Here is a 56,642-nt window from a genome sequence, read left to right on the forward strand (position 1 = left end):
CGCATGAAGATGCTGCGCTCTTGGGGCGGCATCGTCGACGTCACGCCCGACCGTTCGCCGATCCTGGCCAAGACGCCGGTGCCCGGCCTCTACGTCAATTGCGGCTGGGGTACGGGCGGCTTCAAGGCGACACCGGGTTCGGGCCATGTCTTTGCCCACACCATCGCCAAGGACGATCCACACCCGATCAACGCGCCCTTCACCATCGAGCGCTTCCGCACCGGCCGCCTCATCGACGAGGCAGCGGCGGCGGCGGTGGCGCACTGATGGCTGCCATGAGGCTTTGCGACCAACCGGCCATCGGCCACGGCGAATTTTAGGACCAAACAGATGCTTCTCATCCGCTGCCCCTATTGCGAGGAAGAGCGCCCGGAGCTCGAGTTCCGCAACGCCGGCGAGGCGCACATTGCGCGCTCGGCCAACATGGCGGGCGAGAGCGACGGCGACTTCGAAAAGTTCTTCTTCATCCGCTCGAACCCCAAGGGCATCATCTATGAGCGCTGGCGCCACATCCATGGCTGCGCGCGTTTCTTCAACGCGGTGCGCGACACCGTCACCGACAAGTTCGTCATGACTTACAAAGCCGGCGAGCCGAAGCCGTCCAAGCTTCCGGGAGCTGTGAAATGAGCGGCGCCTTCCGTATCCCGAGGGCCGGCCGCCTCAGCCAGGCCAAGACCGCGCGCTTCTCCTTCGACGGCCAGTCCTATACCGGCATAGAGGGCGACACGCTGGCCTCGGCGCTGCTGGCCAATGGCGTCCATCTCGTCGGCCGCTCGTTCAAATATCACCGTCCCCGTGGCTTCCTGTCGGCTGGCGCGGAAGAGCCCAATGCGCTGGTTCAGGTCGAGCGCGATGCGGCGCGCAAGGCGCCGAACATCCGCGCAACCGTGCAGGAGCTCTATGACGGGCTCGTTGCCCAATCGCAGAATCGCTGGCCCTCGCTTGCCTTCGATATCGGCGCGGTCAACGACATTGCGTCGCCGCTGTTTTCGGCCGGTTTCTACTACAAGACCTTCATGTGGCCGAAGGCGGCCTGGAAGAGCCTGTATGAGCCGAAGATCCGCGCCGCGGCCGGTCTTGGCGTTTCGCCTGACAAGCCCGATCCCGATCATTATTCGTCGCGCTATGCGCATTGCGATGTGCTGGTGCTGGGCGGCGGTGCCGCCGGCATCACGGCCGCTCTGGCTGCGGCTGAAACCGGCGCCCGCGTCATCCTCGCCGACGAGCAGGCGGATTTCGGCGGCAGCCTGCGCTTCGAGACCGGCGCGAAGATCGATGGCCAGGACGGCTATGCCTGGGCGCAAGCGGCGATCGCGAAGCTCAAGGGCATGGACAATGTCCGTGTGCTCTCCCGCACCACGGCGTTCGGCTACTACGCGCAGAATTTCGTCGGCCTGGTCGAGCGCGTCAGCGACCATCTGCAAAGCCCTGGCCACGATCTGCCGCGCGAGCGGCTGTGGCAGGTCCGCGCCAAGCGCGTGGTGCTGGCGACCGGCTCCATCGAACGCCACATGGTGTTTGCCGACAATGACCGGCCCGGCATCATGCTGGCCTCGGCTGCGCGCATCTATCTCAATCATTATGGCGTGGCGGTCGGCAACAATGTCGGCGTCTACACCGCCAATGACTCGGCTTATGCGGCGGCGATCGACCTGAAGAAGGCCGGCGTCAACATCGCGGCGATCGTCGATTTACGTGACCATCCGACCGGGCCGGTCATCGACGAGGCGAGGGCGCTCGGCATCGAGGTCAATTTCGGCCGTGCGGTGATCCGGGCCGGCGGCAAATTGCGCGTGACGTCGATGACCGTACAGCCGAAGAATGGCGGCGGCGAGCGCACCATTCCCGTTGACGCGATCCTGATGTCGGCCGGCTGGACGCCATCGGTGCATCTCTTCTCGCAGTCGCGCGGCAAGGTCGCCTTTAACGACGAGACCAAGCGCTTCGTGCCCGGAATTTATGCGCAGGATTGCATCTCGGTCGGCGCCTGCAACGGCACGGACGGGCTGTCGGCAAGCATCGACGAGGCCTATGCGGCCGGGGTCAAGGCGGCGAAGGACGCCGGGGCGAAAACCGCGAAGGGTACGAAGCCAAAGGTCGATGCGTCGGAAAGCTGGTCGCGCGGCATGCTGGGGGCTGCGCCCGGCGCCGGGCCGGAGAAGACGGTCAAGGCCTTCGTCGATTTCCAGAACGACGTTACCGCCAAGGACATCCGCCAGGCGGTGCATGAAGGCATGCGTTCGATCGAGCACGTCAAACGCTTCACCACCAACGGCATGGCGACCGACCAGGGCAAGACCTCCAACATGCACGGCCTGGCGATTGCCGCCGAGACGTTAGGCAAGCCGATCCCGGAGGTCGGCCTGACCACCTTCCGCGCGCCGTACACGCCGGTGACCTTTGGCGCGATCGTCAGCCATGCGCGCGGGCCGCTGTTCGACCCGACGCGCAAGACCGCGATCCATCCTTGGGCCGAAGCGCAAGGCGCGGTGTTCGAGGATGTCGGCCAGTGGAAGCGCGCCTGGTATTTCCCTAGGGGCGGCGAGGACATGCATGCGGCGGTCGACCGCGAATGCGTCGCGGTGCGCACCAATGCCGGCCTGTTCGACGCCTCGACGCTAGGCAAGATCGAAGTCGTTGGGCCGGATGCGGCCAAGTTCATGGAGCTTCTCTACACCAATCCGTGGGAAAAGCTGGAACCCGGCCGCTGCCGCTATGGCATCATGCTGCGCGAGGACGGTTTCATCTATGATGACGGCGTCGTCGGTCGCTTGGCGCCGGACCGTTTCCATGTCACGACGACGACGGGCGGTGCGCCGCGCGTCATGAACCATATGGAGGATTATCTCCAGACCGAATTCCCGCATCTGAATGTCTGGCTGACCTCGATCACCGAGCAGTGGGCGGTCATCGCGGTGCAGGGGCCGAAGTCGCGCGACATCATCGCGCCGCTGGTCGAAGGCATCGATATGTCCGATGAGGCGCTGCCGCACATGTCGGTGCGCGAAGGCAAGATCTGCGGCGTGCCGACCAGGCTGTTCCGCATGTCGTTCACGGGCGAGCGCGGCTTCGAGGTCAATGTGCCGGCCGACTACGGCCAGGCCGTCTGGGAAGCGCTGTGGGCCGAGGGCCAGAAGCATGGTGCGGCCGCCTATGGCACCGAGGCCATGCACGTGCTGCGCGCCGAAAAGGGCTACATCATCGTTGGCCAGGACACAGACGGCACGGTGACGCCGAACGATGCCGGGCTCGACTGGGCGGTCGGCAAGAAGAAGACCGACTTCGTTGGTATCAGAGGCCTGACGCGGTCCGACCTCGTCGCCAAAGGTCGCAAGCAACTGGTCGGGTTGAAAACCAAGGACCCGAAGGTGGTGCTGGAGGAAGGCGCGCAGATCGTCGCCGATCCCAAACAGGCGATCCCGATGAAGATGATCGGCCACGTCACCTCGAGCTACTGGTCGCAAAATTGCGGCCGCTCGATCGCGTTGGCGCTGGTCGCCGGCGGTCGCGACCGGATGGGCGAGACGCTTTACGTGCCGATGCCGAACGAGGTGATCGAAGTGGAGGTTACCGGCATGGTGTTCTTCGACGAGACGGGAGGGCGCCTCAATGGCTAAGGCTGCTGCGAAAACCAGTGCATCTTCGGCTGAGCGCCGTCCGGCACAGGCCGGGCGCAGTGTGTCGGCGAAGAACGTGAAGGTCGAGGTACTGCCACCGGCGGAGCGCATGTCACTTCGCGCGCCGGAGGCTTCCATTGCAGCGCTGTCGAAGGCGCTCGGGCTGACCTTGCCGAAGGGTCCGAAGACCTCGGCTTCGAAGGCCGGCCGCATGGCGCTGTGGCTCGGGCCGGACGAATGGTTTCTGATCGATGAGGCCGGCAAGGACCTGCTCGCCGACTGCGCCAAGGTGACCGCGCTGCATTCGGCGGTCGGCATTTCGCACCGCAACGTCGCCTTCGCCGTCACCGGCCCGGCAGCAGCCGCTGCGATCAATGCCGGCTGCCCGCAGGATCTGTCGCTCGAGGCCTTTCCGGTTGGCGCGGCGTCGCGCACCATTCTCGGCAAGTGCGAAATCGTGCTGCTGCGCACGGCAGCCGACGCCTTCCGGGTCGAGTGCTGGCGTTCTTTCTCCGACTATGTCTTTACTTTCCTGTCGGAGGCAGCCAGCGACGCGGCGGCGTAGAGCAATCCTTTTGGATTGCTCCGGGAACGTCGGCACGCGCGCTCGTTCTGCTTGCGCTGTCGAGGGAGAATGCCGATGCCGTCGAAATCCGCGCCGAAGTCAGCCAGGAAAACCGCCGCGGTCCGCTCACTCGAACGTGAACAGCACCACGAGGTGAGTGCCGAAGAGGAACTCGAGGAAGGTCTCGAGGACACGTTCCCGGCCAGCGATCCGGTGTCGATCACCGCGACCTCCATCTCCGGCGCGCCGGCAAGACCCGGCAAGGCCAAGAGGGTGCCGGGACGCAAACCGCGCAAGAAATAATCTCTCCGCTGCGCCCAGGCTTGAGCAAGGAAAACCCCCGGCCTGCGCCGAGGAAAAACGGGCGGCCGGGATTATCCTGCCGCCCTTAGCCGTTGTGCTGTTCGGTGGTCGGGCTCGATCTCCTCAGAACGCGCTCGGCACGATCCACGGGTTGATCTCGATGCCGAGGCGCGGGCCCTTGGCCTTGACGTCGGACTTTTCGACCGAACCGGTCACGCTGCAATCGAGCTTGGCATGGGTCGTGGCGTCGACGCAGGTCGCGGCCGGAGCCTGCTTGGGCGAAACATTGTTGCTGGCGGCGAAGGCCGAGCCCGAGAGCGCCAGCACGGTGGCGAGGGCGAGAAGGGTCTTGTTCATGTCAGTCTCCAACGGGTAAATTGTTTTCGTACATGTACGATACAGTGTACACATACGTCCGAGGAAACTGGTTTTCAAGTAGAAAAACGTACACGTACGACAATTTTTTTGAACGCCGAAAATTGCGGCTGACTGACACAGCCGAAGCTGTCAGGCCGGACGTTCAATTGAAGGGGCGGGGGATACCCAGGTGCTCAGCAGTTGACCGGGGTCTTGGTCAGCGGTGGCACGTCCTGCGTGGTGAGCGAGGCAAGGGTGGAATCGCACATCCGGTTGACGAAAGCCTGCGGATCGCCAAAGGGGTAGAACGGAAAGGTGATCAGCAACGAAATGGTGCCGTGGCCGACCGCCCACAGCATGGTGGCGATGGCGCGCGCATCGCCGTGCAATTTGCCGGCGGCGACGCAAGCCTCGACCCTTGAGATCAGCGCTTTCATCGCCGGGTTGCCCTCCTCCATGTCCTCATAGCTTCTGCCCTCCGGCAGCTTGGTCTTTTCGGTCATGAAGACGGTACGGTATTCGTTGGGGTTGCCTAGCCCGAAGGCGGCATACTCGGTCATCACCGCCTTCAGCGCCTCGATCGGGTCGTCGGAGGGATGTGCCTCGATGTTGCGGGCAAGTGTTTCGAACGCATCCTCGGCCAGCGCAAACAGGATGTCCTGCTTGTCGGCGAAGTAGGAATAGACCGACATCGGGGCATAGCCGACCCGGTTGGCCAGCTTACGGATCGTCAGGCCTTCATAGCCCTCTTCCTTGACAAGCTTGTGGGCTGCGTCGAGCAGCTCGGAACGCAGTTCGGCCTTTTGTTTCTCGCGGCGTTTCTGGACGCTCAGCGGCACGTGAGTCTGCCTTCATGTGGTGGGGTGTTGGCTAAATTATATACGCTGTACGAAAACGGACAAGGGCGTCGTAGGTTCCCCCGCGGCAATGGTTACCAAATCTTGGGTTGCCCAAATCGTGGCTATCAAATTGCGCCGACGCCGCCGTCCACGGCCAGCGTGTGGCCGGTCATGAAGGAATTGGCGGGGTCAGCGGCAAACAGGATGGCGGTCACGACCTCGTCCACTTCGGCCACCCGTTTCATCGGCATGCCGCGCGTCAACTCGGCTAGCGCTTCGGCTTCCGGCGCGCCGGAGATGCGCACGAAGCTGTCGACCATGGCTGTGCGGGTGTGCGCCGGGCAGACGGCGTTGATGCGTATGCCCTTGGTGGCGTATTCGGCGGCTGCCGACTTGGTCAGCCCGACGACGCCATGCTTGGCGGCGGCATAGACCGACAGTTTCGGCGCGCCCACCAGCCCGGCAACCGAGGCGATGTTGACGACGGCCCCGCCTTTCCCGTCCGATTTGAACTGCCGTTCCATCTGCGGGATCTGGTGCTTCATGGCATAGAAAACGCCGAGCAGGTCGATCTCCAGCACGCGGCGCGCCTCGTCGGAGGCGACTTGCGGCAGGCGCACGAAACTCTGGACGATGCCGGCATTGTTGATGGCGACATCCAGCCGGCCGAATTTCTCCGCCGCCAGTTTCACCAGGTCCTCCGACAGTTTTTCGTCCGCTATGTTGCCAGCAAGGATAGCTGTTTCGGCCTGCAGCGAGCCGGCAAGTTCGGCCAGCGCCTTTTCGTCGATGTCGGACAACACCAGGCGGGCGCCTTCAGCGGCAAAGCCCATGGCTGCACCGCGGCCGAGGCCGCCTGCGGCCCCGGTGATCAGCACGGTCGCTCCGTCAAAACGGCCCATTGCGTCTCCACTGTGTCTCATTGTCGATTCAGGTTCGATCGATCAGCTTGGCGGCAAGATGCGACAGCAGCTTCACTGCCTCGCCATAAGTCTTTGCCTTTTCGGGATTGGAGGCGTTGCCGTCGAGCGCCCGTTTGTAGACGCCTTGGCAGATGGCCGCCAAACGGAAGAAGGAGAAGGCAAGGAAGAAGCTCCAATTGTCGATGCCTGCCAGCCCTCGCCGTCGGCAATAGGCGGCGACATAGGCTTCCTCGGAGGGCAGGCCCAGCGCGGCGCGGTCAATACCGCCAAGGCCGCGAAAGCCCGACGCATGCGGCAGGCGCCATTGCATGCACTGGTAGGCGAGGTCGGCGAAGGGGTGGCCGAGTGTCGACAGTTCCCAGTCGAGCACCGCCAGCACCTTTGGCTCGCTGGCTGCAAAGATCATGTTGTCCAGCCGGTAGTCGCCATGCACCAGCGAAACACGGCCGTCATCGGCCGGCATATGCGTCTCCAGCCAGGCGATCAGCCGGTCCATGTCGTCGACGGTGCCGGTCTCCGAGGCGCGATATTGGCTGGTCCAGCGGCCCAGCTGGCGTTCGAAGTAATTGCCGGGCTTGCCGAAATCGCCGAGCCCGACGGCCTCGACATCGACGTCGTGCAGCGCCGCCAGCGTGGCGTTCATGGCGTCGTACAGGGCGGCGCGCCCTTCATTGCCGCCGGCTTCTGGCACTGCCGGGTCCCAGAAGATGCGGCCGTCGAGGAACTCCATGACGTAGAACATGCGGCCGATCGGCGAGTCCTCGCCCGACAGATGCAGCATCCGGGGCACCGGTACAGCGGTGCCAGCAAGCGCCTTCATCACGGTGAATTCGCGGTCGACCTGGTGCGCGGATTTCAGCAACTGGCCCGGCGGCTTGGCGCGCAGCACATAGCGGCCGCTGGCCGCGGTCAGCAGATAGGTCGGGTTCGACTGGCCGGATTTGAATTTTTCGATTGCGGAAAGCCCGGCAAAACCGGGAATGAGCGCCTCGAGATAGGGCGCAAGTGCTGTCTGATCGAGCGCGTTGGCGTCGCCGCTCATGCGGTCTCCGGCTCACGCTCGATCAATGTCAGCGTCAGCCAGCGTGCGGTCAGCGCCGGCTTCTTCGAGCCCTCGATCTCGATCGTCACGTCATGCGCCGTCTGCACCCAGCCGGAGGGCCGGACCTTGACGTCGGCCAGCACGAAACGGGTGCGGATGCGCGAACCGGTCTTCACCGGCGCCAGGAAGCGCAGCGAATCGAAGCCGTGGTTGACGCCCATCTTGCCCTTTTCCAGCGGCGGCATGGTCTCGAAGGTCATCGCCGAGAGCAGCGACAGCGACAGAAAGCCATGCGCGATGGTGCCGCCGAACGGCGTCTCGCGCTTTGCCCGCTCGGGGTCGCAATGGATGAACTGGTGGTCGTCGGTGGCGTCGGCGAACTGGTCGATCATGGTCTGGGAGACCACGCGCCAAGGGGAAACGCCGACTTCCTTGCCGACGCTGGCCAAAAGCACATCGAGACTGATCGGTTCCACAGCGATTCCTCCACTTGCCGCCGACCGCGGCTCATTCCTTGAACAGTGTCAGCCCATGCTGCACCGACTGCCCGCCGTCGATCGGCAGGATGGCGCCAGTGACATAGGAGCCGGCACGGCTGCACAAATAGAGCGTTGCGCCGCCAATGTCATCCGCCACGCCGATACGGCCGATGGGGACATGGCTGCCGACATGTCTGGCCTTTTCCTCGGTGCCGGTGGCAAAGGCGGTCATGCGGCTCTGGAAAGGGCCAGGAGCGAAGGCATTGACGGTGATGCGCCGCGCCGCGAGCTCGATCGCCAGTGTACGGGTCAGATGGTGAACGGCGCCCTTGGACGCCGTGTATGAGTACGCATCGTCGGCAAGCGGCTGTGTGCCCATCACCGAGCCAAGGTTGATGACGCGGGCCGGATCGGCGTCGCTGGCCGCGGCGTCGAGCAGCGGCAGCAATTCGCGCGTCAGGTGGAAGACAGCGGTGACGTTGACGGCAAACACCTTGGCCCAGCCGTGGTAGGGAAAATCCTCGAGCGAGGCGCCCCAGGATATGCCGGCATTGTTGACGAGGATGTGCAGCTTGTCGGTGCGCGCCTTGACCTCGGCGACCAGCGCGGCAATGCCGGCCTCGGTGGAGACGTCACCGGCGAAGCCTTCGGCGCGGCCGGAGGCGCCGAGCCCGTTCAACTCTGCCGCGACCTTGATGCAATCCTCGCCCTTGCGCGAAGCGATCATCACGGTGGCGCCGGCCTGGACCAGGGCGGTCGCAACCATGCGGCCGATGCCGGTCGCGGCTCCGGTCACCAGCGCGGTCTTGCCAGTCACCGAGAACAGCTCGTCGAGATAGCTCATCGATCCTCCCTGCGGGAACGTCGCCTCTTTGGGCGGTTGCCGCATTGACAACATACCCGGTAGTATGTTCAACTTTTGGGCGCTCGTAAAGGCCTCAATTCCCGCATCGTTGCGGAAAGCAGGCGGAGGCGAAATCCGATGCTCAGCGTCGAAGTTCCACTGCTGGACCGCCCGCGCGCCGACATACTGCGCGCCGCCGCCATCTGTTTCATGCAGCGTGGTTATGCGGCAAGTTCCATCGACGACGTGGCGCGCAGCCTCGGCTCGACCAAGGGCCGCATCTACCATCACTATCCGTCCAAGGCCGATCTGTTCGCCGACGTGTTTCGCGCCGGCATGGACATGAATTTTGCGGCAATAGAGCCCGTGCGTACGCAGCCCGGCCCGGCGATTGGACGCTGGCGCAAGATGGCTGCCATCCATTGCGGCCAGATGATCCGCACCAAGCCGTTCCAGCGTGTCGTGTGGGAAGGCGTCGAGCTTTACCTGCGCGGCGCAACCACGCCCGAACAGCGCGAGGAATTTACCCGGCTGATGCAGTCGCGCGACGCTTACGGCCGCATTTTTCGCGAGGCCATCGCCGCAGCGCGCGACGAAGGCGACATGCGCTTCGGCACGATCGGCATTGCCGAACAGCTGATGTTCCTGACGCTCAACTCGCCGCTGTTCTGGTACACGCCGCGCCCGACTGAGACGGACGAGGATATCGAGGCAATTGTCGACGAGGTCGTCGCTTTCGCGGCGCGTGGCCTGGGCGCGGCTGAGGAGTACACACGATGAGCGATATGACTCTCGGCATGACCGAGCGGCTGAAGCCGATCCACGCCCGCGTCGCCGCCATGGTGCGCGACGAGATCATGCCGCTCGACCATGAATTTTTGAGCGAGGTCGGCAAAGGCGGCGACCGCTGGGTCTACACCGCGCTGCAGACCGAGATTCTCGAAGGGCTGAAGAACAAGGCTAAGGAGCGCGGCCTATGGAATTTCTGGCTGACCGGTTCCGAGCGCGGTTATGGGCTTTCGACGGTCGAATATGCCTATCTGGCCGAGGAGATGGGCAAGGCGCATCTCGGTGCTGAAACCTTCAACTGCTCGGCGCCCGACACCGGCAACATGGAGGTGTTGGAGCGCTATGGCTCGGAGGACCACAAGAAGGCATGGCTGGAGCCGCTGCTCGGAGGCAAGATCCGCTCGGCCTATCTGATGACCGAGCCGGATGTCGCTTCCTCCGACGCCACCAACATTGCCATGCGCTGCGAAAAGCAGGGCGACGACTATGTGCTGAACGGTGAGAAATGGTGGGCGTCCGGCGCCGGCGATCCGCGCTGCGCCATCTATGTCGTCATGGTGCGGACCGGCGGCGAGAGCGAGCCGCAGCACCGACGGCATTCGATGATCCTGGTGCCGTCCAACACCAAGGGCGTGACCAAGCTTCGGCCCATGCAGGTCTATGGCGACGACGACGCGCCGCATGGCCACATGCATCTTCGCTTCGACAATGTCAGGGTGCCGGTGGGAAACCTGATCCTTGGCGAGGGCAGGGGGTTCGAGATCGCGCAAGGCCGGCTCGGCCCCGGCCGCATCCACCACTGCATGCGCGCCATCGGCCAGTCTGAGATGGCACTCGAAATGCTGTGCCAGCGCTCCGTCCGCCGCGAAGCCTTCGGCCAGCCCTTGGCGAAGCTCGGCGCCAATTTCGACATCATCGCCGAATGCCGCATGGAGATCGAGATGGCGCGGCTGCTCTGCCTCAAGGCAGCGTGGATGATTGATCAGGGCGATGCGCGCGCGGCGGCGCCCTGGATCAGCCAGATCAAGGTCATTGCACCGCGCGTCGCGCTCAAGGTCACCGACGAGGCCGTGCAGATGTTCGGCGCGCAAGGCATCAGCCAGGACACGCCGCTGGCGCGTTCGTGGACACATCTGCGAACCCTGCGGCTGGCCGACGGGCCGGACGCCGTGCATCGCCGGCAAGTGGCGCGCACCGAACTCAGGAAATACACGCAGGAAAAGGTGTGAGGGGGCATGAAAGCCATCATCGCCCGCGATTTCGCGCCGCTCGACCAGCTTGTCTATGGCGACTGGCCGGAGCCGGAGGCCAAGGGCAATACGGTCGTCATCGAGGCCGAGGCGATCGGCGTCAACTATCCCGATGGCTTGCTCGTCCAGGGCCTCTACCAGATGAAACCGCCACTGCCCTTCGTGCCCGGCATGGAGGTCGCGGGACGGGTGGTCGCGGTCGGGCCAGGGGTCAAATCGGTCAAGATCGGCGACCGGGTCGCCGCGCTCTCGACCCATGGCAGCTATGCCGAACGGGTGGGTGCTGCCGAACCGTTCGTCATGCCTTTGCCGCCCGATATGCCTGCCGCTGACGCCTGCGCGCTGCTGGCCGGCTACGGCACGTCGCATTATGCGCTAAAGCAGCGCAGCGCGCTCAGGGAAGGCGAGACGCTCTGCGTGCTGGGTGCGGCCGGCGCAACCGGCATCGCCGCCATCCAGATCGGCAAGGCGCTTGGCGCGCGCGTCATCGGCGTCGCCTCGTCGGAGGAAAAACGCCGCATTGCCGCCGAAGCTGGCGCCGACATTGCGCTCGGCTACGACAATCTGAAAGAAGCGCTGAAAGAGGTCACCGGCAGCAAGGGCGTCGATGTCGGCTTCGATCCGGTCGGTGGCGAAACCTTCGACGTGCTCGCTCGCTCGATGGCGTGGAGCGGCCGCCTGCTGGTCATCGGCTTTGCCTCCGGCGCCATCCCGCAATTCCCCGTCAACCTGGCGCTGGTCAAGGGCTTTTCGGTCGTCGGCGTGTTCTGGGGCGCGTTCACGGCCAAGGAGCCGCGTGTCTACGCCGACAATATGAAGGAGCTTGTCGGCTGGTATCTCGCCGGCAAGGTCCGGCCGGTGATCGAAGGCACGTATCCGCTGGCCGACGCCGCCGCTGTGCTGACACGCGTGCTCGGCCGCGGCTCTTCCGGCAAGCTCATTCTCAAACCGTAAGGAGCCCGCCATGGCGATCCCCTCAGAAATGAAAGCGCTGCTGCTGACAGGCGACGGCTACACCAGGACGCCTACCGGCACGGTGCTGGAGGCGATGGAGCCTTATCTCCAGCCGGGCAGCATCGGCGTGCCGACGCCCGGACCGAGCCAGGTGCTGATCAAGGTCAGTCTCGCCTCGATCAACCCGTCCGATGTCATGTTCATCAAGGGCCAGTACGGCCAGCCGCGCGCCAAGGGCCAGCCGGCCGGGTTCGAGGGTGTCGGCACCATTGTTGCCACGGGCGATGAGCCTTATCCCAAGAGCCTGGCCGGAAAGCGCGTCGCCTTTGCCACCGGCGTCACCAATTGGGGCGCCTGGGCCGAATACGCGGTCGCGGAAGCCGCTGTCTGCATCCCGCTCCTCGACACGGTCCGCGACGAGGACGGTGCGGCGTTGATCGTCAACCCGCTGACTGCGATCGCCATGTTCGACATCGTTAAAGAGGCCGGCGAAAAGGCCTTCATCATGACCGCCGGCGCCAGTCAGCTGTGCAAGCTGATCGCGGGCCTCGCCAAGGAGGCGGGGTATCGGCCGATCGTCACCGTGCGCCGCGACGAGCAGATACCGCTGCTGAAACAGATTGGCGCTACCCATGTGCTCAACGAGAAGGCGCCGGACTTCAAGGTGGCGCTGCGCGAGGTGGTCAAGACCGAGCAGCCGCGCATCTTCCTCGATGCGGTGACCGGGCCACTGGCCTCGACCATTTTCGACGCCATGCCGAAGCGCGCGCGCTGGATCATCTATGGGCGACTCGACCCCGACACCACTGTCATCCGTGAGCCCGGCCAGCTGATCTTCCAGCATAAGCACATTGAGGGCTTCTGGCTGGTCGAATGGATGCGCCAGTTCCGCGACAAGCGCGGCCCGGCCATCATGGAAGCGCAGAAGCGCTTTTCCGACGGCCGCTGGTCGACGGATGTGACGGCGGTGCTGCCGCTGGACGAAGCGATGGCGAAGGTGCCGGCGGAACTCGCCAAGCCGAACGGGAAGGTGTTTATACGGCCGTGACGGCACCCCTTCCTTCTCCCCGTTCTACGGGGAGAAGGTGGCCCGAAGGGCCGGATGAGGGGCGGCGCCGACGTCAGTGACTGGCTTTGCAGCTGCGGTCTGTCCAAGGCGACAACCTCGAAACTCCGCGCTGCCCCTCACCTGCCTGCCGGCATCCTCTCCCCGTAAACGGGGCGAGGAGGGCTAATCTCACTCCGCCGGCTCGATGTTGGTGTAGGCAGCTTCCTCGAGTTCGCGCTTCAGCCTCGCTTCCTCATGCGTCTTGGGCGTCACGAAGCGGCCGAGCAGGAGGTAGGCGACCGGGGTCAGGAACAGCGTTGAGACCGTGGCGAGGCCCAGCCCGCCGACGATCACCCAGCCAAGCGCGATGCGTGCCTCGGCACCGGCGCCGGCGGCCAGCACCAGCGGCACGCCGCCAAGGATGGTGCAGATCATCGTCATCATCACCGGACGCAGGCGGATGATCGAGGCCTGCTCGATCGCCTCGCGCACACCCAGCCCACGGTCGAGCAACTGGTTGGCGAATTCGACGATGAGGATGCCGTTCTTGGCCATGACGCCGACCAAAAGCACCAGGCCGATCTGGCTGTAGGCGTTGAGGCTGGTACCTGACAAAAGCAACGCAAAGATCGCGCAGGCGAGGCCGAGCGGCACCGTCGCCATGATGATGACGGCGCTGACAAAGCTTTCGAACTGGGCGGCAAGCACCAGCAGGATGATGACCAGCGCGAAGCCGAAAATGGTGACCATGGCGCTGTTGGTCTCGCCAAGCGTCGCGGCCTCGGCCAGCGGCAGGATGCGGCTGCCTGGCGGCAGCAGCGGCGTGGCGATCTGCTCGGCGACACCGAGCGCATCGCCGAGTGCGAAATTGCCGTTCAGATTGGAGGTGATCGCCACCGAAGGCTGCTGCTGTTCGCGCGTCAGCGACGGCGGCACGGCGCGTTCGGTCAGCGTGGCGATGGTCGACATCGGCACGAAGCGGCCGTCGGCAGTTTTCAGGAAGATGTTTTCCAGATCGGTTGGATCGTTGATCGGGTTGGTGGTCGAAACCAGCTTCACGCCATAGCTGCGGTCGGCGATGTAGACGTCGACGACATCATTGCCGTCGAGCATCGCCTGCAGCGTGTTGGCAAGCCCGGTGATGTCGATGCCGAGATCGGAGGCGCGCTCGCGGTCGATGGCCACCGCCAGTTGCGGCTGCGTCGGGTCGACGGAAAGGCGCGGGTTCTGGAAGCGCGGGTCTGCCTGCATCTGCGCGATGATCTTTACCGCCGCGTCGCCCAGCGCCTTGCGGTCATTGCCGATCAGCGCGAATTGCAGGCCGTTGCCGGCGCCTCTGATACCGAGGCTGTTGGCCTGCACCGGGAAGATGCGCACGGATGGCACCTGCCGGGTCAGCTGGGTGATCTCGGCCATGATCTCGTGCTGGCTGCGCGCGCGTTCGTCCCACGGCGCCAGTGTCATCACCATGAAGCCTGAGTTGTAGGCGCCGTTCTGGCCGGCGCTTTCGAAGGTCGAGACGATCTCGCCGGAATCGCGCAGCGGCTGGATCAGCCGCTCGATCTTCTGCATCTGCTGCGCGGTGTAATCGAGGCTGACGCCTTGCGGCGCGTTGATGCGCAGAAGCACGACGGCGCGGTCCTCGCTCGGCGTCAGTTCCTGGCGGATGGTGCCGAACAAGGTGAAGGCGGTGGCGGCGAACAGCACCGCGACCAGAAGCACGATCCACGGTGCGCCGAGGCAGGCATGCAGGCCGCGCTTGTAGGCTGAATTCAGCGCGCCGCCGATGCGCGCGCCAATGCCATGGCCGCCTTCGTGGTGGAGCGATGCGCCGGTCAGCATGCGCGACGCCAGCATCGGACACAGTGTCAGCGCTACCACGCAGGAGAGCAGCACCGACATAGCGAGCACGAAGCCGAATTCGCGGAACAGGCCGCCGGTCTGTCCGGGCAGGAAGGAGATCGGCACGAAGACGGCGACCAGCGTCAATGTCGTGGCGATGACGGCAAAAAACACTTCCTGGGTGCCGAGCACTGCCGCCGCACGCGGCCCCATGCCTTCATTGCGCCGTCGCACGATGTTTTCCAAGACGACGATGGCGTCGTCGACGACGAGGCCCGTCGCCAGCACCAGCGCCAGCAAGGTCAGGATGTTGATCGAGAAGCCGGCGAGATAGATCGCGGCGATGATGCCGATCATGGCGACCGGCATCGACAGACCGGGGATCAGCGTCGCGCGCCAGTCGAGCAGGAAGACGTAGATGACGATCAGCACCATCGAGATCGACAGGCCGAGCGCGATCTCGACCTCGTGCACGGCGCCGTTGACGAAGACGGCGTCGTCGCTGGTGATCTTGATCGACATGCCCTTGGGCAGGTTTTCCTGCAGCGTGGCGACGGCCGCCTTCACGCCGGTGGAAATATCCAGCGTGTTCGATTCCGCCTGGCGGATGATGCCAAGGCCGATGCCGGTCTTGCCGTCGGAGCGCAATGAGGTCTGGCCGATGTCGGGGCCGAGCGTGACGGTGGCGACGTCGTGGATGCGCGTCGTGCCGCCGATGATGATGTTTTCGAACTCTTCCGGCGTCGTCACATCGGCTGTGGTGCGAACGATCAAGTCCTGGTTGGTGGTGGTGATCGAACCGGCCGGCGAATCGAAGGCCACAGAGCCAAGTGCCGCCCTCAAATCGGCGACGGTGAAGCCTAGGCTCGCCAGCTTGTTCTGGTCGACATCGATGCGGAAGATCTTGTCGCGATCGCCATAGACCTGGACGTCGGCGACGCCCGGAACGGCGGCCAGCTCGTCCTCGATCTGGTCCTGGACGATCACCGTCATGTCCTGCACCGACATGCTATCGGAGGTGACGGCCAGCCGCATCACCGGATCGGAGTTGGCGTCGGCCTTGACGATGCGCGGCGGATCGGCGGTGTCCGGTATCTGGTTGGCGACACGGCCGACGGCGTCGCGCACATCGGAGGCCGCGACGTTCAGATCGACGCCGTCATTGAACTCGATGGTGACGCGGCTCTGGCCGAAGGACGAGGTCGACGAGATCGACTTGACGCCGGAGACACGCGCTACCGCGCCCTCGATCGTGTCGGTCAGCTCACGGTCGACCGTTTCGGCGGCAGCACCCTCGAACGCCGTCGACACGGTGACGACGGCGCGGTCGACATCGGGCAGTTCGCGGACCTCGACGCCGTAGAAGGCGGCAAGGCCGGCCACCGCGATCAGCGTGTTGAGCACGAAGGCCATGACCGGCCTGCGGATGAAGAGCGCGGTGAAGCCGGTTTCGCTGGCGGCGTTGGCGGTTCCGGTCATGAGCCTTCGGCGGCGTTGGCGGCGCGCTGGGCCTGGCCAGCTATGCGGACCTCGCCGCCTTCGCTGACGCTCTGGGTGCCTTCGGTGACCACCATGTCGCCATCCTCGATCTCGGCATCGATCAGCACGGTCTCGGTGTTGCGCTGGATGATGCGCACGGGAACGCGCCTGGCCTTGCCATCCTCGACCTGCCAGACATAGGCGCCGTCGGAGCCCCACAGGATCGCCAGCGGGCTGACCGCCGGATAGGTGTCGCCGGCAAAGCGCATGGTGATGCCGAACGACATGCCGGCGCGCAGCGAATCCGCCGGGTTGGCGATCGCCGCCTTGACCAGAAGGGTGCGGCTCTTTTCGTCGATATGGTTGTCGATGGCCGACACCGTGCCGGTATAGGCTTTGCTCGGATTGGCGATCGGTGTCGCCGTCAGCTGCGCGCCGACCTTGACGGCGGCGGCGAAGCGCTCGGGCACCAGGAACTCGACCAGGATGGAAGAGCGATCGTCGAGCGTGGCGATCGCCGACTGACTGGTCACGTAATTGCCGGCCGATATCGGCAGGATGCCGACCGTGCCGGCGATGGGTGCTACGATCGAGCGGCGCTGCAAGGCGAGTTCGGCATCGCTGAGCGCCAGTTTAGCGCCGGCAAGCACCACTTCGGCATCGGCGACGGCAACAGGTGTCGCGGCATTGGAGGCCCTCAGTGATTTCACCCGCTCGAGTTTGGCCTGGGCATCCTGCAAAGCGAGCTTGGCGCGATCCTGCGCGATCACCTCGGTTTCGGAATCGAGGACGGCGATGATCTGTCCCTTGTCGACACGGGTGCCGGACTGGACGAGAAATTCAACGAGACGGCCTGAGCTGTAAGGGTTGACTATCACCGAAGCGTTGGCGCGGCCTGTTCCGATCGCCTGCAAGCGATCGTTGATGGTTGCGGTGCCCGCCGGCAAGACAACGACATTTGCCCCCCGGCCGGCGGCGTTGCGGCCGCCTGCCTGTTTCGTCGTGTCGACCGCTCCGGTCGTGGCGGGTGCCGAGGCATAGGCCCAGTCGATGCCCCAGCGTGCCAGAACCTCCGGCGCGCCCGTAAAGAAGCGCGCCCAGGCGAGGACAGCCGCGACCAGGATCACAAGCGCAAAAACGATCTGTTTCCAGGCGGCCATCGGCACTCCGGTAGGCAAAATCGACCGGTTCCCCAAGCAAAAAACGCGCAGCGACGCACCCGGCATGTGCGAAGCCACGGCAATATCATGGCTTTATGGCAATTCTGCCGCGGCCATGCACATTAAGTCTGCGTAACGTTGCGCGCCTGAGGCCGGGATTGAGGCTGTCAGCGCAGTCCTTCCAGGTCCCGGATACGCTTGGCGCTGTCGGCCTCGAGCTGCCGGGTGACAGCGCCGATCAGTGTCTCGGCGACAACGAACAATGCCGCTGAGGAATCCCACGCTGACGGCACAGCGGTGCGTCCGGCGATGACATGGCGGGCGAAGCGGGCGATCGGCGACAGCCACTGGTCCGTGAACAGCACGATCTGCACCCCGCGCTGATGCGCCGTCTCGGCAAAGCGCACCAGACTGTCCTGGTAGCGCCTTATGTCGAAGATCACCAACACGTCGCGCTTGCCCATGTCGATCAGACGGTCCCGCCAGATGCTCTCCTGGCCGGCAAGGTGATAGACATCGGGCTGGATGATGGCGAGGTGGGCGGCCATGTAGCGCGCCAGCGGATCGGTGAAGCGGCCGCCGATCAAAAAGGTCTTGCCGCGCCGCTCGGCAAGCCTGGTGGCGATATCGGCAAGCTGCCTGTCGGAGAGATGCCGGAAGGTCTCGCGCATATTGTCCAGCGTCGCCTCCAGCATCGGCGATACGGCACTGCTGCCCGGCGAGGCGGGGTTGAGCGTGCGCGATGCCGGCGACTGCAATTGCGCCGCCAGTTCGTCCTGCAGCGCCGACTGGAATTCGGGATAGTTCTGGAAACCCAGCCTGGAGACGAAGCGCAGGATGGTCGGCGACGACACACCGGCGGCGGCCGAGAATTCGGCAACCGTCTTCAGGCCGATCAACGGATAGTTGGCAATCAGCGTCTGCGCGGCGCGGCGCTCGCCGGCCGGCATCGTGCCGATGCGGTCCGAAATCAGTTCGGCAATGCTGGAAATCATAGTTTTCCCCCGCCCTTGGCCCGGTCCGTCATGCTTCCCCGAAATCGCATTTGACAAAGCCTGACAAACTGTATGAAATCATCCACAGGGACGCAATGAGGCAAAATACGTAACATAAGATACAGCGCTCCCCAGGGGACGGCAGTATGGAGAGAGCACGGCCCGCCAGCCTTGCATCGTCTGATACCGTAGGGGTGACGAACCCCGGCGGATCCAGTCCTTTCGTGCTGACCTGCGACCACGCTTCCAATTTCCTGCCGGGCGAATTCGGCACGCTCGGCCTGAGCGCAGAAGATCTTTCCCGCCACATCGCCTGGGACCCCGGCGCGCTGCCGGTGGCAAGCCGCATAGCTGAGGCGCTTGATGCGACGCTCATCGAAACCCGCATCTCGCGGCTCATCGTCGACTGCAATCGTCCGCTCGACGCTCCGGACCTGGTGCCGCCGGTCAGCGAGACGACGATCATTCCAGGCAATGCCGGCCTGTCGGACAGTGAGCGCGCCGAACGCATCGCTTTGTCATGGCGCCCCTTCCACGACACGATCGCCAACATCATCGACGACCGGCTGGCGCGCGGACAGGAAACGCGGCTGGTGTCGGTGCATTCCTTCACCCCGGTCTACAAGGGCAAGAACCGGCCCTGGCATATCGGCATCATCCACGATGACGACCGCCGTCTGGCGTCGCCGCTGATAGCGGCGTTGCAGCGTCTTGCCGGCGTTACCGTCGGCGTCAACGAACCCTATTCGCCGTCCGACCGCGTTTATTTCACTTTGGAGCGCCATGCGCGCTCACGCGGCCTTGCCTGCGCGATGATCGAAATCCGCAACGACGAAATATCCGGCGAGACCGGGCAGCGGAAATGGGCGGATCTGCTCACCGGCATTTTTTCGAATCTGGAACCCGAGGAGGCCAAGGGTTTCAGACGGCACGCAATGGGAAAGTCAGTTCAATCGGCCAGCTAGAAACAACAGGGGACGAAAATGGCAGGACCGGATACATCAGACCATGAGAGGTCGGAGGACGTAAAAACCCTCCATAGCATGGGCTATGCCCAGGAGCTGGCTCGCCGTATGAGCGGTTTCTCGAACTTCGCAATTTCCTTTTCGATCATTTGTATTCTGGCGGGCGGCATCACGTCTTTCCCGCTGGCCATGGCTACCGGCAGTGGCTTCGAGGCGACTGTCGGCTGGATCATCGGCGGCGTCTTCGCACTTGTCGTGGCTGCGTCGCTTGGCCAGATTGGCTCGGCGTACCCAACGGCCGGCGGCCTCTACCACTGGTCGTCAATTCTTGGCGGACGTGGCTGGGGCTGGGCCACGGCCTGGATCAACCTGCTTGGCTTGGTCTTCGTCGTCGCCTCGGTCAATGTCGGTGTCTATGCACTGTTCAAGGACCTTGTCTGGTCCGGCGTGTTCGGGCACGACGTATCCGCCTGGGGGTATCAGGAGCAGGTAATCGGCGTTGTGATCATCACGGTCGCGCAGGCGCTGATCAACCATTTCGGCATCAAGCTCACCACCATACTGACCGATTTCTCGGGCTACCTCATTCTGGTCGTCGCCGTCGTGTTGACCGCGATGTTCCTGATCTGGGGCGCAAGCTGGGATTTCTCGCGGCTCACCACCTTCGTCAACAATACGGGTGATCCAGGCGCCGGATACGTTCCCACCGCACGGACGGCACTCGTCGCCTTCCTGATCGGCCTGCTCTACCCACTTTACACGATCACCGGCTTCGACGCTTCGGCCCACACATCCGAAGAGACCCACAATGCCCGCGTGGCGGTGCCGCGCGGCATGATCCATTCGGTTCTGTGGTCGCTGGTGTTTGGCTTCGTCATGGCCGTGTCATTCGTTCTTGCCAGCCCCGATCTGGCAGCAACGGCCAAGGATGGCGCCAATGCCTGGTTCAATCTCTTCAACAACCTGCCGGCACCATTCTGGCTGAAGAGCATCATTGCCATCGCAATCGTGCTGGCGAACTTCATCTGCGCGCTCGCCGGACTGACGTCGACCTCGCGCATGATCTTTGCCTTTGCGCGTGACGGCGGCCTGCCCGGTTCGTCGGTGTGGAAAACCGTCAGCCCGACATGGCGTACGCCGGTGGCGGCAATCTGGCTCGGAGCGGTGCTCGCGGTCGCAGCGACATTGTACTCGCCGGCCTTTGCCGCACTGGCCGCCGGCTGTGCATTGTTCCTCTACGTGTCCTACGCCATGCCGGTGGCGGCTGGACTGCTTGCGGAAGGCAAGAGCTGGACCGAATTCGGCCCGTTCCGCCTCGGTATCTGGTCCAAGCCATTCGCCGTCATCACGGTGCTTGGCGTTCTGGTCCTCATGTATGCCGGCATCCAGCCGCCATTCGACATCCTGATCAACTATGCCATCGGCCTGATCGTTCTGCTCGTGGTTCTGTGGTTCGGCATCGAGTCGCGCCGCTTCAAGGGCCCGCCGATCGGCGCCGATATTGCTCGCCGCGCGGTGGAGATCGCGGCTGCGGAAAAAGCCGTTGGTCAGACGGCGGGCTAACAGCAAGACTACATGCTCCGGCCGGCGCAAGCCGACCGGGGCAGGGCGGCCAGCTAAGAACGCAAAGGGGACTTCAAATGGCAGCACCGGGTTATTCAGACGTCGACAAGGCGGAGGACGTAAAGCACCTCCACAGCATGGGCTATGCCCAGGAACTGGAGCGGCGGCTCAGCCGCTTCTCTAATTTCGCGGTTTCCTTTTCCATCATCTGCATCCTGTCGGGCGGCATCAATTCGCTGGCGCAGGCAACGTCGGGCGCCGGCGGCATCGGCATCGGCATCGGCTGGCTGGTCGGCTGCTTCGTCTCGCTGACCTTCGCGGTCGCCATGTCGCAGATCAGCTCGGCCTATCCAACGGCCGGCGGCCTCTATCACTGGGGTTCTATCCTCGGCAATCGCGGAACCGGCTGGGTGACGGCCTGGCTCAATCTGCTTGGCCTGATCACCGTGCTCGGCGCCATCAATGTCGGCACCTGGACGTTCTTCATCGGCGCTTTTGGGCCGACGCTCGGCATCGAGGGAACGCTCACCAACCAGATGATTTTTCTGATTATCATCACCGGCGCCCAGGCGCTGATCAACCATCTCGGCATCAAGCTGACGGCGAAGCTGACCGACTTTTCGGGCTATCTGATCTTCTTCGGTTCGATCCTGATCGCGGTCGTCTGCCTGTTCTCCGCCGAGACCTGGGATTTCAGCCGGCTCTTCACCTTCCACAACTACTCGGGCGAAGCCGGTGCTAGCGTCTGGCCGTCCGTATCGAACGCCTGGGTGTTCGCGCTTGGCCTCCTGCTGCCGATCTATACGATCACCGGCTACGATGCTTCGGCGCACACGTCGGAGGAAACCATCAAGGCAGCATCCTCGGTGCCGCGCGCCATGGTCATGTCAGTGATCTGGTCGGCGGTGTTCGGCTACCTCTTCCTGGCCGCCTTCGTGCTGATGATCCCGAACATGGATGACGCAGCCAAGCAGGGCTGGAACGTGTTCTTTTGGGCTTTCGACCAGCGCGTCAGCCCCGGCCTCAAGGAGTTCGTCTACCTCGTGGTGTTCATCGCCCAGCTGCTGTGCGGCCTGGCGACCGTCACCTCGGCTTCGCGCATGATCTTCGCCTTCTCGCGTGACGGCGGCCTGCCCGGCTCGGCGGCGCTGGCCAAGGTCAGCCCGACCTACCGCACGCCGGTGGCGGCTATCTGGACGGCATCGGTCCTGTCGGTTCTGTTCGTCTGGGGTTCGACGCTGGTCTCGGTTGCCGGCACCTCGGCCTATACCATCGTCGTGTCCTGCACCGTCATCTTCCTGTTCCTGTCCTTCACCGTGCCGATCGTGCTCGGTATGCTGGCCTGGGGCACACCGAAGTGGGACAAGATGGGGCCGTGGAACATGGGCCGCGCCATCTTCATGCTGTTCGGCGTTCTCTCGATCGTGTCGATGATCCTGATCTTCGTCATCGGCATCCAGCCACCGAACGACTGGGCGCTCTACATCACCGTCGGCTTCTTCATCCTGACGGCGATCGTATGGTTCGCATTCGAACGCAACCGCTTCCAGGGTCCGCCGCTGGGCGACATCATCGCGGCCCGCCAGGCCGCGATCAAGGCAGCCGAACAGGCGGTCGGCGAAACCGGCCACTGACGTCAACCATCATGGTCATGGCCGGCGCTCCGCCGGCCATGGTTTCATTTACCCCTCAATCGACCAGCGCTGGAGTGCCAAAGGAATGGCCGGAAATTTCTCGTTCGATCAGTTGAAGAAAGCGGTCTCCAATGGCGAGATCGACACGGTGCTGGCCTGCATCGTCGACATGCAGGGGCGGCTCGCGGGAAAGCGTTTCCTGGCGCAGTACTTCGTCGATTCCGCCCATGACGAGACGCACGGCTGCAACTATCTCTTGGCCGCCGACATCGATATGGAGCCGGTGCCGGGCTACAAGGCGGCAAGCTGGTCGAAGGGCTATGGCGACTTCGTCATGAAGCCGGATCTGGCGACGCTGCGGCGCCTTCCGTGGCTGGAAAAGACAGCACTTGTGATCTGCGACGTGCTCGACCACCACACCCATGACGACCTGCCGCATTCGCCGCGCGCCATCCTGAAGAAGCAGGTCAAGCGGCTGACAGAGCGTGGCTATATCGGCTACTTCGCCTCCGAGCTCGAATTCTATCTGTTCAACGAGACCTATGATTCCGCCCGCAAGAAGCACTGGCAGGGCCTCGACACCGCCTCGCCCTATATTGGCGACTACCAGATCGGCATCACCACCAAGGAAGAAGGTGTCATGCGCCGGCTTCGCAACGAGATGGAAGCGGCCGGCATCCCTATCGAGAATTCGAAGGGCGAATGGGGTCCGGGCCAGGAAGAGATCAATGTGCGCTATGCCGAGGCGCTCGACATGGCCGACCGCCACGTCATCCTGAAGAACGGCGCCAAGGAGATTGCCGAGTCCGAAGGCAAGTCGATTTCCTTCATGTCGAAGTACAATTACGGGCTCGCCGGCAATTCCAGCCACATCCACAATTCGCTGTGGAGCGCCGACGGCAAGACGCCGCTGTTCTTCGACAAAAAGGCGGACTGGACTTTGTCGACGCTCGGCCAGCAATGGGCGGCGGGGCAGCTGAAATACGCCAAGGAGTTCACCTGGTTCCTGGCGCCCTACATCAACTCCTACAAACGCTTCCAGGCCGGCACCTTCGCGCCGACCAAGATCATGTGGAGCGAGGACAACCGCACCGCCGGCTTCCGCCTGTGCGGCGAGGGCACCAAGGGCATCCGCATGGAATGCCGCATCGGCGGCGCCGATCTGAACCCTTATCTTGCTTTCGCCGCGCTGATCGCGGCCGGCCTTGCCGGCATCGATGAGAAGCTGGAACTGCAGAAGCCGTTCGTCGGCGATGCCTATCAGGCCTCGCGCCTGCCCGAGATTCCGAAGACGCTTCGGGACGCCACCGAGACGCTGGCAAAGTCGAAGATGCTGAAGCAGGCGCTCGGCGAGGACGTGCTCGAACATTACGTCCACACCGCGAAGTGGGAGCAGTTCGAATACGACCGCCGCATTACGGATTGGGAACTGCACAGGGGGTTCGAGCGGTACTAGGGTAGCCTGCGAAACGTCGACTGCCTCGCGCTCTTTCCCCGTTGAGAATGGGAGAGAGTGCGCCAGCGTTGGAACGGGGCAGCGCCAAGCCATGTCATTCTTTGATTGTTGTAAAAGTACGAGGACTTACAAATGACCGAAACGGTCAAACTCAAATCCCCCATCGATGGTTCGATCTATGCCGAGCGGCCGATCGCGACCGACCAGGCGATCAATGCCGCGGTCGAGCGCGCCAAGGCGGCGCAGGAGAAATGGGCGCTCACGCCGATCGTCGAGCGCGGCAAGTACATGCTGGCAATGCTGGAAGCGCTGGTCGCGATGACCGACGAGATCGTGCCGGAGATCGCCTGGCAGATGGGGCGCCCGGTGCGCTATGGCGGCGAGTTCGGCGGCGTTAGGGAACGCACCAACTATATGGTCGAGATCGCTGAAGCTGCGCTGAAGTCGGTGCCGGCGTCCAATCCGAAGGACGGCTTCCGCCGCTATGTGAAGAAAGATCCGCTCGGCGTCGTCATGGTGATCGCGCCGTGGAACTATCCTTATCTGACCGCGGTCAACACCATCGTGCCGGCGCTGATGGCCGGCAACACGGTTATCCTGAAGCATGCGGCGCAGACGCTGCTAGTCGGTGAACGTTTTCAGCTGGCCTTCGACAAGGTTGGCCTGCCAAAGGGTGTGTTCCAGAATGTCGTGCTCAACCATGCCCAGACCGAGAAGCTGCTTGGCTCCGGCAAGATCGACCATGTCAATTTCACCGGTTCGGTCGGCGGTGGCCGCGCCATCGAGAAGGCGGCGGCAGGCACCTTCATGACACTCGGCCTCGAGCTCGGTGGCAAGGATCCGGCCTATGTGCTGCCCGACGCCAAGCTCGACCATGCGGTGGCCAATCTGGTCGACGGCGCCTTCTACAATTCCGGCCAGTGCTGCTGCGGCATCGAGCGCGTCTATGTGCATGAGAAGGTCTACGACCAGTTCGTCGAAGGCTTCATTGCCGAGACGAAGAACTATGTCGTCGGCAATCCGCTGGAGCAGGCGACGACAATGGGGCCGATGGCGCAGGCGCGCTTTGCCGACCTGATCCGCGAGCAGAAGGCCGAGGCGCTGCGCAAAGGCGCGGTGGCACATATCAATATGAAGGTGGCTAATGACCAAGCCGGCTCGCCCTACCTGGCGCCGGAAGTGCTGACCAGTGTCGACCACCAGATGAGCGTCATGCGCGAGGAAAGCTTTGGTCCGATCGTCGGCATCATGAAGGTGCGCAACGACGAGGAGGCGATCGCGCTGATGAACGACAGCCCCTACGGGCTGACTGCCTCGATCTGGACGCGCGACACTGAGCACGCCATCGCGATCGGCGACCGCGTCGAGACCGGCACCGTGTTCATGAACCGCTGCGACTATCTCGATCCGGCGCTGGTCTGGACCGGCGTCAAGGACACCGGCAAGGGCGTTGCCCTGTCGGCGCTCGGCTACGACAATCTGACCCGGCCGAAATCCTTCCACCTGCGCGAAGCCATCTGATTTTTTGAAAGACAAGACATGTCCAAGCTGATCTCCAAATGGAACTACCCGACCACCGTCCGCTTCGGTGCCGGGCGCATCAAGGAATTGCCCGAGGTGCTGGAAGCGACCGGCATCAAGCGGCCGCTGTTCGTCACCGATCCGGGGCTGGCGAAACTGCCTGTGGTCGCTTCGACGCTGAAGATCCTCGACGACGCCAAGGTGCCCTATGGCGTGTTTTCCGAGGTGAAGCCGAACCCGGTCGATTCCAACCTCACCGCCGGCATTGCCGTGTTCAAGAAGGGCAAGCATGACGGCGTCATCGCCTTCGGTGGCGGCTCGGCGCTCGATCTCGGCAAGCTGATCGCCTTCCAGGCCGGGCAGACGCGGCCGGTGTGGGATTTCGAGGATGTCGACGACTGGTGGACGCGTGCCAATTCCGACGCCATCGCGCCGATCATTGCCGTGCCAACGACGGCCGGCACCGGCTCGGAGGTCGGCCGTGCCGGCGTCATCACCAATGAGGCGACGCACACCAAGAAGGTCATCTTCCATCCGAAGCTTTTGCCGGCAATCGTCATTGCCGATCCGGAACTGTCGGTCGGCATGCCCGGTTTCATCACCGCCGGAACCGGCATGGATGCGCTGGCACACTGCCTCGAAGCCTATTGCGCGCCGGGCTACCACCCGATGGCCGACGGCATCGCCGTGGAAGGTGTGCGCCTGGTGTTCGAGAACCTGCCCAAGGCCTATGCCAACGGCAAGGACCTCGTGGCCCGCGCCCATATGATGAGCGCTGCGGCCATGGGCGCTGCCGCCTTCCAGAAGGGGCTGGGCGCCATCCATTCGCTGTCGCATCCGATCGGCGCGCTCTACGACACCCATCACGGCATGACCAATGCCGTGTTCATGCCCTATGTGCTGGCTTTCAACCGGGACTCGATCGAAGAGCGGATCGCTCGGCTTGCCGCCTATTGCGGCATCAAGGGCGGCTTCGACGGTTTCGCCAAGGCGATCATCAAGCTGCGCAAGGAGCTCAAGGTGCCGCATGCGCTGCCCGATCTGATCAAGGGGCTCGACATGGACAAGAAGCGCAAGGGGCTGATCGCCGACATGGCGGTGGTCGATCCGACCGCCGGCGGCAATCCTGTCAAGCTGACCAAGAAGGCGGCGCTGACGCTGCTTGAGAACGCCCTAGCCGGCACTGTGTGAGGCGGCTTGCGGCGCCGGAAGTGATCTGGAAACGAGGGGAAAGGAAAGGGCAAGGGGGCAAAGGGCAAGGCAATAAACCATTAGCCGGGAAATTAAGTGGAGGCTGATTGCTACAGCCCGTTAAAAAGAGTTAACTTTTCGCACCGCCGGGGGCCAGTTTCAAAAAGCTTTCATCTGGCTGTCATATGAAAAAGATACCGCATCGCAGGCGTCCAGCGACGCCAGTTCAACGGAGAGAACACATGTTCAAGTTTACGGGGAAAGTGCTTTCCCTATCGGCCGTCGCCCTCATGGCGACCTCTGCTATCTCATCGGCCCAGTCCATGGATGAACTGGTTGCCGCGGCGAAGAAGGAAGGCCAACTCACCACAATTGCGCTGCCGCATGACTGGTGCGGTTACGGCGCCGTCATCGACGGCTTCAAGGCGAAGTATCCGGAAATCACCGTCAACGAACTCAACCCCGATGCCGGCTCCGGCGACGAGGTCGAGGCGATCAAGGCCAACAAGGACAACAAGGGCCCGCAGGCTCCCGACGTCATTGATGTCGGCCTGTCCTTCGGCCCGACCGCCAAGGCCGACGGCCTTATCCAGGCCTACAAAGTGTCGACCTGGGACTCGATCCCGGACAGCGCCAAGGATGCCGACGGTTTCTGGACCGGCGACTACTACGGCGTGCTGTCCTTCCTGGTGAATAAGGATCTCGTCAAGGAAGCACCGGCTGACTGGGCTGACCTGCTGAAGCCGGAATTCGCCAACACCGTGGCGCTTGCAGGCGACCCGCGCGCCTCGAACCAGGCCATCCAGGCCGTCTACGCGGCCGGCCTTTCAGGCGGCGCGGCTGCCGGCGAAGCTGCCGGTACCGCCGGCCTCGACTTCTTCAAGAAGCTCAATGCCGCCGGCAATTTCGTGCCAGTCATCGGCAAGCCGGCGACCCTGGCTCAAGGCCAGACGCCGATCCTGGTGACCTGGGACTACAATGCACTTGCCGGTCGCGACACGCTGAAGGGTAATCCGCCCGTCGACGTCGTCGTGCCGAAGACGGGTGTCGTTGCCGGCGTCTACGTGCAGGCGATCAGTGCTTTCGCACCGCATCCGAACGCTGCCAAGCTCTGGCTGGAGTATCTCTACTCCGACGAAGGCCAGATCGGCTGGCTGAAGGGCTATTGCCACCCGATCCGCTTCAACGATCTTGCCAAGAACGGCAAGCTTCCGGCGGACGTGATGGCCAAGCTGCCGCCGGCTGAGGCTTACGCTGCGGCGGTGTTCCCGACGCTGGACGAGCAGGGCAAGGCAAAGGAAGCCGTCACCAAGAACTGGGATGCCGTCGTCGGCGCCAACGTCAAGTAAGGCTTGAAGCCAACCGGGCGGCCTCGCGGCCGCCCGGTTTTCCTCGGAGACGGTAGCCGGCGCATGACAGATCTCTCGCTTTCCGATCACGCAGTCGCCGGGAAGACCGCGCCCCCCAGCGAGGCGCGCGCATTGCGACTGCCGACGCAATGGCTCGGTGTCGCGCCATTTTTCATCTTCGCAATCATGTTCCTGATCTTGCCCACGCTCTATCTGATGCTGGGCGCATTCCAGAACGATGCCGGCGAATTCACGTTCGAAAACATAGCGGCGCTGGCGCAGCCATCGATTGTCGCCGCCTACTGGATCTCGCTCAAGGTCAGCCTTTCCTCGGCGCTGATCGGTGCCTTCGCCGGGCTCGCCATCGCCATCGCGATCGTGCGCGGCGGCCTGCCGGAGTGGATACGCTCGGCAACGCTAACCTTTTCCGGCGTTGCTTCCAATTTCGCCGGCGTACCGCTGGCCTTCGCCTTCCTCGCGACCCTGGGACGGCTCGGTCTCGCAACGGTGCTTCTGAACACGGTGTTCGGCCTCAACATCTACGCACACGGCTTCAACATCCTGTCGTTCTGGGGCCTGACGCTGACCTATGTCTATTTCCAGATCCCGCTGATGGTGGTCATCATCACGCCGGCGATCGACGGTTTGAAGAAGGAGTGGGGCGAGGCCGCCGCGACGCTCGGCGCCACCCAGGCGCAATACTGGCGCATGGTAGTGATCCCGGTGATCTGGCCGAGCTTCCTCGGCACGGTCATCCTGCTCTTCGCCAATGCCTTCGGCGCTATCGCCACCGCTTATGCGCTGACCGGCTCCTCCCTCAACATCGTGCCGATCCTGCTCTATGCGCAGATCCGCGGCGACGTGCTGCACAATGCTCATCTCGGCTATGCGATCGCCTTCGGCATGATCGTCATCACCGGGCTCGCTAATGTCTTCTACATCTGGTTCCGGACGCGTTCGGAGAGGTGGCTGAAATGAAGTCCGGCAAATTCTGGGCCTGGGTCGTCTTCGCGCTGGGCGCGGCCTATTTCTTCATTCCGCTGATCGCAACCGTGGAATTTTCCATGCGCATGCGGCGCGGCGCCTATTCCTTCGATGCCTATCAGATCGTGCTTGGCGACCCTCGTTTTCAGGCGACCTTTGGCTACTCGGTGCTCGCGGCCGTCTTCACCATCATTCTCGGCGTGTTGATCGTGGTGCCCGCCGCCTACTGGATTCGGCTGCGCCTGCCGCAACTGCGGCCGATCGTCGAGTTTATCACGTTGCTGCCGCTGGTCATTCCGGCCATCGTCATCGTCTTCGGCTATATCAGGATGTACGGTTCGAATTCGCCGCTGCCGTTCCTGGCGACCGACATGGGTACAAATGCCTTGCTGGTCATCGGTTATGCGATGCTGGCGCTGCCCTACATGTACCGTGCGGTGGACACCGGACTTCGCACCATCGACGTGCGTACGCTGACGGAAGCGGCACAGATCCTTGGCGCCGGCTGGGGCACGATTATCACCCGCGTCATCCTGCCCAATGTTCTGATCGCGGTGTTGTCGGGCGCCTTCCTCACGTTCGCCATCGTCATTGGCGAATTCACCATGGCCAGCCTGCTCAACCGACCCGCCTTCGGCCCCTATCTGCAAAACGTTGGCGCCAACCGCGCTTATGAGCCGGCGGCGCTTGCCATCATCGCTTTCGCCATCACCTGGGGCTGCATGTCGCTGATCCAGATCCTGTCCCGGTTCGCGCCGAGATCGGCGAACCGCCCGAACTGATCGACAAAGTACTGATCGAAAGAAAAAGCCATGGCCGAACCATTCCTCTCCATCCAGCATGTGCGAAAATCCTTCGGCGCCACCACTGTGGTCGAGGATTTCAATCTCGATGTCGAGCCGGGCGAGTTCGTTTCCTTCCTCGGGCCGTCCGGCTGCGGCAAGACCACCGTTCTGCGAATGGTCGCCGGTTTCGAAGAGCCGTCGGCGGGCAAGATCGTCGTTGCAGGCAAGGACATCACCAGGCTGAAGCCAAACCAGCGCAATGTCGGCATGGTGTTCCAGGCCTATGCGCTGTTCCCCAACCTGACAGTGGCGCAGAACATCGGCTTTGGACTGAAGGTCGCCGGCATGCCCAGGGCAGATATCGATGCCCGCGTTGCCGAGATGCTCGACATCATTAAGCTGCCGCAGATGGCCGACCGCTATCCCTACCAGCTCTCCGGCGGCCAGCAGCAGCGCATTGCGCTGGCGCGGGCGATTGCGCCGAAGCCGAAGCTTTTGCTGCTCGACGAGCCGCTGTCTGCGCTCGACGCCAAGGTGCGCGTGTCGCTGCGCGAGGAAATCCGTTCCATCCAGAAGAAGCTTGGCATCACCACGATCTTCGTCACCCATGACCAGGAAGAGGCGCTGTCGATCTCGGACCGTATCGCGGTGATGTATGGCGGCAAGGCCGAGCAGGTCGGCACGCCGTTCGAGATCTACAACCGCCCGGCAACCAAGTTCGTCGCCAATTTCGTCGGCACGCTGAACGTGCTCGAAGGCAAGGTCACCGATGCCGCGGCCGGCACGGTGCAGGTCAACACGCAGGAGGTCTCGCTCAAGGGCAAGCTCAACGGGTCGAAGTCCGGCGACATGCTGTCTCTGGCGCTCCGGCCGGAGGCGATTTCGCTGGGGCGCCAGCCTGGCCGAGACTCCAGCCTGTCAGGCGAAATTTCCGAAGTGCACTTCCTCGGCTCGGTCATCCGGGTTCGCGTCGGCATCGGCGGTAACACGGTCTCGCTCGACACATTCAACAGCCCGGCAACGCCGCCGCCGGCAGTCGGCGAGAAGGCCGAGATATCGTTCTCGTCGAGCGATATGCTGGTGCTGCACTAATAACAGCAGCATCCAGGAAAACTGAGGCGGTCGATTCAAGCCGGTGCGATGAGCGGCTGCAGGCCAGAGCCGGAAGCGTACTGGACAATCAACAGCATCTTGCCATCCAGCCACTGCCCACGATGCCGCTTCGCCGCTACGATGGGTCATGGCTCTTTTCGAACTGACTCTTGTCCTGCTTCTTGCTGCCGTCGCGCTGACGGCGCTGTCGCGGCGGCTGGAGATTCCCTATCCGTCCTTGCTGGCTCTAGCGGGGGTCGCGATTGCCTTCGTGCCAGGCGCGCCGACGATCGAGATCGATCCGGAACTGGCGCTTGCCTTGTTCATCGCCCCGGTGCTCCTCGACGCTGCCTACGACACCTCGCTGCGCGACCTGAAACGCTACCGGCTGTCGCTGGCGCTGCTGGCGCTTGGCGCCGTTGTCTTTACCACCGTGGTGGTTGCCTTTGTCGGCTGGAAGATGGCTGGCCTGCCGATCGCCGCGGCAATTGCGCTTGGCGCCATTGTCGCGCCGCCGGATGCCGTGGCGGCGTCTGCCGTTCTCAGCCAGTTCAAGGTGCCGCACCGCATCACCGCCATCCTGCAGGGCGAGAGCCTGCTCAACGATGCCACCGCACTGCTGATCTACCGGCTGGCGGTTTCGGCGGCGCTCGGCACGATCATGCTGAGCAACGCCATTCCGGTGATCCTGCTGGCAACGATCGGCAGTCTGGTCGCGGGCTACGTGTTCGGGCGGATATCGCTGCTGACGCTTGGCCGCATCGAGGACGCGGCGAGCAGCACGGTGGTGCAGTTTGCCGGAACCTTTGCCGTCTGGATCATCGCAGACAAGCTCGGCCTTTCCGCCATCATCACCATCGTCGTCTACGCCATCACCATTGCGCGCAGGGCACCCCGCCGCATGTCGGCCAGACGCCGCGTCAGCACCTATTCGGTCTGGGAATCGGCGGTGTTCGTGCTCAACGTGCTGGCCTTCGTGCTGATGGGCCTGCAGGCTCGCTCGATCGTCGGCCGGCTTGCCGGCGACGGGCAGGGCGAAGCCTTTCTCTTTGCCGGAACCGTGCTGGTCGTCGTCATCGTCGCGCGGCTGGTCTGGGTGGGGAGTTACGTCGCCATCATCCGCTGGCTTGCCCGCCTCGGCAGCGAAGAGGCAAGGCGCGATCTGCCGACATTTGGCGGCGCCGTGCTGGTCGGCTGGTGCGGCATGCGGGGACTGGTGACGCTGGTCGTGGCCATTGCCCTGCCGTCCGATTTTCCCCACCGCGACCCGATCGTGCTTGCCGCCTTTGCGGTGGTGCTGGGCACGCTGGTGCTGCAAGGCATGACCCTGAAGCCGCTGCTGCGCTGGATCAACTTCGCCCCGGACAGAACGGTCGACAACGAGGTGGCGCAGGCGCGTGTCGCCGTCATGCAGGCCGCACTCGATGTGCTCAGCCGCAAGACCTCGGCGGCGGCTGCCGTTGTGCGAGAACAGTATGAAGCTCAGCGCGTGATCGCGGAAAACCCGAACGACGCCCAAGCCGCCACCGAATACGACCGGTTGCGCCTCTATGCCATCAACCGCCAGCGCGACACGCTTGAGGAGCTGCGCCGCAACGGCACGATCGGCGACGAGGCCTATCACCGGCTGGAGGAAGAGATCGACTGGGCAGAACTGGCCGCATCGCCGGCGGGCCGGTTCCAACCGCTGACGACCGACTAGCGCCTTCTTTTTGCGCCATCACTTTCCCCGGGACGCCTCGCGGCGTTTTCCGGCGTGCCGAGGATACCGAGCCGGGCGGGAATCGGTGCATGATCGCGCAGCAAGGCGGGGAGGCTTCTGGCACAAGCCGCTTCCATTCTCGTGTACATTGCAACCAATCTGCTGAACCGCTACTGCCAACAGCGAAACTGAGCCGGATAAGCAATGAAGCTGGTCAGCTACAACATCCAGTACGGGTTCGGCAGCGATGGCCGCTACGATCTGACGCGCGCCGCGCGCATTGTCGACGGCGCCGACATCATTGCGCTGCAGGAGGTCGAGCGGCATTGGCAGCGGAGCAATGAGGACGACCAGCCGGAGATCCTGTCCAGGCTGCTGCCGGACTATCATTGGGTTTACGGCCCGGCCTTCGACATGGACGCCAGCGAGGGGCGCGATGGCCGCATCGTCAACCGCCGCCGGCAGTTCGGCACCATGCTGCTGTCGAAGCTGCCGATCGTCTGGTCGCGGCTGCACACGCTGCCGATGCGCCGCACGCTGACGCCACTCAACACCCGCAATGCCGCACTCGAATGCATGATCCGCACGCCTGCCGGCCCGGCAAGGGTTCTGTCGCTGCATCTCGCCCATATCGCGGTGGAGGAGCGGCTGGAGCAGATCGACTATCTGCTTGCCGAACATCGCCGCGCACCGTCCGAGGGCGGACCGTGGAGCGGAATCGATGACGAGCCTGCGCGCAACTGGACCAGCGGCGAAGCCGAGCCGGAAAATCCGATGGCGGCGATCTGGATGGGCGATTTCAACATGGAGCCGGGGAGTGCTGAATACAGCCGCATCGTCGGCAGCACGCCCTATCATCGCGGTGCCGCTTATCTCGACGGTTTCGTCGATGCGGCGTCCATTGCCAGCGAGCCGACGGCTGATTTTCACACCCATGTGAAGACCATCGACGGCAAGGTGGCCAAGCGCCGGCTCGACCATTGCTTCGTCGGTGGCATGTTCGCCGATCGCGTCCGCTCGGTCGGTGCCGATATTGGCGAGGTGGCGTCCGATCACTTCCCGGTCCGGGTCGACATCGATCTCGAAACGCCCCTGGGCTCGGGAGGTCGGTGAGCCCTCCATGACGCTTTTCGTCTTCTTCGCGGTGCTTGCCGCGGCCGCCATGCACGCGATCTGGAATGCGCTGGTCAAGGTGCATCTCGACCGTTTCCTGTCGATCACTCTGATGACGCTGGGCATGGGGTTTGCCGCGCTCTTCGTGCTGCCCTTCGTCGAGTTTCCGAAGGCCGAAGTGTGGCCTTACATCATCGCCTCGGTGATCTTTCACATGGGCTATCGGACCTTCCTGATCGGCGCCTACAAGGCGGGTGATTTCGCCCAGACCTATCCGCTGGCGCGCGGTACAGCGCCGCTGCTGACCGCGCTCGGCGGCATTGTCGTGGTGCAGGAGATGCCGGCGCCGTTCGCCATCCTCGGCATCCTGCTGCTGTCGGCCGGAACGCTGGTGATGTCGTTTCGCGGCGGCGTACATCTGGAGCGGTTCAATCTTCGCGCGGTCGGCTTTGCGCTCGGCACCTCGATCTTTATCTCCAGCTACACGCTCTCCGACGGCAGCGGCGCGCGGCTGGCGGCGACCGCGCAGAGCTACGCCGCCTGGCTGTTCATCTGCGACGCTTTTGGCGCGCTGGTGCTGTGCCTCATCTTTCGCGGGCCCAAGGCACTGCCCGTTCTGGCGCGTGACTGGAAGGCCGGGCTGTTCACCGGCGTGCTCAGCGGCGGCGCCTACTGGATCGTCATGTGGGCAATGACCAAGGCGCCGATCGCCTCGGTGGCGTCGCTGCGCGAGACCTCGATCCTGTTCGCCATGATGATCTCGGTCTTCGCGCTGGGCGAAAAGATGACGGGCTGGCGGGGCGCCGCCGCGCTCAGCATTGTCGCCGGTGTCGTGGCGCTCAGGCTGGGCTGATATCGAGATCGAATACCATCAGCCCGTCGGTGCCGCCTTCGAGTGCAGCGACCAAACGGGCGCCGGCGCGTTGATGCGCCTCATGCACCAGATAGGCGTCGCGGGCGGCGGCATCGCGGAAGTCGATGGTGAAGCCATGGTTGAAACCGCGCGCGAACGGCTCCGGGCTGACATTGGCGCTGAAATAGACAGTGTCCATGCCGTCGACAAAGTAGCGAAGCGCCTCGAGGTCGGCATGAATTGCCGCGCGTTCGGTGGCGGCGACATCGCTGCGGAATTTAACGAAGACGCAGTGCCTGATCATCTGGGGCCCTTCCTGAACTTGTTACGCGGCGCGATTGCCGGAAAACGCCGCCGGCGGCAGCGGCTCGCGGCCAAGAATAATATCCGAGCCCTTTTCGCCGACCATGATGGTCGGCGCATTGGTGTTGGAAGAGGGCACGCGCGGCATCACCGAAGCGTCGCAGACGCGCAAGCCTTCGATGCCGCGCAGGCGCAGGTCCGGTGTCACCACGGCCATATCGTCATGGCCCATGCGGCAGGTGCCTACGGGGTGATGATCGGTCTTGGCGGTGCGGCAGGCATAATCGATCAGCTCTTCATCGCTGGCGAGCGATGGGCCGGGCAGCACTTCGCGCAGCACGTAAGGGGCAAGCGCCTTCTGCCGCATGATTTCGCGCGCGAGTCTCAGCCCCTTGATCGACATCGCACGATCATAGGGATCGGACCAGTAGTTCGGATCGATCAGCGGGTGGTCGGCCGGATCGCCGCTCTTCAGCCGCACCGTGCCGCGCGAGCGCGGGCGCAGGAAGGCCGAGTTCAAGGTGACGCCCGGGTTGTTCAGCTTCTCGACGCCGGCTTCGATGCCGGAGCCGAGGCCGAGATGGAACTGGATGTCGGGCGATGCGGCTGTCGGATCGGCGTACCAGAAACCGCCGGTCTCGAACAGGCTGGACGCGACGGGTCCCTTCTTCAGCAACAGATACTGCAAGCCGGCCCATGCCGTGCGGTGCAGTTTGGCGTAATTGTCGTAGGTGTGGTCGCCGGTGCATTCGGCGATGACGAACAAATCGAGATGGTCCTGCATGTTGGAGCCGACGCCGGGCAGATCATGCACCGGCGTCACGCCGACCGAATTCAGGTGATCGGCCGGGCCGATGCCCGACTGCATCAACAGCTTCGGCGAACCGATGGCGCCGGACGAGACGATCACTTCGCGTTCGGCGCGCAGGATGGTCTTCTGGCCGCCCGGCCTGTCGACGATCTCGACGCCGATGGCGCGGCCTTTCTCGACGACGATGCGGGTCACCAGCACATCGGTCCTGACGGTCAGGTTCTTGCGGGCGCGGATCGGCTTCAGATAGGCGACCGAAGCGGATGAACGCCGGGCGTCCTTCTGGGTCAGCTGGTAATAGCCGACGCCTTCTTGGGCAGCGCCGTTGAAATCCGGGTTGAAGGGGATGCCCATCTCCTGGCCGGCACGGAAATAGGCCTCGCAAATCGGCAGCGGGGAAATCGGGTTCGACACGCCGAGCGGCCCCTGGTCGCCATGAAAATCGTTGGCGAAGCGCTGGTTGTTCTCGGCCCGCTTGAAATAGGGCAGCACGTCCCTATAGCCCCAGCCCGCGAGGCCCTCTTCCTTCTCCCACGCGTCGTAGTCGCGGGCGTTGCCGCGCGTGTAGATCTGGGCATTGATGGAGGAGCCGCCGCCGACCACCTTGGCCTGTGTGTACCAGAAGACGCGATCCTTCATGTTCTTCTGCGGCACAGTCGACCAGCCCCAGGAAGCGATGCCCTTGGTCATCTTGGCAAAGCCCGCCGGCATGTGGATCAGCGGATGCCAGTCCTTGCCGCCTGCTTCCAGCAGCAATACCGAATTGCCCGGATCCTCGCTCAGCCGGTTGGCGAGAACACAGCCGGCCGGGCCGGCGCCAACGATGATGTAGTCGGTCATGGCATCACCCTTACAATCGCGGCACGGACAGCGCGCCGTCGACATTGATGATCGAGCCGGTGGAAAAGCCGAGCTTACCGGCGGCAAGCGTCGCCACCACAGCGCCGATGTCGGACGCTTCGCCCCAGCGCTTTGCTGGCACCAGGCCGCCATCGATCAGCGCGTCGTATTTGGCTGTCACGCCCGCCGTCATTTCGGTGCGGATGATGCCTGGGCGCAGCTCGAACACGCCGATGTTTTCCGGCGCGAGCCTGAGCGCCAGGTTCTTCACCCACATGGACAGCCCAGCTTTCGAGATGCAGTAATCCGAGCGTTCCGGTGAGGCCATTTCTGCGCTGACCGAGGTGATGGTGATGATCGAGCGCGGATGATCACCCGGTGCCGCCAGCATCGCCTTGGCGACGGCCTGGCTGAGGAAGACGGTACCGCGCAGATTGATGTTCAGCGCACGGTCGAAATTCTCCGGCTTCAGCTCCAGCAGATCGCCGCGCACCACGGCGCCGACGCCGGCATTGTTGACGAGACAGTCGATGCGGCCGAAGGCGTTTGTGGCGGCGTCGACCAACGCGGCGTGACCGTCGAGCTTGGCGATGTCGCATTTGATGTAGGCGAACTTGGCGCCGCGTGCGGTGATGTCGGCGGCAAGCCCATCCGGCGCTCGTTCGGCGAGATCAGCGACCAGGATGTCGAAGCCGGCATCGGCCAACGCTTGACTACAGGCCAGCCCGATGCCGCGCGCGCCGCCGGTGACGATGGCAGAGGGCCGGGTCATGCCGCGAGGTCCGTCTGGCGGATGTGCTCGGCGACCCGCAGCGCCTGTGCGGCGATGGACAGCGCCGGGTTTACCGCAGCCGAATTCGGCAGAAAACTGCCGTCGACGACGAACAGGTTCTGGTGATCAAAGGCGCGGCAGTACGGGTCGAGCGGCGCGGTGGCCGAATCGTCTCCCATCTTCACCGTGCCGCACTGGTGCGACGGCGTGCGCTTGTCGAAGGGGCGCGACAGGACGATGGGATAGCCGCAGGCGCGGAAGTTTTCGCGCATCACCTTGGTCAGCCCGTCGAGCGACTGCATGTTGGAGCGCCGCCACTGCATGACGATGTCCTTGCCATCGACCATGATGCGGCTTTCCGGATTGGGCAGGTCTTCGCACATCAAATACCAGTCGACGGCGTGACCGGCCATGAAATCCAGCGCGAATTTCGGCACTCGCTTGACGTTGGCCTTCAACATGTTGCCGTCGATCTTGCCGAGCAGCTGGACATTGCCGAGCGGCTTGCCGCCCTTGCCGTCGGAGAGATAATAATCGTTCAGCATCAGCGTCTTCTGGTAGACGGAATCGTTCCTGCGGCGCGGATCGATCGCCAGCATGGCGCTCGAATTGTGGTTCATGAAATTGCGGCCGACCTGGTCGGAGCGGTTGGCGAGACCTTTGCCATCTGAGGATGGCGAACGCATCAGGATCACGGCGGAATTGACGGCGCCGGCGGATAGGATGACCAGCTTCGGCGACACTTTCTTCAGCTCGCCATTCTGCCGGTAGTGGATGGCCGATATGCTTTTGCCGTCGGGCGCCGCTTCGAGATATTCGACATAGCAGCCGGTCTCCAGCCGGATGTTGCTGTCCTTGAGTGCAGCCGCCAGCGGTCCGGTCTGCGCGTCGACCTTGCCTTGGCCTGTGTTCGGGAAAGCGTCCCAGCCAGTCTTGCCCTCTTTCAGCCAGGTGTCGATGTCGACGCCGAGCGGCAGCGATGCCGGGTGCAGGCCCAGCCCCTTCAGTTCCGCGCGGGCGCGGGCGATCGGCGCTTCGTCGGGCACCGGCTTGTAGGCATAGGGGATCGAATGGAACGGCTCGGTCGGGTCTTCGCCGAGTGAGCCGCGGACGCGAAACAGCTGCTCGGCTTTCGAATACCAGGGTTCGAATTCGTCATAGGAGAACGGCCAGGCCGGCGAGACGCCGCCAAAGTGCTCCATGGCGGCGAAATCCTCTTTGCGGTAGCGGATCAGCACCGCGCCGTAGAATTTCGAGTTGCCGCCGACATAGTAATAGTTGCCGGGGTTGAAGGCGGCGCCGCCGGCCTCGCGCCACATCTCCTTGGGACGGTAGTGGCCGTCGACGAAGATCGAGCGCGTGTCTCGCGCATGCGGCGTTGCCGGCAGCGGCTCGCCGCGTTCAAGCATCAGGATCGAGGCGCCGCTGCCGGCCAGACCGGAGGCGATCGTGGCGCCGCCTATGCCGGAGCCGATGATGACGATGTCCGGATTTGTCATGGCGGTCAGCGAATGCGGCTCTCGGTCGCCGGATCGAAGAACACTGCCTTGGTCAGGTTGAAGGCCAGCGGCGTGCTGGTGCCCGGCTGGATGTTGGCGTCGGCGCGCAGCCGCGCCACAACGGGCTTGCCGCCGAGATTGGTCACCGCGAACGTGTCGGAGCCCGCAGGCTCGACCACCTCGATGTGCAGCTCGGCAGTGGCGATGTTGGAAGCGTTGCGTTCGGCGCCTTCCGGATCGGTCAGCGCTTCCGGCCGGACGCCGAAGATGATCGGCTTGCCCTGGAAGGCCGCGAGACCCGCCGGTGCATTGGCCATCGGCAGCGTGATCGGCTCGCGCGCCTCGCGCTGCAGCACGACGGACAGCGCGTTGCCCGATGTGGCGATGGTCGCCGGGATCAGATTCATCGCCGGCGAGCCCATGAAGTCGGCGACGAACAGATTGCTGGGGTTGTTGTAGATCTCGGCCGGGGTGCCGAACTGCTGCACCTCGCCGTCGCGCATGACGGCGATCTTGGTCGCCAGCGTCATCGCCTCGATCTGGTCGTGGGTGACGTAGACGATAGTGGTACCGGTGGTGGCATGCAGGCGCTTGATTTCGATGCGCATGTCGACGCGCAGCTTGGCGTCGAGGTTGGACAGCGGCTCGTCGAACAGGAACAGTTTGGGGTCGCGCACCAGCGCCCGGCCCATGGCGACGCGCTGGCGCTGGCCGCCGGAAAGCTGGCTCGGCTTGCGCTGCAGGAGGTGGCCGATCTGCAGCACCTTGGCCACCTTGTCGATCGCCTTCTGGCGCTCGTCGGCCGGCACGCCGCGCATCTCCATGCCGAAGGAGATGTTTCCGGCCACCGTCATGTTCGGATAGAGCGCATAGCTCTGGAACACCATGGCGATGTCGCGCTTGGAAGGATGCAGATCGTTGATGGCGCGGCCGTCGACACGGATCTCGCCCTCGGTGATCTGCTCCAGGCCGGCAATGGTGTTGAGCAGCGTGGACTTGCCGCAGCCGGACGGACCGACCAGCACCAGGAAGCCGCCCTTTTCGAGCTCGACATCGATGCCCTTCAGGATCTCAACATTCCCGAAACGCTTCTTCAGCCCATCGATTTCCAGAAAAGCCATCAGATTATCCTTTGACCGCGCCCGCCATCAGGCCACGCACGAAGTAGCGGCCGGCGACGACATAGACGAGAAGGGTGGGGAGCGCGGCGATCATCGCCGCCGCCATGTTGACGTTGTATTCGACAACCCCGGTCGACGTGTTGACGACGTTGTTGAGCGCGACCGTCATCGGCATCACGTCGCCGGAGCCGGCATAGGCGGAGGCGAACAGGAAGTCGTTCCAGATGTTGGTGAACTGGTAGATCACCGTCACCACGATGATCGGCAGCGAGTTGGGCAGCATGATGCGCCGGAAGATCTGGAAGAAGCTTGCCCCGTCAATCTGCGCCGCCTTCACCAGCTCGTTCGGAAACGCTTCATAGTAATTGCGAAAGAATAGGGTCGTGAAGCCGATGCCGTAGACGACATGAACGAACACCAGGTTCACGGTCGGATTGCCGAAGCCGAAGGTGAAACCGGTCGCGTTCTGCAGTTTGACGCCGAACCGGCCCAAGCTGCCGAGGATCGTTGCCATCGGCAGCAGTACCGACTGGAACGGGATGAAACAGGCAAACAGCATCAGACCGAACACCAGCGTCGCCCCGCGGAAGCGCCACTTCGTCAGCACATAGCCGTTGAGCGCGCCGAGCAGAGTCGAGATGATGACTGCCGGAACCACCATCTTGATCGAGTTCCAGAAATAGCCCTTCATGCCGACGCAGGTCAGGCCCGAGCAAACTTCGCTCCACGCCTTTATCCATGGGTCAAAGGTCGGCGCCTGGGGCAGCGCCAGCATGTTGCCATTCTGGATCTCCTCCATGGTCTTGAACGAGGTCACCAGCATGACAAACAGCGGCATCAGGTAGAACAGCGCAAACAGCGCCAGCAGCCCGTAGATGACGATGCGGTTGAGGGTCTTGGTGCTCATGCCGCCGGAGGCCTGCCGGGAAGCAGTGGGGCGGGCAGGGGTGGCGACAGCGCTCATTGCGGCTTCTCCCGCAGTTCCGAATAGAGATAGGGCACGATGATGGCGACGATGGTCATCAGCATGATCACCGCACTGGCCGAGCCGACGGCCATTTCGTTACGCTTGAAAGTGTACTCATACATGAAGTTGGAGGGCAGCCAGGCCGAGCCGCCGGGGCCGCCGCTGGTCAGCGCGACCACCAGATCGTAGGACTTGATAGCAAGGTGGGCGAGCACGATGAAGGCCGACAGGAAGATCGGCCGCAGCAGCGGAATGACGATGCGGCGGTAGAGCTGGAAAGTGGTGGCGCCATCGATCTGCGCCGCCTTCATGATCTCGCCGTCAATGCCGCGCAGGCCCGCCAGGAACATCGCCATGATGAAGCCGGAGGCCTGCCAGACGCCGGCGATGACCACCGTGTAGATGACGAAATCCTTGTTCTTGATCCAGTCGAAATGGAAGCTCGTCCAGCCCCACTGATGCAGGGTCTGCTCAAGGCCGAGACCGGGATCGAGGAACCATTTCCAGGCAACGCCGGTGACGATGAAGGACAGCGCCATCGGGTAGAGATAGATCGGCCGCAACACGCCTTCGCCGCGGATCTTCTGGTCGAGCAGGATGGCCAGGAACAGGCCGAGCGCCAGGCAGATGGCGATATAGAGAAAGCCGAAAATGCCCATATTGGTGATCGACGTGTACCAGCTCGATGGCGGGTCGGTGTCGAAGGTCCAGCCCCACAGGCGCTGATAGGCGCGCGAGCCGGTGATGACATAGGACGGGAAGGTCTTGGAATTGGTGAAGGACAGATAGATCGTCCATAGGATGAAGCCGTAGACGAACACGATGGTGATGGCGAAGCTCGGCGCCAGCACGATCTTCGGCAGCGCGTCCTGCAGGCGCGCGCGCACCGAAGGGCGCGACCGCTCCGGCGTCAGCTTGATCTGGGTTGTCGCTACACTGCTCATGAGGCTCCTCCCGTTTCGGGTCGTCCGTGCTCTGCCGTCAGGCGGCAAGGCGGCCCCGTGCATACGGGTCTTTGGTCGGCATGGTGTTCAGGCCGGCCAATCCTGAGGTGAAACCTTCCCCGCCGAAGCGGGGAAGGTGGTTTTTAGGCTTACTTGGCGTCGTCGATTGCCTTGACCAGTTCGGTCACGGCTTCGTCCGAGGTCTTGATCTGACCATGGACGAACTTCGAAACGACGTCCTTGTAGGCATTGGCGACCGCCGGAGGCGCGCCATAGCCCTGGGCCAGCGAGCCGAACAGCGTGCCGCCTTCATTGGCAGCCTTCAGGTCGGCGATGCCCTTCTTGCCGCACGCGTCGAAGTCGGTGTCCGGAACGTCGGTACGGGCCGGAACCGAACCCTTGACGACGTTGAAGGCCGACTGGAAGCTCTTCGACAGGGTGGCGGTGGCCAATGCGACCTGGGCGGCCTTGCGATCGTCAGGGACGTTGAACATGCCGAACATGTCGGAGTTGTAGACCACCGAGCCTTCCGTGCCCGGGAAGCGATAGCACAGGAAGTCCGTGCCCGGCGTTTTCTTGGCGGCGTTGAACTCACCCTTGGCCCAGTCGCCCATGACCTGCACAAGGGCGTCGCCCTTGATGACCATGGCGGTGGCAAGGTTCCAGTCGCGGCCCGAGAAGTTCGGGTCGACATAGGTGACGAGCTTGGCAAGATTGTCGAACGACTTCTTCATCGTGTCGGATTTGAGCGACTCGTCGTCGAGGTCGTTGAAGGCCTTCTTGTAGAACTCAGGTCCACCGGTCGACAGTACGACCGAGTCGAACATGGTGGCTTCCTGCCAGTTCTGGCCGCCGAGTGCGAGCGGGATGACGCCAGCCGCCTTGGCCTTGTCGAGCAGGGCGACGAAGTCGTCGAAGGTCTTCGGCTCGGCGCCGCCGATCTTGTCCATCACCGCCTTGTTGATCCACAGCCAGTTGACCGAGTGGACGTTGACCGGAGCCGCGACCCACTTGCCGTCATAGACGGAGAACTTCTGCAGGGCTGCCGGAACCGACTTGTCCCAACCTTCCTTCTTCGCCGTGTCGGTGAGGTCGCCCATGACGCCGGCCGCCGCATAGTCGAGCACGGTGTAGCCGAGCATCTGCGAGGCGGTCGGGTAATTGCCGGCCGCGACCATTGCCTTCAGCGCGGTCATGGCGGCGTCGCCGCCACCGCCGGCCACCGGCACGTCCTTCCAGGCATAGCCTTCCTTGGCCAGGTCGCCCTTGAGGACGTTGAGAGCAGCCGCTTCGCCGCCCGACGTCCACCAATGCAGCATCTGGACTTCCTTGACGTCCTCGGCATGCGCCGAGAAAGCAAAGGTCGTCGCCAGAGCCGTTCCGATAAGCAGTTTGCGCAACATGTACTACCTCCCTTGTTGCATTCACATAACCGACGGATGCCCGCCGGGTTCTTCCAAACTCAGCCGACCCACCAACCGGTGCGCTGGCCGCGATGAAACTGGATTGTTTTTTCCTCGGTATAGTCCTCGACAGCGCGTTTGCCGAGTTCGCGTCCGATGCCGGACTGCTTGTAGCCCCCGAAAGGCAGCTCGGGATAGCCTTCCATGAATGTGTTCACCCAAACCGTCCCCGAACGCACACCACGCGCCACCGACATGCAAGTGTCGATGCTGGCGCTCCACACACCCGCCGACAGACCATAGGGCGTGTTGTTGGCGATGTGCAACGCCTTATCAATCGATTCAAAAGTCAGCACCGAGAGCACCGGTCCGAACACTTCCTCACGCGCAATGGCCATGTCTTCGGTGACGCCGCGAATGATGGTCGGATCGAGATATTGCCCCGCCGTCGAGGCGAGCTGCTTGCCACCACTGTAGACATCGCTGCCGCCGCTTGCAGCTGCAGTGACGTAACCGGCTACCTTGGCCAGATGGTCCGACGAAATCATCGCGCCGACCTTGGTGCGGTCGTCGAGCGGATCGCCTACCGTCACTTTAGCGGTGAGGGCCTTCACGGCGGCGAGGAAATCGTCTGAGATCGCCTCATGCACGATCAGCCGGCTGCCGGCATTGCAGCATTCGCCGGCGTTGAAAAAGCCGCCGAACACCGCGGCGTCGGCGGCCGCTTCAAGGTCGGCGTCGGGGAAGACGATCTGGCCGTTCTTGCCGCCGAGCTCCATCGAGACTTTCTTCAGCGACTGCGCGGCCGCAGCCATGGTCATCTTGCCGACGCGGGTCGAGCCGGTGAAGGACACCATCTCGACCAGCGGATGGCTGACCATCGGTGCGCCGACATCGGCGCCGAGACCGGCAAGGATGTTGACGACGCCGGCGGGCAGGCCGGCCTGCATCAGGATATCGCCGAGCACGAAGGTCGAGGCCGAGGTCATTTCGCTCGGCTTGACCACCGCCGTGCAACCGGCGGCGAGCGCGAAGGGCAGTTTCTGGCTGACGATCAGGAAGGGAAAATTCCAAGGTGTGATGATTGAGACGACGCCGATCGGCTCCCGCAGCACCACGCCCAGCATGGCGTCGCCGAGATTGGCATAGCTCTCGCCATGCAGCGTGCGGGCAAGCGAGGCGGCATAGCGCCAGATGTCGACGGCGCCGCCAATCTCACCGCGCGCCTGGGCGATCGGCTTGCCGGATTCCAGCGCATCGAGCCTGGCGATGTCTTCGAGCTGGACTTCGATCAGATCGGCCGCCTTGAGCAGGATGGCGGCGCGTTCGGCCGCTTTCATGCGCGGCCACGGGCCGGTCTCGAACGCCTTGTGCGCGGCCTGCATCGCCGCTTCCACTTCGGCCTCGCCGGCCTGCGCATAGCGCGAGACGGTGAAGCCGTGGCCGGGGCTGTTGCGTTCCAGAGTGCGGCCATCGTGGGCATCGATATGTTTGCCGTCGATCAGGAGCTTGTAAGCCTTCGGCGCCTTGTACGCTTCAGTCGGCATGGAAATGTTGAGCGGTGCGTTCATCGTGCTTTCTCTAGGATCTTGAAAAGGCCGGCTTCTGCTTGGCCTTGAAGGCGCCGACGCCGGCCTTGAGGTCGCCGGTCAGTGCAATGAAGCCGCTGGCGAGCGCCTCGGTTGCGGCAGCGCTTTCCTCGCCTTCGGCGACTGCGATCATCAGCTTGGCGGCTTCGGTTGCGAGCGGTCCGCGCTCGGCGATTTTTTGCGCCCAAGTCTTGGACTCCGCCAGCGCCTGGCCGGTCGCGACCACGCGGTCGACAATGCCGAGGGCAAGCGCGTCGGGGGCGGCAAAAACCTCGCCGCCAAGCGCCATGCGACGCACGATTTGAGCACCGAAGCGGCGCACGGCGCGCTGCGTGCCGGACCAGCCGGGGACGACGCCGATCGAGGTTTCGGGGAAGCCGAGCTTCACCTGTGTTTCGGCGACACGGAAGTCGCAGGCGACCGCCAGTTCCAGCCCGCCGCCCAGCGCATGGCCGGAGAGCACCGCGATGGTCGGTTGCCGCAGCCGCGCCAGTCGGTCGAAGACGCGGTGGCCATAGCGCACCCATTGCACCTGGAAATCAGCTGCGCTCATTTCGCCCCAGGCCTCGACATCGCCGCCAGCGCAAAAGCCTTTGCCTTCGCCACGGATCAGCACAACGCGCACGCCGTCAGCTATCTCGGCTTCGTCGAGCGCTGTCTCAAGCGCCCGCAACATCGGAATGTCCAACGCGTTGAACTTTTCCGGCCGACGCAGCGTGACGATGCCGATGGCGCCGTCCTGCTCGAAGCTGACGAGGCGCTCAGCCATGTGCGCCTCCGAGCGAAGCGCCGCCATTGAGCGACAGGCCGATCGGCCGATCCTGGTAGAGGGCCGTCGGCGTGACCTTGAGGTCGTTGGCGACGCCGAGCGGTGTCTCGGACTGCGCCAGCACATCGCGCTCGAGGTCGATGCCCGGCGCCAGTTCCGTCACCATCAGGCCGTCCGGCGTCAGCTTCATTACGCAGCGTTCGGTGACATAGGTGATGTCCTGTCCCTGCGCGACGGCGCGTTTTCCCGAGAAGGAGATGTGCTCGACCTCGTTGACCACCTTCTTGACCTTGCCTTCGCGGTCGATGCGGATGCCGCCTTCGGCCAGCGACAGTTTCGCACCGGCATTGAAGAAGCCGGAGAAGACGATCTTCTTCGCCCGCGCCGTGATGTCGACGAAGCCACCGGCGCCGGCGGTGACATGCGGCCGTGCCGACAGCTTGGAGACATTGACCGAGCCGTGGCGGTCGATCTGCAGGAACGACAGCAGCGAGGCGTCGAAGCCGCCGGCCTGGAAATAGATGAACTGGTGCGGCGAGGGCATGATCGCCTCGGCGTTCGAGGCACAGCCGAACTTGAAGTCGAGCAGCGGCACGCCGCCGACAGCGCCTTGTTCGATCACCCAGGTGACCTTGCCGTGCTGGCCTTCTTCGAGGAGGATGCGTGGCACGTTGGCGGAGATGCCGAAGCCGATGTTGACGGCCATGCCGTCGCGCAATTCCATGGCAACCCGGCGTGCGATGACCTTCTGGACGTTCATCTCGGCGTTGCGGAAGCTCGACAGCGGCCGGAAGATCTCGCCTGAAATCGCCGGATCGTAAGGCGTCAGCGTCGTCTGCAACTGATCCGGCGCGACCACGATATGGTCGACCAGAACGCCGGGCACGCGCACATCATGCGGCTTCAGCGTGCCGTTCTCGACCACGCGCTTGACCTGCGCGATGACGATGCCGCCATTGTTGCGGGCAGCGAGCGCCTGTTCGAGACCGCCGAGATAGGCGCCTTCATGCTCATAGGTGAGGTTGCCGCGTTCGTCGGCGGTGGTGGCGCGGATGATCGAGATGTTGGGTACGATCGAGCGGAAATAGAGCCATTCCTCGCCGTCGAACTGCTGCACCGAGACGATCGGCTCGCTGGCGGCCGCGTTCATGGCGCAGCCCTGGTGGCGCGGATCGGCGAAAGTGTCGAGACCGACCTTGGTCAGCACGCCCGGCCGCTTGGCGGCGGCCTCCCGATGCATGTCGAACAGGATGCCTGAGGGGACGTTGTAGGCGGCAACCGAATTGTCGCCGATCATCTTCCAAATCTGCGGCGGCTCGGACGAGGAGGGGCCTGAGGGGTAGGAGCCGCACAGCGTGCGCTTCAACAGGCCGGGCTTGGCCAGATGGTCGATGCCCTTGATGCCGTACATGTCGCCGGCGGCGATCGGGTGCAGCGTGGTGATACCCTTGGGATGGCCTTCGGTGTCGAAGCGCTCGCCGATGGCGGCCAGCACCGCGTCCGGGCAGCCGAGGCCGCTCGATGACGAGACGGATACGGTCATGCCGTCCTTGATCAGGCCGGCGGCTTCCGCGGCGGAAACGAGTTTGCTCACTTGGCGCTCCCGAGCTTGGGATCGATTGCGACCGCCTTGCCGGATTTCTCCGACTGCAACGCCGCTTCGGCTGACGCAAGCGACCAGACGCCGTCCTCGCCGGTGGCGGAGGGCTGGCCTTTGCCGCTGATGGCGGCGTGGAATTGGCGCAGCGACCGGACGTAGAGGTCTTCGTGGTCGAAACTCAGTTCCTCCTCGCCCTTGGCTGTGCGCAGCAGCACCGTGCCGACCGGCTTTTGCGTCATCACATTCTTGCCGATCAACGAGCCTTCCGAACCATGCACCTCGAAGCCGGTGTCGGCGAACTTTGTGGTGAAGCCTTCATGCGACTGGGCAATGACGCCGGACTTGAAGCGCCAGATGCACATGGCGCCGTCTTCCAGCCCACTGCCGGCCATGCCGGCCGACTGGGTGAAGGCGGAAATCTCGATCGGGTCGTCGCCAAGCACGAAACGCAGCGTGTCGGCATCGTGCACGGTGATGTCGAGCACCACCCCGCCGCCGGCCTCAGGTTTGGTGATGCGCCAACCCTGCAGGTTCTCCGGCAGGTAGACGGAATGGAAGACACGCGCGGCGATCGGCTTGCCGATGCGGCCGGCTGATATGGCATCGCGCATGGTGCGGTGGGCGCCGGCATTGCGCAGATGGTGGTTGGTGCCAAGCACGATTCCGGCTGCCATGGCGGCGGCGACCATGGTGCGCGCATCGGCGCTGGTCAGCGCCAGCGGCTTTTCGCACAGAACATGCTTTCCCGCCTTGATCGCGGCCTGCGCCTGTTCGAGATGCAGTTCATTGGTGGTCGAGATGTAGACGGCGTCGATGCCGGCGCCGAGCAGGTCGTCGAGTGTCGAGACGGCGAGCGGAATGCTGTTTTCCGCGGCATAGGCGTTGGCCCGCTCCGGGCTGGAGCTCATCACCGCTGATATCTCGCCACCCTCTTGCGCACGGATGGCGTTGATCATGAACTGTTTGGCGATCGTGCTGGCGCCGATCAATCCCCATTTGACGCTCATGCGGCGTCTCCCATTCCTGCAGGCGTGTTCCGGGCGCGGCGATCGGGACCGCAGCTTTCCCTGACGACCAGATTGACGGCGCCGATATGGTCCTCGGCACGCGTGGTGCGCGACTGGATCATCTTCAGCATGACATGCGCGGCGCGCTCGCCAAGGCCTGCCGTGTCCACCGAGACGCTTGTCAGCGCCGGCATGTAGTGCTCGGCCTCGACCACGTCGTCGAAACCGACAACGGCGAAATCCGCGCCGGGCTCCAGCCCGCGCTTGCGCAGCGCCAGCATGACGCCGAAGGCAACGGCGTCGTTGAAACACAGCGCCGCCGTCGGCGGCTCGGGCATGGCAAGGGCGGTTTCCAGGCAGGCGATGCCGCCCCTGCGGCTGGTCTCGCCTTCGACGACGAGCACGTCGCGCCTGGCAATGCCAAGCGTTTCGCATGCCTCGCGAAAACCGCCCAGGCGCTCCTGATAGACGACCAGATCGGAGGTGCCGCCGAAGAAAGCCAGCCGGCGATGGCCCTTGCCGATCAGATGGGCGGCGGCGAGATACGCGCCGCGATGATTGTCGGGCGCGATCACAGGGATGCGGCTGTCCGGCAGGCGGCGCATCGCGAAGACCACCGGCACGCCGGCCGTCTCGAGGCGGCGGAAGGCGCCCGGCGTCGTGCCGCGCGCCGGCGAGACGATCAGGCCTGCGACGCCCTGTTCCATCAGCGACTTCAGCACTTCCTCCTGGCGCACCGGATTCTCCGCCGTATTCGCGATGAACGGCACGATGCCGGCTGACTGGAAGACACGCTCCATGCCGACCGCCAGCTCGGCGAAAAAGGGGTTGGTGAGATCGTTGATGACCATGCCGATGACGTTGGAGTGGGCCTTGCGCAGATTGGCGGCGCCCCGGTTGTAGACATAGCCGACATCCTCGATCGCCTTGCGAACCTTGAGCGCGGTTTCAGGCCGGATCAGCCCTGAGCCTTGCAGCACGAGCGACACCGTCGATTTGGACACACCGGCCTCGCGGGCGATGTCCAGGATCGTTGCCTTGGGCCGGCTGGCCATACGGGTGGTTTCCTCCGCTCGAATTGGAAAATCTATTGGAACGTTCTAATCGCTGTGCCAAACGAGAGTCAATCGGGATTCTGGGGGAGATCAAAAAATTGATGGATGTGCTGCACAGCAAGGCTCTTAGTCTCTTTTTGGCAGTTGTACCGGTTCAACCTCCAGTATCATAACGGTTCTTGATTTATTGGAACGTTCCATTTATAGGATGCCGGAAACGGAGGTTGCCATGGACATCACCCTGCCTGCGGAGAATGGCGGCCGCGTCAGCTACAAGCTGGTGGGCGACCCGGTGGAGCCCAGAATAGGTGCTGCTTTCCCGCGCATTGCCTATGCCGCGGCGCATGTCGTCGCCGACCCGCTTGCGATGACCAATCCGTGGTCGAAGCCTGTGGTCGACTGGGACAAGACGATGGCGTTTCGCCACCATCTGTGGCGACTCGGCTTCCGCATCGCCGAAGCGATGGACACCTCGCAGCGCGGCATGGGGTTCGACTGGACAAATGCGCAGGAATTGATCCGGCGCTCGATCGCCGAGGCGCGCGGCGTCGAAGGCGCCGATCTGGCATCGGGCGCTGGCACCGATCATCTGATGCCGGCGACTGCCAGGACGCTCGATGACGTGATCGCCGCCTATGAGCAGCAGTTCGCTTTCATCGAAGGGCAGGGCGGCAAGGCGATCATGATGGCCAGCCGGGCGCTGGCGGCGGTCGCCGAGGGTCCGGACGACTATATCAGGGTTTACGATCGCATCCTCAGCCAGGCCGCCGGCAAGGTCATCCTGCACTGGCTGGGCGACATGTTCGATCCGGCGCTGAAGGGCTATTGGGGCAGTGAGAATTTCGAGACTGCGCTCGACACCGTCGTTGCCATCATCGAGCGCCATGCCGGCAAGGTCGAGGGGATAAAGATTTCCCTGCTCGATGCCCGCAAGGAAGTCGCCCTGCGCAACCGGTTGCCTGACGGCGTCGTCATGTTCACCGGCGACGACTTCAACTACCCTGAACTGATCGCAGGCGACGGGAAACGTCACTCGCATGCCTTGCTCGGCATATTCGACGCCATCGCCCCGGTCGCCAATGCCGCCCTGTCGAAACTGGCTGACGGTGACCGCACCGGCTATCACGCGCTGATGGCGCCGACGGTGCCACTGTCGCGCAAAATCTTCGAGGCGCCGACCGAGTACTACAAGGCCGGCATTGTCTTCATGGCCTGGCTCAACGGCCATCAGGATCATTTCACAATGGTCGGCGGCATGCAGTCGGCGCGCGGCATCCTGCACTATGCCGATGTCTTCCGCCTTGCCGACCAGGCAGGCTTGCTCGCCGATCCCGCGCTTGCGTTGGCCAGGATGAAGCATTTCTGCGCGGTCGCGGGTGCCTGAGCACAACGCAATCGTTGGCTGAAAAGTATCCCCCGTGTGGGAGATTTGCGTTCTCGCGTCAAATCTGTATTCCGTTGCCGGGATTAGATGCGGACGAATGCGGCAATGACGGAAAAAGTGGCGCTCATCACCGGTGTAACCGGTCAGGACGGGGCCTATCTTGCAGATTTGCTTCTGCGGAAGGGCTATATTGTCCATGGCGTCAAACGCCGCTCGTCCTCGTTCAACACCGAGCGCGTCGATGACATCTATGTCGATCCGCACGAGCGCGGTGCGCGCTTTTTCCTGCATTATGGCGACCTGACCGACGCAACCAATCTTATTCGCCTCGTGCAGGAGACGCGGCCGAGCGAGATCTACAATCTCGGCGCCCAGAGCCATGTCCAGGTGAGTTTCGAGACGCCCGAATACACCGGCAATGCCGATGCGTTGGGCACGCTCAGGCTGCTGGAGGCGATCCGCATCCTCGGCATGGAAAAATCGGTGCGTTTCTACCAGGCCTCCACCTCGGAGCTTTACGGCAAGGCGCGCGAGGTCCCGCAAAGCGAGACGACGCCGTTCCATCCGCGCTCGCCCTATGCCGCGGCCAAGCTCTACGCCTACTGGATCACGGTCAATTACCGCGAAGCCTACGGCATGTTCGCCGCCAATGGCATACTGTTCAACCACGAAAGCCCGACGCGCGGCGAAACCTTCGTCACCCGCAAGATCACGCGAGCCGTCGCCTCGATCCAACACGGCCTGCAGGACACGCTCTATCTCGGTAATCTCGACGCCAGGCGTGACTGGGGCCATGCGCGCGACTACGTAGAAGGCATGTGGCGCATTCTGCAGCACAGCGAAGCAGACGATTTCGTGCTGGCGACCGGCGAGGCGCATTCGGTGCGCGAATTTGTCGAACTGGCCTTTGCCGAGACCGGACGGAGCATCCGCTGGCAAGGCGAGGGAGTCGACGAAGTTGGTGTCGATGCCGGCTCGGGCACGGTCCTGGTGCGTATCGATCCGCGCTATTTTCGGCCGACCGAGGTCGACTTTTTGCTCGGCGACCCCGCCAAGGCCAAGGCGAGACTTGGCTGGTCGCACACGACCGGGTTCAGGGATCTTGTGGCGGAAATGGTGCAGGCCGATCTGGCGCGCGCGGCCGGCGGCACGCGACAGAACAGCCGCTCCGCGTGAGGCAGGCCGATGGACGTGACATTTGAGCTGAAAGGCAAGCGCGTCTTCGTCGCCGGGCATCGCGGCATGGTCGGTTCGGCCGTCGTGCGACGGCTGGCGGGCGAGGATTGCGAGGTGCTCACCGTATCGCGCGACAGGCTCGACCTGCTCGACCAGGCCGGCGTGCGGCGCTGGATGGCCGAGCACCGGCCGGATGCGGTGGTGATGGCGGCCGCCAAGGTTGGCGGCATCCTGGCCAATGACCGGTTCCCGGTCGATTTCCTGCAGGACAACCTGGTCATGCAGAGCAATGTCATCGACAGCGCCTTTCGCAGCGAGGTCGGCAAGCTTTTGTTTCTCGGCTCGTCCTGCATCTATCCCAAGCTCGCGCCACAGCCGATTCCGGAAGATGCACTGCTGACCGGCCCGCTCGAGCCCACCAATGAATGGTATGCGATCGCCAAGATCGCAGGGCTTAAACTGTGCCAGGCCTATCGGCGCCAGTACGGCGTCGATTACATCTCGGCGATGCCGGCCAACCTTTACGGCCCAGGCGACAATTTCGACCTTCAGAGCAGCCATGTGGTGCCGGCTCTGATGCGAAAGGCGCATGCGCTGGCGCTGAGCGGCGCCACCAGCCTCGAGGTTTGGGGCTCGGGCACGCCGAGGCGCGAATTCCTGCATGTCGACGACGCTGCAGATGCGCTGGTCTGGCTGTTGAAGAATTATGCCGGCGACGGCCACGTCAATGTCGGTTCGGGGGAGGATGTCACCATTGCCGAGCTTGCCCAAACCGTCGCATCCGTCGCCGGCGTCGAGGCTACGATCGCCTTCGATACGACCAGGCCGGACGGCACGCCGCGCAAACTGATGGATGTGTCGCGGCTGTTTGCAACGGGATGGCGCCCGCGCTACGTGCTTCGCAGTGGATTGGAACAGACATATGCGTGGTTTCTCAGCCATGTTGAGAAGGGTGACGTCCGCCTCGGCGCGGCCTGATCCTCGTATTCACGTATTTGCGACCTGGCTTAGACCGAGTCTCAAGCGCTTTGGGTGTGGAGCGTCAGGTCCGGTTGCGAATTTGTTCCATCAAGTAAGGCGCGATGCTGCTTGACCGATTTTTCCAAGAAACTGTTCGCCGCAACCAGAACCGATGGCTTGGGTGGTCGTCTGACGGCCATGGTCAATGCAAAATGCCTTGCTGACAAGATGGGGTGCCGTTTCGGCTTCACCTGGAACAACCAGGACGTTGCCAAGATGGAGTTCCATTCGGCCGACGTCATCGAGAAAATATTCTCTCCTGACTTCATCGACAAACATTGGTTGGGCGAAAAGATCGATCTTGCCGGTTTCGCCATTCTAGGCGGATCGAAATTCTCGCGATCCAGCCTGGAAGCAGACGCAAGGCGGAAAGGGTTCCAAGGGTGGATTTGCGATGATTTCAGTGTCCTGAAGAAGTTTCAGCAGGGGTGGGCCAAAAGCTGGCTTCCCGGCAATACGCCGGCCAGACGGGGACACGAAACATTTCGAACCCTTGGCTTTTCGCAAGCCGTGCGAGGTGCATTCGATGCAGCCGGCAAGTGCCGGTTTTCCCAACCCACAGCGGCGCTGCATCTGCGCAGCGGCGACATCGTGCGCGGCATTTTTCGCTCAAGGCTGCTTTACGGCGACAAGGTGATCCCTTCGACATTGGCGAGGGCGATCGTGCTGGAGCTCAAGTCAAAGGGCCTGGCAACGCTGCTGGTGGGGCAGGATCGCGCAACGCTCGAATACCTGAAGGCGGAAACCGGAGCGTTTCTGGTCGACGACTTCGGCGCAGACCAATTCGAGGATCAGACCCTCAGGACGTTTTTTGAGATGGCGCTGATGGCGCGCTGCCGGACAATCTATGCGGCGAGCAGCGTTTTTGCGAAGACTGCCGCGATGATGGGGGGAATTGCTTGCGTCAAGACGAGAGCGTTGTTCAGGAAACGCCGGGCTGCGGAAATCATTTTGCAGGAATTGAAGGCTCATCAGGCGGACTACCATCCGTTTGAGGCGGCCTTCGGCTATCGGGCAGCCTTTTTAAGTCTGGAAGACAAGATCAGTCCCGCGCGAGCAAGGGAAATTCTCGAGAAGGCGGCCGCGCTGGATCCGGACAATCAGGTCTTTGCCCTGAAGATGGCGGCGACCTATTTTCGTGAAGGAAACTATCCATCAGGCGAGGCTATTTTGAAATCCCTGATGACTGGGCAATTCAAGCCCGGCCTTGATGCACCATTGCCGATGTTGCGGGCTCTGACCTCCAAGGCATGGCGGAGCTATGACATGGAAAAGAACTTTGAGCCTTTCTTCGCCGCGGCGAAGGCGGGCAATCCCTATGCCGCGGCGTGTTCGGCCCATATTCTGCATGACGCGAGGGGTGAGTTGAAACCGGCGCTTGAAATGATCGAAAGATCCCTTGCGGCCGAGCCGTCCAACGCGATGTTCAGGGATCTGAAGCGCTCCATCCAGCCGGTTGAGCCGTGACTCCAGCCCGCTTTCGAAAGCGCGGCAGCGGCTCTGGAAAGCCGGGACCAGAATTTAACCCATATTGGTCTTTGCCACCTCGTAGGACATAAAGCGGCCTCACCGTCCCGGTGCCGATGAGTGATGCATCCTTAAGCCCCCACTGGCTCTTGGGCGAAGGCTTTGCCGCCATTTCAATTCCTTTGAACCAATTCGGTGCGCCACACAACCAAGCGCTGCGTAACAAACGCGGCCCTCAAAGGGGAACGTATATGTTTATTGTTTCAAGAAACGTCATTCTCGCCGCCATCGCCGTTTCGGAGCTGGCGGGTGTCAGACGGTACCTCCAAGGGAATGCGACAAGGGCAAGCCGGACCTCGACCAGTACGGACAATGCTGCGACGCCGGCAATCCGGATTGCCGGCAAAGCGGAGGCGGCGGCAAGCCCGGCCACAGGCCAGATCCGCGGCCACAATGATCAGCCGACAGGGCTGTCGCTCGCCCGGCTCGCGCCGGGGCGGTTCTTGCGCCTCTAATTTAGCAAGTGGACTCGGCAATGACCTCGTTGGTATCTGTCAACCATGTCGATCAGTCCGCCTGCCAGTTGGAGGCGTCCGCACAAGACGCTTATCATTGCCAGCACACCACGTAGCGGGAGCAATTTTTTTTGCAGGAAGCTGCGCAGCACTGGCGTGCTAGGCAACCCCACCGAGTATTTTCGACATTGGGACACGCCTGATGTGACTACGGCTGAACGCTGTCTGCTGGCGGCCGAGAAAGGCAGAACCGACAACGGTGTGGTGGCCTTCAAGCTCTTCCCGGAGCATTTCGAAAGACTCCAAAAAGACATTCGTCTCTCGGAATGGTTCCCCGATCCGATATGGGTTCATCTTGAGAGGAAGGACCTGCTCGGCCAGGCAATCTCGCTCGCCAGGGCCATGCAGGATGGGGTTTGGAGCAGCGGCAAGGAACCCATGAAAGACGCCTTATATTCAAGATGGGCGATCGAGGCGTCATTGGCCAAGATAGTTGCCAACAACGGGCGCTGGGCGGCCTATTTCGCCCGAACCGGAATCGAGCCGTTGCGAGTCTTCTACGAAGACATTAGCGACGAAGTCGACAATGTGTGCCAACGCATAGGCACTCGGCTGGGTCTGGCCGCAGCCGTACCATCGACGGGGGATGTGGGCATGAAGCAGCAACGCGACGCGCAAAACGATGATTGGCGGCGGCTGTTTCTCGCCGAGGCCGGCGACCAGAGCAGCTTTCCGGCAACGATCATCCCGACCGGGGCACTAAAGCGCAAGAAGCCGAAATGGATGTTCTGGAAGCAATGACCGGCGACGATGCCGTTCCGCAAGGATCACTGACGCGCATGCCGGATCTACCAAGACGAAGCTTTGGTCTGGATGGTGGGCGTGACAGGGATTGAACCTGTGACCCCTGCAATGTCAATGCAGTGCTCTCCCGCTGAGCTACACGCCCATCCGAAGCCGCGCATACACCATTTTTGATCCAGCGCGTCAATAGCCGGAAAAGGGAAAGAAAGGTTCGTTTTGTCGCGCCGCCAGGCGAGCGGCCGGATCGCACTGGGCGTGCTTCAGGCGGCCTGCAGCATTTTTTCGACCTCGTTGACGAGATCGCGCAGATGGAAGGGCTTCGACAGCACCTTGGCGTCTTTCGGCGCCTTGGAATCGGGGTTGAGCGCGACGGCCGCGAAACCGGTGATGAACATCACCTTGAGGTCGGGATCGATCTCGGTGGCGCGGCGGGCGAGCTCGATGCCGTCCATCTCCGGCATGACGATGTCGGTCAGCAGCAGGGAGAACGGTTCTTCTCGCAGCCGCTCATAGGCGCTGGCGCCATTGTCGAAATCGCTGACTTGGTAGCCGGCCCGCTCCAGCGCCTTGACCAGGAACCGGCGCATGTCGTCGTCGTCTTCCGCCAGCAGAATGCGTGCCATCTTATCCCGTCCGAATCACCCACCCAAGCCTGCCGTCCGGCAAACCCGTTAACCATCCTGTATATGAGGAGGTGACGGTAAACATCAAGTGAACACTGGCGGCATTAATCCTGATTGACGGGGGTCCCGACATGCCGAAATGCTGGACATGCGGCCGATGAGGTGGCAGTTTCCCATCATGATGCATTGCTGTTTCCGGGTTCGTTCAAATTGACGACGGCAGCCGAGGATTTTTCGGTCGTTCCACCCTTCGAAATCCGATCGGGCGCCGAGCAGCGC

Annotated in this window: 52 protein-coding genes and 1 tRNA gene (2 of these 53 running past the window's edge); 29 read left to right on the plus strand and 24 right to left on the minus strand. The window is 63.3% G+C overall.

Annotated features, from left to right (window positions below; all coding sequences use genetic code 11):
• The 5 genes from AC1D1L_RS24200 to AC1D1L_RS24220 form a co-directional block, all read left to right on the plus strand.
• On the plus strand, positions 1–267 hold the end of the coding sequence (locus tag AC1D1L_RS24200; RefSeq protein WP_436173424.1) for a sarcosine oxidase subunit beta. The gene continues 987 nt to the left of window position 1, outside the view; the window shows 267 of its 1,254 coding nt (coding positions 988–1,254); its start codon lies beyond the left edge, outside the window; it ends in the stop codon at positions 265–267.
• A 63-nt stretch (positions 268–330) separates the two neighbouring features.
• Entirely contained in the window at positions 331–627 is a 297-nt protein-coding gene (locus AC1D1L_RS24205; RefSeq protein ID WP_477343949.1) for a sarcosine oxidase subunit delta, read from the plus strand.
• Positions 624–3,617, plus strand: coding sequence for a sarcosine oxidase subunit alpha (locus AC1D1L_RS24210; protein ID WP_477343950.1), 2,994 nt, complete (start codon positions 624–626; stop codon positions 3,615–3,617). Before AC1D1L_RS24205 ends, AC1D1L_RS24210 begins: the two co-directional genes overlap by 4 nt.
• Entirely contained in the window at positions 3,610–4,182 is a 573-nt protein-coding gene (locus AC1D1L_RS24215) for a sarcosine oxidase subunit gamma (RefSeq protein ID WP_477343952.1), read from the plus strand. The genes AC1D1L_RS24210 and AC1D1L_RS24215 overlap by 8 nt, the downstream gene beginning before the upstream one ends.
• A 75-nt stretch (positions 4,183–4,257) precedes the next feature.
• A complete protein-coding gene (locus AC1D1L_RS24220; protein ID WP_477343953.1) occupies positions 4,258–4,485 on the plus strand; it encodes a hypothetical protein in 228 nt (75 codons plus the stop codon).
• A 123-nt stretch (positions 4,486–4,608) separates the two neighbouring features.
• On the opposite strand, the gene AC1D1L_RS24225 is transcribed toward AC1D1L_RS24220, so the two are convergent.
• The 6 genes from AC1D1L_RS24225 to AC1D1L_RS24250 form a co-directional block, all read right to left on the minus strand.
• On the minus strand, positions 4,609–4,842 hold the full coding sequence (locus AC1D1L_RS24225) for a DUF680 domain-containing protein (protein ID WP_477343955.1): 234 nt from the start codon (positions 4,840–4,842) through the stop codon (positions 4,609–4,611).
• A gap of 194 nt (positions 4,843–5,036) precedes the next feature.
• A complete protein-coding gene (locus AC1D1L_RS24230; protein WP_436261292.1) occupies positions 5,037–5,681 on the minus strand; it encodes a TetR/AcrR family transcriptional regulator in 645 nt (214 codons plus the stop codon).
• Between the two features lie 125 nt (positions 5,682–5,806).
• Positions 5,807–6,583 (minus strand): SDR family NAD(P)-dependent oxidoreductase, encoded by a 777-nt coding sequence (locus tag AC1D1L_RS24235; RefSeq protein ID WP_477343956.1) that lies wholly within the window; start codon positions 6,581–6,583, stop codon positions 5,807–5,809.
• 28 nt (positions 6,584–6,611) lie between these two features.
• Positions 6,612–7,646 (minus strand): phosphotransferase family protein, encoded by a 1,035-nt coding sequence (locus AC1D1L_RS24240; RefSeq protein ID WP_477343957.1) that lies wholly within the window; start codon positions 7,644–7,646, stop codon positions 6,612–6,614.
• On the minus strand, positions 7,643–8,128 hold the full coding sequence (locus AC1D1L_RS24245; protein ID WP_477344032.1) for a MaoC family dehydratase: 486 nt from the start codon (positions 8,126–8,128) through the stop codon (positions 7,643–7,645). The genes AC1D1L_RS24240 and AC1D1L_RS24245 overlap by 4 nt, the downstream gene beginning before the upstream one ends.
• Positions 8,129–8,153: 25 nt before the next feature.
• Entirely contained in the window at positions 8,154–8,969 is an 816-nt protein-coding gene (locus tag AC1D1L_RS24250) for an SDR family oxidoreductase (protein ID WP_477343958.1), read from the minus strand.
• Between the two features lie 138 nt (positions 8,970–9,107).
• Here AC1D1L_RS24250 and AC1D1L_RS24255 point away from each other — a divergent pair, with 138 nt between their 5' ends.
• From AC1D1L_RS24255 to AC1D1L_RS24270, 4 genes are read left to right on the plus strand one after another with little or no spacing between them, the layout of a single operon-like run.
• The gene (locus AC1D1L_RS24255; RefSeq protein ID WP_477343959.1) at positions 9,108–9,749 is read left to right on the plus strand and encodes a TetR family transcriptional regulator; all 642 of its coding nucleotides are present in this window, start codon (positions 9,108–9,110) and stop codon (positions 9,747–9,749) included.
• Positions 9,746–10,987, plus strand: coding sequence for an acyl-CoA dehydrogenase family protein (locus AC1D1L_RS24260; RefSeq protein ID WP_477343960.1), 1,242 nt, complete (start codon positions 9,746–9,748; stop codon positions 10,985–10,987). The genes AC1D1L_RS24255 and AC1D1L_RS24260 overlap by 4 nt, the downstream gene beginning before the upstream one ends.
• Positions 10,988–10,993: 6 nt before the next feature.
• The gene (locus tag AC1D1L_RS24265) at positions 10,994–11,962 is read left to right on the plus strand and encodes an NADPH:quinone oxidoreductase family protein (protein WP_477343962.1); all 969 of its coding nucleotides are present in this window, start codon (positions 10,994–10,996) and stop codon (positions 11,960–11,962) included.
• 10 nt (positions 11,963–11,972) lie between these two features.
• Positions 11,973–13,010 (plus strand): zinc-binding dehydrogenase, encoded by a 1,038-nt coding sequence (locus AC1D1L_RS24270; protein WP_477343963.1) that lies wholly within the window; start codon positions 11,973–11,975, stop codon positions 13,008–13,010.
• A gap of 189 nt (positions 13,011–13,199) precedes the next feature.
• Here the strand turns inward: AC1D1L_RS24270 and AC1D1L_RS24275 are convergent, their stop codons facing one another.
• From AC1D1L_RS24275 to AC1D1L_RS24285, 3 genes are all read right to left on the minus strand, one after another.
• A complete protein-coding gene (locus AC1D1L_RS24275) occupies positions 13,200–16,331 on the minus strand; it encodes an efflux RND transporter permease subunit (RefSeq protein WP_477343964.1) in 3,132 nt (1,043 codons plus the stop codon).
• The gene (locus AC1D1L_RS24280; RefSeq protein ID WP_477343965.1) at positions 16,328–17,491 is read right to left on the minus strand and encodes an efflux RND transporter periplasmic adaptor subunit; all 1,164 of its coding nucleotides are present in this window, start codon (positions 17,489–17,491) and stop codon (positions 16,328–16,330) included. The genes AC1D1L_RS24275 and AC1D1L_RS24280 overlap by 4 nt, the downstream gene beginning before the upstream one ends.
• A gap of 167 nt (positions 17,492–17,658) precedes the next feature.
• The gene (locus AC1D1L_RS24285) at positions 17,659–18,486 is read right to left on the minus strand and encodes a MurR/RpiR family transcriptional regulator (RefSeq protein ID WP_477343966.1); all 828 of its coding nucleotides are present in this window, start codon (positions 18,484–18,486) and stop codon (positions 17,659–17,661) included.
• A gap of 146 nt (positions 18,487–18,632) precedes the next feature.
• On the opposite strand from AC1D1L_RS24285, the gene AC1D1L_RS24290 reads away from it, so the two are divergent.
• The 13 genes from AC1D1L_RS24290 (at position 18,633) to AC1D1L_RS24350 (ending at position 34,694) form a co-directional block, all read left to right on the plus strand.
• Positions 18,633–19,451, plus strand: a complete 819-nt coding sequence (locus tag AC1D1L_RS24290) for an N-formylglutamate amidohydrolase (RefSeq protein ID WP_477343967.1) — start codon at positions 18,633–18,635, stop codon at positions 19,449–19,451.
• Between the two features lie 18 nt (positions 19,452–19,469).
• Positions 19,470–21,014 carry an amino acid permease gene (locus tag AC1D1L_RS24295; RefSeq protein WP_352586232.1) on the plus strand — a complete coding sequence of 515 codons (1,545 nt, stop codon included), beginning with the start codon at positions 19,470–19,472 and terminating at the stop codon, positions 21,012–21,014.
• Between the two features lie 77 nt (positions 21,015–21,091).
• Positions 21,092–22,648 carry an amino acid permease gene (locus AC1D1L_RS24300; RefSeq protein ID WP_477343968.1) on the plus strand — a complete coding sequence of 519 codons (1,557 nt, stop codon included), beginning with the start codon at positions 21,092–21,094 and terminating at the stop codon, positions 22,646–22,648.
• Positions 22,649–22,733: 85 nt separating this feature from the next.
• The gene (locus AC1D1L_RS24305) at positions 22,734–24,104 is read left to right on the plus strand and encodes a glutamine synthetase family protein (RefSeq protein WP_477343969.1); all 1,371 of its coding nucleotides are present in this window, start codon (positions 22,734–22,736) and stop codon (positions 24,102–24,104) included.
• A 132-nt stretch (positions 24,105–24,236) separates the two neighbouring features.
• Positions 24,237–25,625, plus strand: a complete 1,389-nt coding sequence (locus AC1D1L_RS24310; RefSeq protein WP_477343971.1) for an aldehyde dehydrogenase family protein — start codon at positions 24,237–24,239, stop codon at positions 25,623–25,625.
• 18 nt (positions 25,626–25,643) lie between these two features.
• Positions 25,644–26,816: an iron-containing alcohol dehydrogenase gene (locus AC1D1L_RS24315; RefSeq protein WP_477343972.1), complete on the plus strand. Its 1,173-nt coding sequence runs from the start codon at positions 25,644–25,646 to the stop codon at positions 26,814–26,816.
• A gap of 242 nt (positions 26,817–27,058) precedes the next feature.
• Positions 27,059–28,165 (plus strand): ABC transporter substrate-binding protein, encoded by a 1,107-nt coding sequence (locus AC1D1L_RS24320; RefSeq protein WP_142866056.1) that lies wholly within the window; start codon positions 27,059–27,061, stop codon positions 28,163–28,165.
• A 63-nt stretch (positions 28,166–28,228) separates the two neighbouring features.
• Complete coding sequence (locus tag AC1D1L_RS24325; RefSeq protein WP_112559240.1) at positions 28,229–29,143, plus strand: ABC transporter permease; 915 nt, start codon at positions 28,229–28,231, stop codon at positions 29,141–29,143.
• On the plus strand, positions 29,140–29,931 hold the full coding sequence (locus tag AC1D1L_RS24330; protein ID WP_352556041.1) for an ABC transporter permease: 792 nt from the start codon (positions 29,140–29,142) through the stop codon (positions 29,929–29,931). The genes AC1D1L_RS24325 and AC1D1L_RS24330 overlap by 4 nt, the downstream gene beginning before the upstream one ends.
• A gap of 30 nt (positions 29,932–29,961) precedes the next feature.
• A complete protein-coding gene (locus AC1D1L_RS24335; protein WP_112559242.1) occupies positions 29,962–31,026 on the plus strand; it encodes an ABC transporter ATP-binding protein in 1,065 nt (354 codons plus the stop codon).
• A 148-nt stretch (positions 31,027–31,174) separates the two neighbouring features.
• The gene (locus AC1D1L_RS24340; RefSeq protein ID WP_477343973.1) at positions 31,175–32,728 is read left to right on the plus strand and encodes a cation:proton antiporter; all 1,554 of its coding nucleotides are present in this window, start codon (positions 31,175–31,177) and stop codon (positions 32,726–32,728) included.
• A 204-nt stretch (positions 32,729–32,932) separates the two neighbouring features.
• Positions 32,933–33,841, plus strand: coding sequence for an endonuclease/exonuclease/phosphatase family protein (locus tag AC1D1L_RS24345; protein WP_477343974.1), 909 nt, complete (start codon positions 32,933–32,935; stop codon positions 33,839–33,841).
• A gap of 7 nt (positions 33,842–33,848) precedes the next feature.
• Entirely contained in the window at positions 33,849–34,694 is an 846-nt protein-coding gene (locus tag AC1D1L_RS24350; protein WP_477343975.1) for an EamA family transporter, read from the plus strand.
• Here the strand turns inward: AC1D1L_RS24350 and AC1D1L_RS24355 are convergent.
• From AC1D1L_RS24355 to AC1D1L_RS24415, 13 genes are all read right to left on the minus strand, one after another.
• Entirely contained in the window at positions 34,681–34,998 is a 318-nt protein-coding gene (locus tag AC1D1L_RS24355; protein ID WP_477343976.1) for a Dabb family protein, read from the minus strand. The genes AC1D1L_RS24350 and AC1D1L_RS24355 overlap by 14 nt on opposite strands.
• Positions 34,999–35,019: 21 nt before the next feature.
• Complete coding sequence (locus AC1D1L_RS24360) at positions 35,020–36,648, minus strand: GMC family oxidoreductase (RefSeq protein ID WP_477343977.1); 1,629 nt, start codon at positions 36,646–36,648, stop codon at positions 35,020–35,022.
• A 10-nt stretch (positions 36,649–36,658) separates the two neighbouring features.
• The gene (locus AC1D1L_RS24365; protein WP_477343979.1) at positions 36,659–37,420 is read right to left on the minus strand and encodes a 3-ketoacyl-ACP reductase; all 762 of its coding nucleotides are present in this window, start codon (positions 37,418–37,420) and stop codon (positions 36,659–36,661) included.
• Positions 37,417–38,919, minus strand: a complete 1,503-nt coding sequence (locus AC1D1L_RS24370) for a GMC oxidoreductase (protein ID WP_477343980.1) — start codon at positions 38,917–38,919, stop codon at positions 37,417–37,419. Before AC1D1L_RS24370 ends, AC1D1L_RS24365 begins: the two co-directional genes overlap by 4 nt.
• A 5-nt stretch (positions 38,920–38,924) precedes the next feature.
• Positions 38,925–40,040, minus strand: a complete 1,116-nt coding sequence (locus AC1D1L_RS24375) for an ABC transporter ATP-binding protein (protein WP_477343981.1) — start codon at positions 40,038–40,040, stop codon at positions 38,925–38,927.
• 4 nt (positions 40,041–40,044) lie between these two features.
• A complete protein-coding gene (locus AC1D1L_RS24380) occupies positions 40,045–41,004 on the minus strand; it encodes a carbohydrate ABC transporter permease (RefSeq protein ID WP_477343982.1) in 960 nt (319 codons plus the stop codon).
• The gene (locus AC1D1L_RS24385; RefSeq protein WP_477343983.1) at positions 41,001–41,951 is read right to left on the minus strand and encodes a carbohydrate ABC transporter permease; all 951 of its coding nucleotides are present in this window, start codon (positions 41,949–41,951) and stop codon (positions 41,001–41,003) included. The genes AC1D1L_RS24380 and AC1D1L_RS24385 overlap by 4 nt, the downstream gene beginning before the upstream one ends.
• A 149-nt stretch (positions 41,952–42,100) precedes the next feature.
• Positions 42,101–43,354, minus strand: a complete 1,254-nt coding sequence (locus AC1D1L_RS24390) for an ABC transporter substrate-binding protein (RefSeq protein WP_477343984.1) — start codon at positions 43,352–43,354, stop codon at positions 42,101–42,103.
• Positions 43,355–43,413: 59 nt separating this feature from the next.
• Positions 43,414–44,925: an aldehyde dehydrogenase family protein gene (locus AC1D1L_RS24395; protein ID WP_477343985.1), complete on the minus strand. Its 1,512-nt coding sequence runs from the start codon at positions 44,923–44,925 to the stop codon at positions 43,414–43,416.
• 10 nt (positions 44,926–44,935) lie between these two features.
• Positions 44,936–45,712 carry an enoyl-CoA hydratase/isomerase family protein gene (locus AC1D1L_RS24400; RefSeq protein ID WP_477343986.1) on the minus strand — a complete coding sequence of 259 codons (777 nt, stop codon included), beginning with the start codon at positions 45,710–45,712 and terminating at the stop codon, positions 44,936–44,938.
• A complete protein-coding gene (locus tag AC1D1L_RS24405; RefSeq protein WP_436261266.1) occupies positions 45,705–47,306 on the minus strand; it encodes an acyl CoA:acetate/3-ketoacid CoA transferase in 1,602 nt (533 codons plus the stop codon). Before AC1D1L_RS24405 ends, AC1D1L_RS24400 begins: the two co-directional genes overlap by 8 nt.
• Positions 47,303–48,319 (minus strand): Gfo/Idh/MocA family protein, encoded by a 1,017-nt coding sequence (locus tag AC1D1L_RS24410; RefSeq protein WP_477343987.1) that lies wholly within the window; start codon positions 48,317–48,319, stop codon positions 47,303–47,305. The genes AC1D1L_RS24405 and AC1D1L_RS24410 overlap by 4 nt, the downstream gene beginning before the upstream one ends.
• Entirely contained in the window at positions 48,316–49,374 is a 1,059-nt protein-coding gene (locus AC1D1L_RS24415; RefSeq protein WP_192254578.1) for a LacI family DNA-binding transcriptional regulator, read from the minus strand. The genes AC1D1L_RS24410 and AC1D1L_RS24415 overlap by 4 nt, the downstream gene beginning before the upstream one ends.
• Before the next feature lie 229 nt (positions 49,375–49,603).
• Between AC1D1L_RS24415 and AC1D1L_RS24420 the strand changes: the two genes are divergently transcribed.
• The 6 genes from AC1D1L_RS24420 (at position 49,604) to AC1D1L_RS24445 (ending at position 55,737) form a co-directional block, all read left to right on the plus strand.
• A complete protein-coding gene (locus AC1D1L_RS24420; RefSeq protein WP_477343988.1) occupies positions 49,604–50,758 on the plus strand; it encodes a dihydrodipicolinate synthase family protein in 1,155 nt (384 codons plus the stop codon).
• 105 nt (positions 50,759–50,863) lie between these two features.
• The gene (gene gmd / locus AC1D1L_RS24425; RefSeq protein ID WP_477343989.1) at positions 50,864–51,934 is read left to right on the plus strand and encodes a GDP-mannose 4,6-dehydratase; all 1,071 of its coding nucleotides are present in this window, start codon (positions 50,864–50,866) and stop codon (positions 51,932–51,934) included.
• A gap of 9 nt (positions 51,935–51,943) precedes the next feature.
• Positions 51,944–52,912, plus strand: a complete 969-nt coding sequence (fcl, locus tag AC1D1L_RS24430) for a GDP-L-fucose synthase (RefSeq protein ID WP_477343990.1) — start codon at positions 51,944–51,946, stop codon at positions 52,910–52,912.
• A 111-nt stretch (positions 52,913–53,023) separates the two neighbouring features.
• Positions 53,024–54,421, plus strand: a complete 1,398-nt coding sequence (locus AC1D1L_RS24435; protein ID WP_477343991.1) for a tetratricopeptide repeat protein — start codon at positions 53,024–53,026, stop codon at positions 54,419–54,421.
• Positions 54,422–54,537: 116 nt separating this feature from the next.
• On the plus strand, positions 54,538–54,936 hold the full coding sequence (locus tag AC1D1L_RS24440; protein WP_477343993.1) for a hypothetical protein: 399 nt from the start codon (positions 54,538–54,540) through the stop codon (positions 54,934–54,936).
• A gap of 45 nt (positions 54,937–54,981) precedes the next feature.
• Entirely contained in the window at positions 54,982–55,737 is a 756-nt protein-coding gene (locus AC1D1L_RS24445; RefSeq protein ID WP_477343995.1) for a Stf0 family sulfotransferase, read from the plus strand.
• A gap of 73 nt (positions 55,738–55,810) precedes the next feature.
• Here the strand turns inward: AC1D1L_RS24445 and AC1D1L_RS24450 are convergent.
• Both AC1D1L_RS24450 and cpdR read right to left on the minus strand, forming a co-directional pair.
• Positions 55,811–55,885, minus strand: a tRNA-Val gene (locus AC1D1L_RS24450).
• A 115-nt stretch (positions 55,886–56,000) separates the two neighbouring features.
• Positions 56,001–56,363 carry a cell cycle two-component system response regulator CpdR gene (gene cpdR, locus AC1D1L_RS24455; RefSeq protein ID WP_006199474.1) on the minus strand — a complete coding sequence of 121 codons (363 nt, stop codon included), beginning with the start codon at positions 56,361–56,363 and terminating at the stop codon, positions 56,001–56,003.
• Positions 56,364–56,525: 162 nt separating this feature from the next.
• Here cpdR and AC1D1L_RS24460 point away from each other — a divergent pair, with 162 nt between their 5' ends.
• Positions 56,526–56,642, plus strand: the start of a protein-coding gene (locus AC1D1L_RS24460) for an N-formylglutamate amidohydrolase (RefSeq protein WP_477343996.1). Its footprint extends 825 nt past the window's final position; the window shows 117 of its 942 coding nt (coding positions 1–117); its start codon is at positions 56,526–56,528; its stop codon lies off the right edge, out of view.

It is taken from the genome of Mesorhizobium sp. P2_D6, from assembly GCF_056404315.1.

Excerpts from the sequence above, each read along its gene's own strand:
- AC1D1L_RS24205 (WP_477343949.1), top strand. The coding sequence starts at position 331 with ATGCTTCTCATCCGCTGCCCCTATTGCGAGGAAGAGCGCCCGGAGCTC.
- AC1D1L_RS24210 (WP_477343950.1), top strand. The coding sequence starts at position 624 with ATGAGCGGCGCCTTCCGTATCCCGAGGGCCGGCCGCCTCAGCCAGGCC.
- AC1D1L_RS24215 (WP_477343952.1), top strand. The coding sequence starts at position 3,610 with ATGGCTAAGGCTGCTGCGAAAACCAGTGCATCTTCGGCTGAGCGCCGT.
- AC1D1L_RS24220 (WP_477343953.1), top strand. The coding sequence starts at position 4,258 with ATGCCGTCGAAATCCGCGCCGAAGTCAGCCAGGAAAACCGCCGCGGTC.
- AC1D1L_RS24225 (WP_477343955.1), bottom strand. The coding sequence starts at position 4,842 with ATGAACAAGACCCTTCTCGCCCTCGCCACCGTGCTGGCGCTCTCGGGC.
- AC1D1L_RS24235 (WP_477343956.1), bottom strand. The coding sequence starts at position 6,583 with ATGGGCCGTTTTGACGGAGCGACCGTGCTGATCACCGGGGCCGCAGGC.
- AC1D1L_RS24240 (WP_477343957.1), bottom strand. The coding sequence starts at position 7,646 with ATGAGCGGCGACGCCAACGCGCTCGATCAGACAGCACTTGCGCCCTAT.
- AC1D1L_RS24250 (WP_477343958.1), bottom strand. The coding sequence starts at position 8,969 with ATGAGCTATCTCGACGAGCTGTTCTCGGTGACTGGCAAGACCGCGCTG.
- AC1D1L_RS24255 (WP_477343959.1), top strand. The coding sequence starts at position 9,108 with ATGCTCAGCGTCGAAGTTCCACTGCTGGACCGCCCGCGCGCCGACATA.
- AC1D1L_RS24260 (WP_477343960.1), top strand. The coding sequence starts at position 9,746 with ATGAGCGATATGACTCTCGGCATGACCGAGCGGCTGAAGCCGATCCAC.
- AC1D1L_RS24265 (WP_477343962.1), top strand. The coding sequence starts at position 10,994 with ATGAAAGCCATCATCGCCCGCGATTTCGCGCCGCTCGACCAGCTTGTC.
- AC1D1L_RS24270 (WP_477343963.1), top strand. The coding sequence starts at position 11,973 with ATGGCGATCCCCTCAGAAATGAAAGCGCTGCTGCTGACAGGCGACGGC.
- AC1D1L_RS24275 (WP_477343964.1), bottom strand. The coding sequence starts at position 16,331 with ATGACCGGAACCGCCAACGCCGCCAGCGAAACCGGCTTCACCGCGCTC.
- AC1D1L_RS24280 (WP_477343965.1), bottom strand. The coding sequence starts at position 17,491 with ATGGCCGCCTGGAAACAGATCGTTTTTGCGCTTGTGATCCTGGTCGCG.
- AC1D1L_RS24285 (WP_477343966.1), bottom strand. The coding sequence starts at position 18,486 with ATGATTTCCAGCATTGCCGAACTGATTTCGGACCGCATCGGCACGATG.
- AC1D1L_RS24290 (WP_477343967.1), top strand. The coding sequence starts at position 18,633 with ATGGAGAGAGCACGGCCCGCCAGCCTTGCATCGTCTGATACCGTAGGG.
- AC1D1L_RS24295 (WP_352586232.1), top strand. The coding sequence starts at position 19,470 with ATGGCAGGACCGGATACATCAGACCATGAGAGGTCGGAGGACGTAAAA.
- AC1D1L_RS24300 (WP_477343968.1), top strand. The coding sequence starts at position 21,092 with ATGGCAGCACCGGGTTATTCAGACGTCGACAAGGCGGAGGACGTAAAG.
- AC1D1L_RS24305 (WP_477343969.1), top strand. The coding sequence starts at position 22,734 with ATGGCCGGAAATTTCTCGTTCGATCAGTTGAAGAAAGCGGTCTCCAAT.
- AC1D1L_RS24310 (WP_477343971.1), top strand. The coding sequence starts at position 24,237 with ATGACCGAAACGGTCAAACTCAAATCCCCCATCGATGGTTCGATCTAT.
- AC1D1L_RS24315 (WP_477343972.1), top strand. The coding sequence starts at position 25,644 with ATGTCCAAGCTGATCTCCAAATGGAACTACCCGACCACCGTCCGCTTC.
- AC1D1L_RS24320 (WP_142866056.1), top strand. The coding sequence starts at position 27,059 with ATGTTCAAGTTTACGGGGAAAGTGCTTTCCCTATCGGCCGTCGCCCTC.
- AC1D1L_RS24325 (WP_112559240.1), top strand. The coding sequence starts at position 28,229 with ATGACAGATCTCTCGCTTTCCGATCACGCAGTCGCCGGGAAGACCGCG.
- AC1D1L_RS24330 (WP_352556041.1), top strand. The coding sequence starts at position 29,140 with ATGAAGTCCGGCAAATTCTGGGCCTGGGTCGTCTTCGCGCTGGGCGCG.
- AC1D1L_RS24335 (WP_112559242.1), top strand. The coding sequence starts at position 29,962 with ATGGCCGAACCATTCCTCTCCATCCAGCATGTGCGAAAATCCTTCGGC.
- AC1D1L_RS24340 (WP_477343973.1), top strand. The coding sequence starts at position 31,175 with ATGGCTCTTTTCGAACTGACTCTTGTCCTGCTTCTTGCTGCCGTCGCG.
- AC1D1L_RS24345 (WP_477343974.1), top strand. The coding sequence starts at position 32,933 with ATGAAGCTGGTCAGCTACAACATCCAGTACGGGTTCGGCAGCGATGGC.
- AC1D1L_RS24350 (WP_477343975.1), top strand. The coding sequence starts at position 33,849 with ATGACGCTTTTCGTCTTCTTCGCGGTGCTTGCCGCGGCCGCCATGCAC.
- AC1D1L_RS24355 (WP_477343976.1), bottom strand. The coding sequence starts at position 34,998 with ATGATCAGGCACTGCGTCTTCGTTAAATTCCGCAGCGATGTCGCCGCC.
- AC1D1L_RS24360 (WP_477343977.1), bottom strand. The coding sequence starts at position 36,648 with ATGACCGACTACATCATCGTTGGCGCCGGCCCGGCCGGCTGTGTTCTC.
- AC1D1L_RS24365 (WP_477343979.1), bottom strand. The coding sequence starts at position 37,420 with ATGACCCGGCCCTCTGCCATCGTCACCGGCGGCGCGCGCGGCATCGGG.
- AC1D1L_RS24370 (WP_477343980.1), bottom strand. The coding sequence starts at position 38,919 with ATGACAAATCCGGACATCGTCATCATCGGCTCCGGCATAGGCGGCGCC.
- AC1D1L_RS24375 (WP_477343981.1), bottom strand. The coding sequence starts at position 40,040 with ATGGCTTTTCTGGAAATCGATGGGCTGAAGAAGCGTTTCGGGAATGTT.
- AC1D1L_RS24380 (WP_477343982.1), bottom strand. The coding sequence starts at position 41,004 with ATGAGCGCTGTCGCCACCCCTGCCCGCCCCACTGCTTCCCGGCAGGCC.
- AC1D1L_RS24385 (WP_477343983.1), bottom strand. The coding sequence starts at position 41,951 with ATGAGCAGTGTAGCGACAACCCAGATCAAGCTGACGCCGGAGCGGTCG.
- AC1D1L_RS24390 (WP_477343984.1), bottom strand. The coding sequence starts at position 43,354 with ATGTTGCGCAAACTGCTTATCGGAACGGCTCTGGCGACGACCTTTGCT.
- AC1D1L_RS24395 (WP_477343985.1), bottom strand. The coding sequence starts at position 44,925 with ATGAACGCACCGCTCAACATTTCCATGCCGACTGAAGCGTACAAGGCG.
- AC1D1L_RS24400 (WP_477343986.1), bottom strand. The coding sequence starts at position 45,712 with ATGGCTGAGCGCCTCGTCAGCTTCGAGCAGGACGGCGCCATCGGCATC.
- AC1D1L_RS24410 (WP_477343987.1), bottom strand. The coding sequence starts at position 48,319 with ATGAGCGTCAAATGGGGATTGATCGGCGCCAGCACGATCGCCAAACAG.
- AC1D1L_RS24415 (WP_192254578.1), bottom strand. The coding sequence starts at position 49,374 with ATGGCCAGCCGGCCCAAGGCAACGATCCTGGACATCGCCCGCGAGGCC.
- AC1D1L_RS24420 (WP_477343988.1), top strand. The coding sequence starts at position 49,604 with ATGGACATCACCCTGCCTGCGGAGAATGGCGGCCGCGTCAGCTACAAG.
- gmd (WP_477343989.1), top strand. The coding sequence starts at position 50,864 with ATGACGGAAAAAGTGGCGCTCATCACCGGTGTAACCGGTCAGGACGGG.
- fcl (WP_477343990.1), top strand. The coding sequence starts at position 51,944 with ATGGACGTGACATTTGAGCTGAAAGGCAAGCGCGTCTTCGTCGCCGGG.
- AC1D1L_RS24440 (WP_477343993.1), top strand. The coding sequence starts at position 54,538 with ATGAGTGATGCATCCTTAAGCCCCCACTGGCTCTTGGGCGAAGGCTTT.
- AC1D1L_RS24445 (WP_477343995.1), top strand. The coding sequence starts at position 54,982 with ATGTCGATCAGTCCGCCTGCCAGTTGGAGGCGTCCGCACAAGACGCTT.
- cpdR (WP_006199474.1), bottom strand. The coding sequence starts at position 56,363 with ATGGCACGCATTCTGCTGGCGGAAGACGACGACGACATGCGCCGGTTC.